Origin of the sequence: Corynebacterium sp. HMSC056E09, from assembly GCF_001813425.1 — a bacterium.
Taxonomy (GTDB): domain Bacteria; phylum Actinomycetota; class Actinomycetes; order Mycobacteriales; family Mycobacteriaceae; genus Corynebacterium; species Corynebacterium hesseae.
The window spans coordinates 1-57,671 of record NZ_KV812491.1 but is presented as its reverse complement, the minus strand read 5'-3'; the positions used below and the strand labels follow the sequence as shown (position 1 = coordinate 57,671).

The 57,671-nt window shown below is 61.9% G+C and carries 46 protein-coding genes and 2 pseudogenes (1 of these 48 running past the window's edge); 26 read left to right on the top strand and 22 right to left on the bottom strand.

Annotated elements, in window-relative coordinates:
* On the bottom strand, positions 1-1,610 hold the 5' portion of the coding sequence (locus HMPREF2912_RS05365; protein ID WP_070563561.1) for an acyl-CoA synthetase. 49 nt of this gene lie to the left of the window's left edge; only the first 1,610 of its 1,659 coding nucleotides appear in the window; the start codon lies at positions 1,608-1,610; the stop codon falls past the left edge of the window.
* Between the two features lie 169 nt (positions 1,611-1,779).
* Here HMPREF2912_RS05365 and HMPREF2912_RS05360 point away from each other — a divergent pair, with 169 nt between their 5' ends.
* From HMPREF2912_RS05360 to HMPREF2912_RS05350, 3 genes are all read left to right on the top strand, one after another.
* Positions 1,780-2,595: a GDSL-type esterase/lipase family protein gene (locus HMPREF2912_RS05360; protein WP_070563564.1), complete on the top strand. Its 816-nt coding sequence runs from the start codon at positions 1,780-1,782 to the stop codon at positions 2,593-2,595.
* Between the two features lie 63 nt (positions 2,596-2,658).
* Positions 2,659-3,810, top strand: a complete 1,152-nt coding sequence (locus HMPREF2912_RS05355; protein WP_070563566.1) for an S-(hydroxymethyl)mycothiol dehydrogenase — start codon at positions 2,659-2,661, stop codon at positions 3,808-3,810.
* Positions 3,811-4,446, top strand: coding sequence for an MBL fold metallo-hydrolase (locus HMPREF2912_RS05350; RefSeq protein ID WP_070563569.1), 636 nt, complete (start codon positions 3,811-3,813; stop codon positions 4,444-4,446). It begins immediately after the preceding gene.
* A gap of 28 nt (positions 4,447-4,474) precedes the next feature.
* Here HMPREF2912_RS05350 and HMPREF2912_RS05345 read toward each other — a convergent pair whose 3' ends face one another.
* The 9 genes and pseudogenes from HMPREF2912_RS05345 to HMPREF2912_RS05305 form a co-directional block, all read right to left on the bottom strand.
* On the bottom strand, positions 4,475-5,269 hold the full coding sequence (locus tag HMPREF2912_RS05345; RefSeq protein ID WP_070563573.1) for a cytochrome c biogenesis CcdA family protein: 795 nt from the start codon (positions 5,267-5,269) through the stop codon (positions 4,475-4,477).
* An 81-nt stretch (positions 5,270-5,350) separates the two neighbouring features.
* On the bottom strand, positions 5,351-6,220 hold the full coding sequence (locus HMPREF2912_RS05340; RefSeq protein ID WP_141752601.1) for a DsbA family protein: 870 nt from the start codon (positions 6,218-6,220) through the stop codon (positions 5,351-5,353).
* A gap of 176 nt (positions 6,221-6,396) precedes the next feature.
* Positions 6,397-7,263, bottom strand: a complete 867-nt coding sequence (gene rfbA / locus HMPREF2912_RS05335; RefSeq protein WP_070534049.1) for a glucose-1-phosphate thymidylyltransferase RfbA — start codon at positions 7,261-7,263, stop codon at positions 6,397-6,399.
* 124 nt (positions 7,264-7,387) lie between these two features.
* Positions 7,388-8,821, bottom strand: a pseudogene (locus tag HMPREF2912_RS05330) (ATP-binding protein).
* 78 nt (positions 8,822-8,899) lie between these two features.
* Entirely contained in the window at positions 8,900-10,264 is a 1,365-nt protein-coding gene (locus HMPREF2912_RS05325; RefSeq protein WP_070563579.1) for a sugar nucleotide-binding protein, read from the bottom strand.
* Positions 10,265-10,270: 6 nt separating this feature from the next.
* A complete protein-coding gene (gene rfbB / locus HMPREF2912_RS05320; protein WP_070563582.1) occupies positions 10,271-11,275 on the bottom strand; it encodes a dTDP-glucose 4,6-dehydratase in 1,005 nt (334 codons plus the stop codon).
* 32 nt (positions 11,276-11,307) lie between these two features.
* Positions 11,308-12,666, bottom strand: coding sequence for a M1 family metallopeptidase (locus tag HMPREF2912_RS05315; RefSeq protein ID WP_070563585.1), 1,359 nt, complete (start codon positions 12,664-12,666; stop codon positions 11,308-11,310).
* A gap of 80 nt (positions 12,667-12,746) precedes the next feature.
* Positions 12,747-13,826, bottom strand: coding sequence for an alpha/beta hydrolase (locus tag HMPREF2912_RS05310; protein WP_070561521.1), 1,080 nt, complete (start codon positions 13,824-13,826; stop codon positions 12,747-12,749).
* Positions 13,827-13,863: 37 nt separating this feature from the next.
* On the bottom strand, positions 13,864-15,300 hold the full coding sequence (locus HMPREF2912_RS05305) for an alpha/beta hydrolase (RefSeq protein ID WP_070563589.1): 1,437 nt from the start codon (positions 15,298-15,300) through the stop codon (positions 13,864-13,866).
* A 647-nt stretch (positions 15,301-15,947) separates the two neighbouring features.
* Between HMPREF2912_RS05305 and lpdA the strand changes: the two genes are divergently transcribed.
* Complete coding sequence (gene lpdA, locus HMPREF2912_RS05300; protein WP_070683498.1) at positions 15,948-17,360, top strand: dihydrolipoyl dehydrogenase; 1,413 nt, start codon at positions 15,948-15,950, stop codon at positions 17,358-17,360.
* A 375-nt stretch (positions 17,361-17,735) separates the two neighbouring features.
* Here lpdA and ramB read toward each other — a convergent pair whose 3' ends face one another.
* Positions 17,736-19,142, bottom strand: coding sequence for an acetate metabolism transcriptional regulator RamB (gene ramB / locus HMPREF2912_RS05295; protein ID WP_070563592.1), 1,407 nt, complete (start codon positions 19,140-19,142; stop codon positions 17,736-17,738).
* A gap of 401 nt (positions 19,143-19,543) precedes the next feature.
* Between ramB and HMPREF2912_RS05290 the strand changes: the two genes are divergently transcribed.
* The 4 genes from HMPREF2912_RS05290 to HMPREF2912_RS05275 are packed head-to-tail and all read left to right on the top strand — an operon-like array spanning position 19,544 to position 23,504.
* A complete protein-coding gene (locus HMPREF2912_RS05290) occupies positions 19,544-20,299 on the top strand; it encodes a succinate dehydrogenase cytochrome b subunit (protein WP_070521222.1) in 756 nt (251 codons plus the stop codon).
* Positions 20,300-20,314: 15 nt separating this feature from the next.
* Positions 20,315-22,336, top strand: coding sequence for a fumarate reductase/succinate dehydrogenase flavoprotein subunit (locus HMPREF2912_RS05285; protein ID WP_070521219.1), 2,022 nt, complete (start codon positions 20,315-20,317; stop codon positions 22,334-22,336).
* Positions 22,336-23,085 (top strand): succinate dehydrogenase/fumarate reductase iron-sulfur subunit, encoded by a 750-nt coding sequence (locus HMPREF2912_RS05280; RefSeq protein ID WP_070521216.1) that lies wholly within the window; start codon positions 22,336-22,338, stop codon positions 23,083-23,085. Before HMPREF2912_RS05285 ends, HMPREF2912_RS05280 begins: the two co-directional genes overlap by 1 nt.
* A gap of 47 nt (positions 23,086-23,132) precedes the next feature.
* On the top strand, positions 23,133-23,504 hold the full coding sequence (locus HMPREF2912_RS05275) for a hypothetical protein (protein WP_070563595.1): 372 nt from the start codon (positions 23,133-23,135) through the stop codon (positions 23,502-23,504).
* 1,277 nt (positions 23,505-24,781) lie between these two features.
* On the opposite strand, the pseudogene HMPREF2912_RS13180 reads toward HMPREF2912_RS05275, so the two are convergent.
* Together HMPREF2912_RS13180 and HMPREF2912_RS05260 are read right to left on the bottom strand one after the other, a co-directional pair.
* Positions 24,782-25,000, bottom strand: a pseudogene (locus tag HMPREF2912_RS13180) (transposase); the annotation flags it as partial.
* Between the two features lie 162 nt (positions 25,001-25,162).
* The gene (locus HMPREF2912_RS05260) at positions 25,163-26,080 is read right to left on the bottom strand and encodes an Abi family protein (protein ID WP_070683492.1); all 918 of its coding nucleotides are present in this window, start codon (positions 26,078-26,080) and stop codon (positions 25,163-25,165) included.
* 315 nt (positions 26,081-26,395) lie between these two features.
* On the opposite strand from HMPREF2912_RS05260, the gene HMPREF2912_RS12590 reads away from it, so the two are divergent.
* The 5 genes from HMPREF2912_RS12590 to HMPREF2912_RS05240 all read left to right on the top strand — a co-directional run bounded on the left by HMPREF2912_RS12590 (position 26,396) and on the right by HMPREF2912_RS05240 (position 29,271).
* Positions 26,396-26,554, top strand: coding sequence for a BRO family protein (locus HMPREF2912_RS12590; RefSeq protein ID WP_246816462.1), 159 nt, complete (start codon positions 26,396-26,398; stop codon positions 26,552-26,554).
* 159 nt (positions 26,555-26,713) lie between these two features.
* Positions 26,714-28,048, top strand: coding sequence for a DUF445 domain-containing protein (locus HMPREF2912_RS05255; protein WP_070683489.1), 1,335 nt, complete (start codon positions 26,714-26,716; stop codon positions 28,046-28,048).
* A gap of 15 nt (positions 28,049-28,063) precedes the next feature.
* Positions 28,064-28,516 carry a CGLAU_01105 family protein gene (locus HMPREF2912_RS05250; RefSeq protein ID WP_070521169.1) on the top strand — a complete coding sequence of 151 codons (453 nt, stop codon included), beginning with the start codon at positions 28,064-28,066 and terminating at the stop codon, positions 28,514-28,516.
* A gap of 3 nt (positions 28,517-28,519) precedes the next feature.
* Entirely contained in the window at positions 28,520-28,810 is a 291-nt protein-coding gene (locus tag HMPREF2912_RS05245) for a DUF2516 family protein (RefSeq protein ID WP_070563604.1), read from the top strand.
* On the top strand, positions 28,810-29,271 hold the full coding sequence (locus HMPREF2912_RS05240) for a deoxyribose-phosphate aldolase (RefSeq protein ID WP_070563608.1): 462 nt from the start codon (positions 28,810-28,812) through the stop codon (positions 29,269-29,271). Before HMPREF2912_RS05245 ends, HMPREF2912_RS05240 begins: the two co-directional genes overlap by 1 nt.
* 3 nt (positions 29,272-29,274) lie before the next feature.
* Here HMPREF2912_RS05240 and HMPREF2912_RS05235 read toward each other — a convergent pair whose 3' ends face one another.
* The 3 genes from HMPREF2912_RS05235 to HMPREF2912_RS05225 are packed head-to-tail and all read right to left on the bottom strand — an operon-like array spanning position 29,275 to position 31,427.
* The gene (locus HMPREF2912_RS05235; RefSeq protein ID WP_070563611.1) at positions 29,275-30,075 is read right to left on the bottom strand and encodes an LmeA family phospholipid-binding protein; all 801 of its coding nucleotides are present in this window, start codon (positions 30,073-30,075) and stop codon (positions 29,275-29,277) included.
* Between the two features lie 23 nt (positions 30,076-30,098).
* The gene (locus tag HMPREF2912_RS05230) at positions 30,099-30,908 is read right to left on the bottom strand and encodes a class I SAM-dependent methyltransferase (protein WP_070563614.1); all 810 of its coding nucleotides are present in this window, start codon (positions 30,906-30,908) and stop codon (positions 30,099-30,101) included.
* A gap of 27 nt (positions 30,909-30,935) precedes the next feature.
* Positions 30,936-31,427: a DUF2505 domain-containing protein gene (locus HMPREF2912_RS05225; RefSeq protein WP_070521152.1), complete on the bottom strand. Its 492-nt coding sequence runs from the start codon at positions 31,425-31,427 to the stop codon at positions 30,936-30,938.
* Positions 31,428-31,451: 24 nt separating this feature from the next.
* On the opposite strand from HMPREF2912_RS05225, the gene HMPREF2912_RS05220 reads away from it, so the two are divergent.
* Both HMPREF2912_RS05220 and HMPREF2912_RS05215 read left to right on the top strand, forming a co-directional pair.
* The gene (locus HMPREF2912_RS05220) at positions 31,452-32,570 is read left to right on the top strand and encodes a UDP-N-acetylmuramate dehydrogenase (RefSeq protein WP_070563618.1); all 1,119 of its coding nucleotides are present in this window, start codon (positions 31,452-31,454) and stop codon (positions 32,568-32,570) included.
* Positions 32,571-32,645: 75 nt separating this feature from the next.
* Positions 32,646-32,843: a hypothetical protein gene (locus tag HMPREF2912_RS05215; protein WP_070533977.1), complete on the top strand. Its 198-nt coding sequence runs from the start codon at positions 32,646-32,648 to the stop codon at positions 32,841-32,843.
* A gap of 35 nt (positions 32,844-32,878) precedes the next feature.
* Here HMPREF2912_RS05215 and HMPREF2912_RS05210 read toward each other — a convergent pair whose 3' ends face one another.
* Complete coding sequence (locus HMPREF2912_RS05210; RefSeq protein ID WP_070563621.1) at positions 32,879-33,355, bottom strand: S-ribosylhomocysteine lyase; 477 nt, start codon at positions 33,353-33,355, stop codon at positions 32,879-32,881.
* An 84-nt stretch (positions 33,356-33,439) separates the two neighbouring features.
* Between HMPREF2912_RS05210 and HMPREF2912_RS05205 the strand changes: the two genes are divergently transcribed.
* Positions 33,440-34,624, top strand: a complete 1,185-nt coding sequence (locus HMPREF2912_RS05205) for a YihY/virulence factor BrkB family protein (protein WP_227486026.1) — start codon at positions 33,440-33,442, stop codon at positions 34,622-34,624.
* A gap of 75 nt (positions 34,625-34,699) precedes the next feature.
* Here the strand turns inward: HMPREF2912_RS05205 and HMPREF2912_RS05200 are convergent, their stop codons facing one another.
* Complete coding sequence (locus HMPREF2912_RS05200) at positions 34,700-34,903, bottom strand: hypothetical protein (protein WP_070533974.1); 204 nt, start codon at positions 34,901-34,903, stop codon at positions 34,700-34,702.
* 164 nt (positions 34,904-35,067) lie between these two features.
* On the bottom strand, positions 35,068-43,995 hold the full coding sequence (locus tag HMPREF2912_RS05195) for a type I polyketide synthase (RefSeq protein WP_070683488.1): 8,928 nt from the start codon (positions 43,993-43,995) through the stop codon (positions 35,068-35,070).
* 369 nt (positions 43,996-44,364) lie between these two features.
* On the opposite strand from HMPREF2912_RS05195, the gene HMPREF2912_RS05190 reads away from it, so the two are divergent.
* Positions 44,365-45,291, top strand: coding sequence for a hypothetical protein (locus HMPREF2912_RS05190; RefSeq protein ID WP_070596621.1), 927 nt, complete (start codon positions 44,365-44,367; stop codon positions 45,289-45,291).
* On the opposite strand, the gene HMPREF2912_RS05185 is transcribed toward HMPREF2912_RS05190, so the two are convergent.
* Both HMPREF2912_RS05185 and HMPREF2912_RS05180 read right to left on the bottom strand, forming a co-directional pair.
* Complete coding sequence (locus HMPREF2912_RS05185; protein ID WP_070596622.1) at positions 45,288-47,027, bottom strand: long-chain-fatty-acid--CoA ligase; 1,740 nt, start codon at positions 47,025-47,027, stop codon at positions 45,288-45,290. The two genes, HMPREF2912_RS05190 and HMPREF2912_RS05185, sit on opposite strands and share 4 nt — an antisense overlap.
* A gap of 179 nt (positions 47,028-47,206) precedes the next feature.
* On the bottom strand, positions 47,207-48,919 hold the full coding sequence (locus tag HMPREF2912_RS05180; protein WP_070596623.1) for a long-chain-fatty-acid--CoA ligase: 1,713 nt from the start codon (positions 48,917-48,919) through the stop codon (positions 47,207-47,209).
* Positions 48,920-48,995: 76 nt separating this feature from the next.
* On the opposite strand from HMPREF2912_RS05180, the gene mshA reads away from it, so the two are divergent.
* From mshA to HMPREF2912_RS05160, 4 genes are all read left to right on the top strand, one after another.
* Entirely contained in the window at positions 48,996-50,261 is a 1,266-nt protein-coding gene (mshA, locus tag HMPREF2912_RS05175; RefSeq protein ID WP_070563636.1) for a D-inositol-3-phosphate glycosyltransferase, read from the top strand.
* Between the two features lie 89 nt (positions 50,262-50,350).
* Positions 50,351-51,100 (top strand): phosphoglyceromutase, encoded by a 750-nt coding sequence (locus HMPREF2912_RS05170; RefSeq protein WP_070563655.1) that lies wholly within the window; start codon positions 50,351-50,353, stop codon positions 51,098-51,100.
* A 73-nt stretch (positions 51,101-51,173) separates the two neighbouring features.
* Positions 51,174-52,439, top strand: a complete 1,266-nt coding sequence (locus HMPREF2912_RS05165; protein WP_070563639.1) for a sensor histidine kinase — start codon at positions 51,174-51,176, stop codon at positions 52,437-52,439.
* Positions 52,436-53,134, top strand: coding sequence for a response regulator transcription factor (locus HMPREF2912_RS05160; RefSeq protein ID WP_070521121.1), 699 nt, complete (start codon positions 52,436-52,438; stop codon positions 53,132-53,134). The genes HMPREF2912_RS05165 and HMPREF2912_RS05160 overlap by 4 nt, the downstream gene beginning before the upstream one ends.
* On the opposite strand, the gene HMPREF2912_RS05155 is transcribed toward HMPREF2912_RS05160, so the two are convergent.
* Positions 53,131-54,012: a DUF3109 family protein gene (locus HMPREF2912_RS05155; protein WP_070596624.1), complete on the bottom strand. Its 882-nt coding sequence runs from the start codon at positions 54,010-54,012 to the stop codon at positions 53,131-53,133. The two genes, HMPREF2912_RS05160 and HMPREF2912_RS05155, sit on opposite strands and share 4 nt — an antisense overlap.
* A gap of 33 nt (positions 54,013-54,045) precedes the next feature.
* Between HMPREF2912_RS05155 and HMPREF2912_RS05150 the strand changes: the two genes are divergently transcribed.
* The 5 genes from HMPREF2912_RS05150 (at position 54,046) to HMPREF2912_RS12585 (ending at position 57,562) form a co-directional block, all read left to right on the top strand.
* Positions 54,046-54,975 carry a Ppx/GppA family phosphatase gene (locus HMPREF2912_RS05150; protein ID WP_083299172.1) on the top strand — a complete coding sequence of 310 codons (930 nt, stop codon included), beginning with the start codon at positions 54,046-54,048 and terminating at the stop codon, positions 54,973-54,975.
* Between the two features lie 9 nt (positions 54,976-54,984).
* Positions 54,985-55,833: a hypothetical protein gene (locus tag HMPREF2912_RS05145; protein WP_070563644.1), complete on the top strand. Its 849-nt coding sequence runs from the start codon at positions 54,985-54,987 to the stop codon at positions 55,831-55,833.
* Between the two features lie 202 nt (positions 55,834-56,035).
* Positions 56,036-56,827 carry a pyrroline-5-carboxylate reductase gene (gene proC, locus HMPREF2912_RS05140; protein WP_070596625.1) on the top strand — a complete coding sequence of 264 codons (792 nt, stop codon included), beginning with the start codon at positions 56,036-56,038 and terminating at the stop codon, positions 56,825-56,827.
* A gap of 200 nt (positions 56,828-57,027) precedes the next feature.
* On the top strand, positions 57,028-57,216 hold the full coding sequence (locus HMPREF2912_RS05135) for a helix-turn-helix domain-containing protein (protein WP_010189818.1): 189 nt from the start codon (positions 57,028-57,030) through the stop codon (positions 57,214-57,216).
* Between the two features lie 244 nt (positions 57,217-57,460).
* Positions 57,461-57,562 (top strand): 30S ribosomal protein bS22, encoded by a 102-nt coding sequence (locus tag HMPREF2912_RS12585; protein ID WP_003855542.1) that lies wholly within the window; start codon positions 57,461-57,463, stop codon positions 57,560-57,562.
* The last annotated feature ends 109 nt before the right edge of the window (positions 57,563-57,671 follow it).

Sequence of the window (57,671 nt, the reverse complement as noted above, 5' to 3'; positions counted from 1 at the left end):
CGCGGCAGCTTGTCCAGGAAGTGGACATCGCGCGGCACGGAGTGGTCGGCGAGGTTCTCGCGGACCCAGGCGCGGATGGCGTCGGCAGTCACGGCGTTGCCTAGGGCGTCCCGCGTAGTCACCGCCCACACGGCGATGCGCTGGAAAGTGGTTTCATCCTCCACACCGCCGGCATGCACCTCCGCGATGCCCGGCATGGCCTCGAGCACCTCGGTCACCGACTGCGGGTGCACGTTCTCGCCGCCGACGATGATCATGTCATCCGCGCGGCCCACCACATGTAGGTAGCCCTCGGGGTCGATGTAGCCTAAGTCCCCGATGGAAATGAGGCCATCGACCTTGTTGAGCGGGATCTTGGGGTTGGTATAGCCAATGAGCGCGGTGGAATTGGTCAGGTAAATCTCACCGACCTCGCCGCGGGGAACCTCGTTGCCTTCCTCATCGAGGATGCGCAACTTGGTGCCGGAGGCAATCTTGCCGCCGATGGTGGGATCCTTGGCCACCTCTTCCATGCTGGCCGTCGATGCCAGCGCTAGCTCCGTGGAGCCATAGACATTGCAGAGAATCGGGCCGAAGCGCTCGTGGGTTTCCTTGACGATCTCCGGGGTGAGCGCATGCCCGGCGGAGGCAATGAACTTCAAGCTCGAGGTATCAAAGGCCGAGTCCGGGTCAACCTCAACCATCTGGCGGAAGAAGACGGGGGAGGAAAGCAGACCATCGAGCTGGTAGCGCTGGATATCATAGAGTGCGGCCGCCGGGTCAAAGACGCGGCGGGTGACGATGGTATTGCGCAGGCCCAACGCGATGTTGAGGCAGGCCCAGCCCCACGTGTGGAAGATGGAGGCGGTCATCTGCACCTTCTGGTCCCCGCGCCACGGCACCGCATCCACGATGGAGGCAACCACCACCGGCAGCGTCGGCTCTGGACGCATAATTCCCTTGGGGATGCCCGTGGTGCCGGAGGACATCAGCACGATATGCCCGTGCTTGGGCCAAGTGGGAAGCTTGTGCTTCTCGACGTCCCGCGGATTCTCCACGATCTTGCGCAGCGTTGCCGCTTGCGCCAGCTCGGTAGGGATCTCTTTACCGGACTCGTGGCCAATCACCACGTGCAGGCCAGCAATGGTGCTAGAGCTGTCGAGGCGGTCGATGAATTCATCATCGATAACGAGCACGTTGATGCGGTTTTCCTCGATGCACCCGGCGAGCTGCTCGGGGGAGGAACCGACGTTGAGCAAAAAGATGTGTGCCCCCGCATAACCCTTGGCGGCCAGCGGGGTGATGATGCCGCGGCCATTGCGGGCCATCACGCCGAGGCGAATCTCCTCCAGCCCCAATGACAGCAGCCAGCGCGCGAAGGTCTGGGATTCTTCGCGCAGCTGGCGGTAGGTGAGGGCCCCGTCGTCGTCGATAAGCGCCAAGCGTTCCGGGCAGGTCATGTATGCCTGCTCTACTTCGCGGGCGGTGGTGAAGCGGTAACGCGCGAGGACCGGCGCGGTCAGGGCCACCGCCCGTGGCCCGCCGGCGGGGCTAATGAGGCCGGCGCGGAAGAGCGAAGGGATAAAGCGCGCGAGGGCAGCGGCGTGGAAGGTTACATCAGAAAGCTTCATAAGGTTCTCATCGAGGGGAGGGGAGAAGAGGTTACGGAGACGGCGGACTCGCCACAATTAAAACTACAAACTGTTAAAGGTGTTGCTATTGTTACATAAGCTTAGACCGTCAACGTAGTCTATTATGGTTTCGGTCTAGAACATACTCTTTCGGAAGGACATTAGTCACGTGAAGTCTACTCAGCGCATCGCTGCTCTCTGCGCCTCCCTCCTCGTGGCGGTAGGCCTGTCCCAAGCTCCGCAGGCAGTTGCCGGCGAGCGAAACCTCGTCGCCTTTGGTGATTCCGTGCTGGCGGATCCGCAACTTGATACCTACCTGGCCTCTCGGGTGGGCTCTTCTCAGCGCAACCCGAGCCTGAACTGCCCGTCTGGCAATAACTACGCCAAGCGCACCGCCGCCAAGCTGGGTATGCCGGTGGCGGACTTCTCCTGCTCTGGTGCTGTGTCCATGTCCCAGGGCCCGCAGGTGAACGCGCAGATCGACGATGCCATTCGCCGCGGCGCGCTCAGCGGGGATACGCAGCGCGTGCTCTTCTCCAGCGGTTTCAACGACACGTACAACAACGCCGGGCTTTCCGACGGTGACCTGCGCGCCCGCTGGGTCGGCGCCAACGCGCCGCTGATTCACAAGATCCGCGCGGCGGCCCCCAACGCCCGCATTCAGATTGTGGGCTACCCGACCATCGGCTCGGGCGACCGCTACTGCCTCCTCCACTTTGGCCCGAAGCCGGCCGACGCCACGGCCCTGCCGATGGTGCAGCGTTATGAAAACGTCGCGCAGTGGATGCAGGTGGATTTAGCGCGTGCCACCGGAGTTGAGTTTGTGGACATGAAGCCGATGACCTGGGATCGCGGTATGTGTGCCGATGCCGACAAGCGCCTGTGGGCGGGTCTGGTGGACTTCTCCGCGGGGCCGGGCAACCTGCCGCTGCACATTAATGCTCGCGGTCACGAGTTTGTGGCCAACCACCTCGCTAGCTTCTAGAGGGATTTGAATCTTGTTGGGCCCGGGCGACGCCGCCCGGGCCTTTCGCGTACCCTCGCGGACATGGCTGTTAATGAAAACGTAAATGAAAATAACTCCCAGCAAGGTCCGGAGGTTGTCCGCGGCGTGATTGCGCGCGCGAAGGGCGAGCCCGTCGAGACCGTCAACATCGTCGTGCCCGCCCCGGGCGAGCACGATGTCGTGGTCAAGATCCAGGCCTGCGGTGTCTGCCACACCGACCTGGCTTACCGCGATGGCGATATCGAGGATGCCTTCCCCTTCCTGCTCGGGCACGAGGCGGCGGGCATCGTTGAGCGCGTGGGCGATGCCGTTACCCACGTTGAGGTCGGGGATTTCGTGGTCCTGAACTGGCGCGCGGTGTGCGGCGAGTGCCGCGCCTGCAAGAAGGGTGAGCCGAAGTACTGCTTCAACACCCACAACGCCTCCGCGAAGATGACGCTCGCGGACGGGGATAAGGATGCCGGCACTGAGCTCACTCCGGCGCTCGGCATCGGCTCCTTCGCCGAGAAGACCCTGGTCCACGAAGGCCAGTGCACCAAGGTCAACCCGGAGGCGGATCCGGCCGCCGCGGGCCTGCTGGGCTGTGGCGTGATGGCCGGTTTGGGCGCTGCGGTGAATACTGCGGACGTCAAGCGCGGCGAGTCCGTCGCGGTCTTCGGCTGCGGTGGCGTGGGCATGGCGGCCATCGCCGGCGCGGCGTTGGCTGGTGCCTCCAAGGTTATCGCCGTGGACCTGGACCCGGACAAGCTGGAGCTGGCTAAGAAGTTCGGCGCTACCCACACGGTTGCGGCGAAGGACAAGTCCGAAGAAGAGGTCATCGAGGCCGTCCGCGAGCTCACCGAGGGCTTCGGCACCGACGTGGCCATTGACGCCGTGGGTATTCCCGTTACCACCCGCCAGGCCTTCTACTCCCGCGACCTGGCCGGCCGCATGGTCATGGTGGGCGTGCCGAACCTCACCAGCCGCTTCGACGTCCCGGCCATCGACTTCTTCGGCCGCGGCGGTTCACTCAAGTCCTCCTGGTATGGCGACTGCCTGCCGGAGCGTGACTTCCCCATGTACGTCGACCTCTCCTTGCAGGGCCGCTTCCCGCTCAAGGATTTCGTGACCGAGCGCATTGGTCTCGACGACGTGGAAGAGGCTTTCGCTACCATGAAGGCCGGCAAGGTACTTCGATCCGTAGTGGAGCTGTAAATGATCATTGAACAGTTTGTAACTTCAGGAAAGTTCCGCCTCGACGGCGGCGAGTGGGACGTGGACAATAACGTCTACATCCTGGCCGCAGGTAACGCTACTAGCGACGCCGAGTGCTACATCATCGATCCTTCCCACGACGCGGAGCGCGTCATCGAAGAGGTGGGCCAGCGCACGGTCAAGGGAGTGATCCTCACCCACGCACACAACGACCACTGCGAGCTCGCTCCCCAGGTGGCTGAGCACTTCGATGTGTCCATCTACCTGCACCCGGATGACCGCCCCCTGTGGGAGGAAACACACGAGGACGCGACCTTCGTTCCGCTGGAGGATAACCAGCTCTTTACCGTGGGCGATAGCGACTTCGTGGTCTTCCACACGCCGGGCCACTCGCCGGGATGCGTGGTGCTCTACATCGCGGATGAGGCCACGCTTCTGTCGGGCGATACTCTCTTCAACGGCGGGCCCGGCGCCACCGGCCGAAAGTACTCCGACTTCGACGTCATCATCGAGTCCCTGCGCAATCGCGTGTTGAACCTCCCGCCGGAGACCCGCGTCCTGCCGGGCCACGGCGATGAGACCACTATTGGTGCTGAGGCAGCGCGCATCGATGAGTACGTCGCGCGCGGCTACTAACTCTTAAACCTTGGCCTAGAGCTTAGCTCTAGGCCGGCGTGCGGGCGGCCTTTACTCCTGCCACCACCGTGGCGGCGAGTGAAAGTCCGAACCAGACCCACGCATCCGCCACGCCCGCGCTGAAAGCGCGGGCTTTTTCTTGCACTGCGAACTGCGTATCCGTGCTTAAGACCGCGGGCAGGGTTGCGCTGCCGTAGCTCACAATGAACAGCACGCCGATGAGCACGAAGAATGCGCCCGATACGAGGGAGAGGGTATTCGTGCGCACGGGGCCCAGAGTGACTTCGCGTCCGCGAAGCCACGACCACGAACCCACATCGAGGCGCTCCCACAGCGCGGCCAGCACAAAGAGCGGTGCGGCCATGCCCGCGGCATAGGCCACCATGATGAGCCCGCCGTAGAGCGCGCTTCCCGACGCAGCGGCCGTGGTGAGGACAGCGCCCAGGAGCGGGCCCGCGCAAAAGCCGGCGAAGCCATAAACCGCGCCGAGCAGAAATACCTTGCCCCGTGCTTTGCCGGACAGGGCATCCATGCCGGGGATGCGGAAACCACCGCCTAGGGCGGTAAAGATTCCCAGCGCAATGATGATCCAGCCTGCCACCGTGATGACTTGGCTACGATACTGCGCCAGCACCGCGGCCAAGCCCATGCCGATGGGCACCAGCGTGGTGCACAGGCCCAAAAAGAAGACCATGGTCTTGAACAGCAGCTGGCGCTGCGAATCGAAGGCATAGGCAAAGAAGGCCGGTACCAACAGCGCTGAACAGGGGCTGATCAAGGTCAGCACGCCGGCGATGACGGCGCCAAAGATTCCGATGCTCACAGGCTCACCCCCACTGCATAACCGCCCAATAAGGCGGTCAAGATAACCAGCGCGATGAAGACCCACACGATCAACGGTGGTTTAGGCATTGGCCGCCTTTCCCAGCTGCTCTTGGATGATCTGTTCAAAAGCCTCGGGCGGCTGCGCGCCACCAACGAACTGATCTCCCACCACGAAGGCCGGGGTGCCCGTGATACCGATCTGGGAGGCATAGCGGGTGGCCGTTTCAACGACCTCAGTGTAGGTATCATCCGTGGCTTGCTTCCGGAACTTATCCAGGTCCGCAACGCCCGCTTTCTTGGCAAACTTCATGAAGTCCTCGATGCCGAATTCCGGGTGGCCGTCGATATCCTTGCTGGCGGCATAGAGCTCGTGCTTGAACTCCTGGAACTTACCCTGCGCCGCGGCCGCGCGCCCAGCCTTGGCGGCCTCAATGGCGGCGGGGCCGTTCACGGGGTAGTCATTCCACTCGATGCGCACCAGGCCCTTTTCCACGTACTTCTTAAGGATATCCGGCTCGGTGACATTGGCGTGGCGGGAGCAGAACGGGCACTCGAAATCGGAGAACTCCGAAATCACTACGGGCGCATCCACCGCACCCACGGCGAAAGGATCGTTCTCCTTTTTGCGGTGCACCACCGTGATATCGCCGCTCTTGGTATCACCGCCGGGCCCGAACATCATCGGGTCACCCTTCCCATCGGAGAACTTCGTGCCGGGCGTGGCCTTGGCGGCATCTTTCGCCAGGTCTTCGGCTGTCGCCGTGCTCGTTGCGGTCTCCTGCGCTGCGGGAGTGCTTTCATCGCCGGAAGAAGTGCGCTCTGCAAGCAGGAAGCCAATGATGACGGCCAAAATAACAACGATCACCAACAATCCCCACGCCACGGGGCTGATGGTGGATAGCGCTGATTTCTTCGAATCACTGGTGGGGCGAGAGGATGAACTAGGCATGCGATTACCTTAACGCGTTTAGGCCCGTTTGGGTGAGGCGGCTCCTGATACAGGGCGGGGATGCTTAAGGACGTCCTGAAACTAGGCGGGGAGGCTTAAGCACGTACGGATCGATCAAATAAGGCCTCAGATTCCGTTGGTTTTCGGCCCTTATTTGATCGATATGTACCTCGGTCTCAGCCCTCTTGGGCAGCGGCGAGAAGATAACGGCCATAGCCGGACTTCAGGAGGGGCTCTGCCAGCTCCGTGAGTGCCGCGGCATCGATGAAGCCTTCCGCAAAGGCTGCGACCTCTGGCGAACCAATGACGGTGCCGGTACGCTTCTGCATCACCTCGACGTAGGCCGAAGCCTCACTCATGGAGTCCACCGTGCCGGTATCCAGCCAGACATCACCGCGCTGCATGCGCTTGACGCGCAGCCGCCCGCGGCGCAGGTACTCCTCATTGACGGCGGTGATCTCTAGTTCCCCGCGCGCGCTGGGCGTGATGGACTTGGCAATCTCCACCACGGAATTGTCATAGAAGTACAAGCCTACCACAGCGTGGTTGGACTTGGGCGCGGCGGGCTTTTCCTCGATGGATAGAGCCTGGCCTGCGGAGTCAAAGTCCACAACGCCATAGCGCTGCGGATCGGAGACCTCGTAGGCAAAGATGATGCCGCCGTCTGGGCGGTGGCATTCGTTCAGCGCGGTGGAGAAGCCGTGGCCGTCAAAGATGTTGTCACCCAGGACAAGGGCCACGTCATCCTCGGCGATGAAGTCTTCGGCGATGAGGAAGGCCTGGGCCAAGCCTTCGGGGCGCGGCTGCACCGCATAGTGCAGCATGAGGCCGAGCTGGGAGCCATCGCCAAGCAGGCGTTGGAAGGCGGCCTGGTCTTCTGGGGTGGTGATGATGAGGATCTCGCGTATGCCGGCCTGGATCAGGGTGGTCAGGGGATAGTAGACCATCGGCTTGTCATAGATGGGCATGAGCTGCTTCGAGATGCCCTTGGTGATGGGGTAGAGGCGGGTCCCAGAACCGCCTGCGAGAATGATGCCCTTCATGGGCTTTAAGCTTAACGGAGGGGTCTCGCGCCGGGGTGCGGCGGCGCGGGCTGGCGAACATAACACTTAACTTCCCACTTAACATAACACGTGGGAAGTTAAGTGTTATGTTGAGTGTTATGCTCTATTTGCGCAGCCTGTAGCGCTGCTTAGGGCTGCGTCCGGGTTCAGTCTTTTCGGCGATGTTATCGCGGATGAGCTCATTCAGTGCTTTCTGGACCGCTGTCCGGCTGAGCTTTGTAGCCTCAACTAATTCGGTTGTCGATACGGACGGGCTGCCGTGGAGCAGGTGTTCCACATGGTCACGTGCGGTGCCATAGCGTTCCTGGGTGGCTACCCTGCGGCGGTGGAAGATGATGGTGAAGCTGTCGAGCCGGTTGATAATTTCCGGTTTGGGCATGAGTGCGTCAGCTAAGGCCTGATGGATGGTGGCGATGCCCGTGCCGCGGTTCTCTGCGGCGACGCCGCCTTCCGGTAGGGGAATGTCCTCTAGGAACGTGGCAAGGCGTTGATTGCGGGTAGAGCTGACACCAGCTTCTCCAAGATTTCGGAGCGTAACCCCGCCATATAGGCCTCCCGGATTGGTGATTTCCAAGCGATCGACGAACATGTTGATTTGCACCTGACTGCCGCGAGCAGTCGGGGAGTAGTCACGGTGCATGAGCGCATTGACTAGTGCTTCACGAACAGCGACCAGTGGATAATCCGGAAGTGCGGTCCGGGACTTGTCGCCGATAAAGCCAGCGGTGCGCATGTTCTTCTTTACGATGTCGATGCCTTCGCTCACCAGCTCCGGAATCGTACCGTGAAGCGTGGCGCTGTCGAGAAGGCGGACACCCGTGGTGACATCACCTTTCGATGTTCCGGGAAAGAGCGCGAAGGTAACCGTTAATCGGGGGAAGAACTCCTGCGGGTAGTCTCCCATGACAAGAAGTGAGGCCAGCGTGGGGTGGCCGTCCTTGAGAATTCGCAGGCGTTTGAGGGCTGTGTCCTGTCCATTCGCAAAAGTCTTGGGGCGGCGCTCTTTCTGCACTTGGAGGAAGCCGTCAAGAGCGGCACCCTCGATGTCCTCCAGCGTGGCATCTGGGATGGCATCTTCATCCCAGGTCGGTTGCGTGTGCTCTTCAACGAGTCGATTTACTTCGTACTGGGACAGGCGCGTATCACCATCGCCGGTGCGAATATAGCTCCCTTAGTACAGCCCCCTTTCGGCCACATAGCAGGGCTTATCGCGCGCGGGAAGCTCGTCGATCTCTGCGACGAGTATGTTGCTGCTTTCAAATTCGATGATGTCGATTTGCGGGCGGACCGGCGGGATGAGCTGTTGGCAGCGAGTCTCCAATTGGTCTTGGGCAGTAGAGGCAGAGAACTTCTTAACTGGGGTGAAGCCGTCCTGCTCTGAAAGGCCGATGATGAGCGTCCCGCCGTCCCCGTTTGCGAAGGCACTGAGCGTGGAAAGTACTTCCTTGCTGACGGAAGATTTTACCTCTACGGATTGCTTATCGCTGCCGATGACTCGCAGCTGTGCAATTAACTCATTAAGCTCAGAAGGGGTCATGAGCAGGCCTTTCTCTCTACATACCGCTCAACATAACACATAACATAACACGTGGGAAGTTAAGTGTTATGTTGAGTGTTATGCTGGGTAAAGCCCCAGGTAGAGTGCCAAAGCGGCCCGCCAATTCATAGGTTTAAAGCCGGTGGCTTCAATCTTGGACAGATCGAAGGTGGACTCCTTCGGGCGGGGAGCCTCGGGCCCGGCGATCTCGCGGTACTGCTCGGTGCTCACCGGCGTGACATCCGCAGGGTCTTGGCCCACGCCGGTGAAGACGGCCATGGCGATTTCATCGCGTCCCACCGCATCACCGGAGTTGGAGATGTTGTACACGCCGTACTCGGCTTCGGTCTTGAGCAAGTGGATGATGCCCTTGGCCAGGTCCTCGGCGAAGGTGGGGCGCCCGCGCTGATCATGGATGACGGAGGGCTTGACCCCCTTATCCGCCAAAGAGCGCATCGTGGCCATGAAGTTCGCGCCATCGCCGAAGACCCACGAGGTACGGATGACATAGTGGCGCGGGGCGGTTTGTGCAGCCGTATCGCCCGCGGCTTTCGACGCCCCGTAGGCCGAGAGCGGGGAGGGCATCTCCTCCTCGGAGTGGACCTCTTTAGAGCCATCAAAGATGTAGTCGCTAGACACGTGCACCAAGGTCAGGTTATTCTCCGCCGCAATGCGCGCGAGCTTCGCCGGTGCGGAAGCGTTGACCGCCCAGGCCGCGGCGCGATCGTCCTCCGCGCCGTTGACATCGTTGTACGCCGCGCAGTTGATGATGGCGGAGTACTGCTTCCACGGGCGGGCAGGCGGGTTGGTGATATCGAAATCCTCGTGCCCGCAGAACTCCACAGCACCCAAGCCAGCAGAAGGCAGGAACTTCTTTAATGCGCGGCCCAGCTGCCCGTTGGCGCCGGTGACCAGGATGCGGCGAGGGGGCATGGGGGAGACGTCGGCAAGCGCGGGGTGCCCCTTGTCCTTGTCGGAGATCTCCGTCGGCTCCAGCGGCCAGTCCACCATGTCCAGGTTGACGCAGGTGTATTCCGCATCCGGGGACCAGTGGTCATTGACCAGGTAGGAGTAGGCGCAGGCCTCCAGTGCCTGGAAACCGTTGGCCACGCCGCGCGGCACGAAGACCGCCACGTCCTCGCGCAGCTCGTGGGTCACCAGCTGCCCGAAGGTGGCAGAGCCCTCGCGCAGATCGCACCACGCGCCGAAGGCCCGGCCGGAGGCCACGGAGACCAGCTTGTCCCAGGGCTCCGCGTGCAGCCCGCGTGTGACACCCTTCTCCGCATTGAAGGAAACGTTGTTTTGCACCGGTTGGAAGTCTGGCAAGCCGGCCGCCACCATTTTCTCGCGCTGCCAGTTCTCCTTGAACCAGCCGCGGTTATCCCCGTGGACGTCGAGCTGAACAATGAGCAGGCCCTCGATGGCCGTTGACTGCACCTTCATGGCTATTTATTGTCCTTGCTTCGCGTAGTTGGCTTCGACTTCTTCCTTGCCCGCGCGCCACCACTCCTCGTGGGCGCGGTACCACTCAATGGTGGCGGCCAGGCCCTCCCGCAGATCCGTGTAGCGCGGGGCCCAGCCCAGCTCGCGGCGCAGCTTGCTGGCATCCATGGCGTAGCGCTGGTCATGGCCCGGGCGGTCCGCCACGTGCTCAAAGCGCGCCCGGCCATTATCCGTCGCCCCCATGAGCTCACAAATCATCTCGATGACCTGGCGGTTATTCGTATCCTCCTGGTCGGCGCCGATGTTATAGGTCTCCCCAAGGCGCCCGCGGTCCAGGATGGCGAGCACCGCCTCGTTGTGGTCATCCACGTGAATCCAATCCCGCACCTGCTCGCCGGTGCCATAAAGCTTGGCGGGCTGGCCTAGAAGCAGGTTGGTGATCTGCCGCGGAATGAACTTCTCAATGTGCTGGTAGGGGCCGTAATTATTGGAGCAATTCGAAATGGTTGCCCGCAGCCCAAAACTGCGCACCCACGCGCGCACCAGGTGATCCGAACCGGCCTTCGAGGCCGAATAGGGCGAAGACGGGTTATAGGGAGTTTCCTCCGTGAAGTAGGTATCGGCGCCGATCTCTAGGTCCCCGAAGACCTCATCGGTGGAGACATGATGGAGGCGCACATCGTGGCGGCGGCAGGCCTCCAGCAGCACGTAGGTGCCCATGATGTTGGTGTGGAGGAAGGGCGAAGGATCCCGCAGGGAGTTGTCATTGTGGGATTCCGCCGCGAAGTGCACCACGGTATCGGCCTGGGCCACGAGCTTGTCGACGACCCCCTCATCCGCCACGTCCCCCACCACGAGCTCGGCGTCCACGCCGTCGAGGTTGGCGCGGTTGCCCGCGTAGGTGAGCTTATCCAGGACGGTGATCTCCACCTCAGGGCGCTGCTGGGCCACGAGCCGCACGAAGTTTGCACCAATAAAGCCGGCGCCGCCGGTAACAAGCAGTCTGCGCATGGTCTCCCAGTTTAGAGCATGGCAGCGCAGTATTAAGCCGGGAACTGAGGCAGCGCCTCGTGGTTGAGCCATTCATCCAGAAGTGCGTCCACGGCAGAGGGATCAACAGCCACCGCACGCAGACGGCTGATCAGGTCGTCCGGGGTCACAGTGGAATGCTGCGCGGCGGAGAGGTACTCACGGACTGTGAGGAAGAAGAGCTCATCGCCCAACAGACGGCGCAGCGCGTGGACGGTCAGAGCGCCGCGCTTGTAGACGCGGTCATCAAACATATCGCGCGTACCAGGATCACTGAGCACGATGTCCTGCTTCTTGCGGGCCAGCACCTGATAGTGCGAGCGTGCCGATTCATGTGCTGGGCGGCCGTGCGCGTGCTCAAACCACAGCCACTCGCAGTAGCAGGCGAAACCTTCGTTGAGCCAGATATCCTTCCACTCCGAAAGGCCCACGGAGTTGCCGAACCACTGGTGGGAGAGCTCGTGCGCGATGAGCCGTTCGAAGACGTGATCGCCCTTGACGTGGTTGGAGCCGAAGATGGACAAGCCCTGGGCTTCGAGGGGGATTTCCAGCTCATCATCGGTGATGACTACTTGGTAGTCGGCGAAGGGGTAGTGGCCAAAGAGCGCAGAGTAGAAATCCACCATCTCCTGCTGCTGGGCAAATTCTTCGAGTACTACCTGCTTGAGGCGGGCCGGTGCCCACGCACGGACGTTGGGGCCGAGGGGAATGTCGATGTATTCGCCGACCTGGACCGTGGCCAGATAGGTGGCCATAGGGTGCTTGACGCGGTAGTGCCAGCGCGTCATGGATCCGCCCGCGCGGCGGCGGGAGACCAGCTTGCCGTTGGAGATGACAACGAAAGGATCGTCGGCGGTGATACGAATATCGTAGGTGGCCTTCGCGGACGGGGTGTCATCACAGGGGAACCAGCTGGGCGCGCCGTTGGGCTGGCTGGCCACTAGCGAGCCTGACTCTGTTTCTTCCCACCCGATGTCACCCCACGGCGTGCGCAGCGGGCGGGGTGCTCCGCCATACCGAATGCAAAGCTCAAACTCTTGGCCTTCGGCGATCATGTCGGCGAAGTTTAGGCGCAGCTTTCCGCCGGACAGGCGGAATTTGGCCACGCGCGGCGCGTGCTTCGCCGTGATGCGGCGAGCCACCATAGCGCCGCCGAGGTCGAGGGTGAGCTTGTCTAAGTCCTCCAGCGCACGAATATGGAGCACGGCTTCACCCTGGAGCAGGTTGGGCTCCACGCGGTAGGTCAGATCCAAGTCATAGTGGGTGACCTCGAAGCCGAGGTTGAAATCCACCCCCGTGTAGCTATCTCGAGTGAGTGCGGCGCGGTCGCGAGCGGCTGAGATATGCGAAAGGGCGGTGGAAAGCAGCTTCATAATGCCGCTATCCTACCGCCCTTGTCCGGCTTGTCCGAAGCCAGGGGAGCGCGCACGGTGTGACGTGCGCGGCTTGCTGTTTAGGAGTTGAAGGCTTCCTCAAAGGTAGGCCAGGACTTCACCAAGTCCTCGCGCCAGCCCGGCCAGGAGTGCGTACCCACATTGCGGAAGTTGTAGTTTGCGGGGATGTTCTGCTGATCCAGCTTTGCCTTGAGCATGTGGGTGCAGTGGTTCACGGCCGCCTCGATGACGCCGCCTTCTACCTGCAGCTGCGCTGAGCCCAGATAAGCAGCCGCCGGGTTGTATCCCTTGTTGATGTAATAAGACGGCGTATCCTGCTCACCCGCGAAGCCCGATGCCGAGGAGATGTACAGCTTGGTGCCACGCAGCTTCTCGGAGTTCATCAGGGCGTCGTTGTAGCGGTTGTAGGCAGAGCCCATCGGGCCCCACATCTGCTCCGGCTGGCCGCCACCGCGGTTGACGGTGAGGCGCAGGAACTCATACTCGGTGGGGTAGGCGGTTGCGGCACAGCCGGCGAAGGAACCGACCGCGTCATAGAAGCCCTGATTGTGCTGGGCAAGCAGCAGCGAGGACGTCGCAGACATGGACATGCCGGCGATGGCGCGCTTATTGCTTGCGTTCAGACGCTCCTCCAGTGGGCCAGGAAGCTCCTTGGTCAGGAAGGTCTCCCACTTCTGCGGGCCCTTGAGGTACTTGCCGTTGGGCTCTTCCAGCCAGTCGGTGTAGTAGGAGAAGGCGCCTGCCTGCGGAACCACAACGTTGACGTCTTTGTCCGCGTAGAAATCCACGACATCGGACATGTACAGCCAGTCGGAATCTTGCTCGGCGGAACCAGCGCCGTTGAGCAGGTAGACCGTCGGGCGGTCCGGGTTCTTGGCCGGGATGACAGCCAGCGGAATGGCGCGGCCGTTCATCGCCGGCGACGTAGCTTCCAGCTTGAGAACGCGGGCATCATCCTTGTAGTGGTCATACCACTTCTGGCTCTCCACCTCCGGGGTGACCTGCAGGTCCGAGATGGTGGATAGGGCAGTGTCACCCGCAACCTGCTGCGGGGTGATGGTGGCAGCACCTGCAACGGGGCTGACCAGCGCGGCTGCGCTGAGCGCGCCGGCGGCGAGGAGAGAGCTAAGACGCTTCATTACGTTCCTTATTCAACAATTGGTACGGCGATTGAGCTTACTGCTCGGTCACCGCAGGATCTTCTGGCAGGGAATCAGCGAGGCCTTCGGTGTCTGCTTCCGCCTCCGCCTTTTTCGCATCCTGACTATCGGCATCGGCGGCCTTTTCGTTAGCGTCCGAATCCGCATCTGCTGAATACGCAGTCGCTACAGGCTCAGCTGGATCGACGGGAAGGCCAAAGGCGCGTGCGTAGGTAGGCCAGGAGGAGTTGACGTCATCCAACCAGCCCGGCCAGGAGTGGGTACCGGTGTTGCGCAGGTTAAAGACCGCGTCGACGCCCTCGCGCTCCATCTTTGCCTTCAGGTCATGTGTGCAGGCGTTCATGGCTGCTTCGATGACGCCGCCCTCAACCACGAGGGTGGAGGAGGACTTGAAGGCCTGGGACGAGCCCAAGGCATCAATCTTGGACGAGCCCAAGTCAGTTGCCCCAGCCAAACCGGAGTTGGCGGAAACGTAGACCTTGGAGTTGCCCATGTTGTTCTTCGTGGCGTTGATGAGGCCATCGTTGTAGCGGTTGTAGTCACCGCCCATCGGTCCCCACATCTGCTCGGTGCTTCCGCCACCGCGGTTCACCGTGAGTTGCGAGTAGAAGTTCGGCAGCGGCGTCGAAGTAGCAGCGCAACCGGAGTAGGAGCCGATGGCATCGTAGAAGTTCGGGTTGTGCTGGGCCAGCACCAGCGAGGAGGTAGCGGACATGGACATGCCGGCAATGCCGCGCTTGCCGTTGCCGTTAATGTGCTTCTCCAGCGGGCCAGGAAGCTCCTTGGTTAGGAAGGTCTCCCACTTCTGCGGGCCCTTGAGGTAGCTGCGGTCCGGTGTAGTCAGCCAGTCGGTGTAGTAGGAGAAAGCGCCCGCCTGCGGGATGACAACGTTGACGTTGCGGTTGGCGTAGTAGTGAACGAGGTCTTGAGTCTTCTCCGTCTTCGGATCAAGGTCCTTGGCCACGGTGGAGACAATCCAGTCCATGCCCTGCTCGGCGCCGCCGGCACCGTTGAGCAAGTAGAGGGTCGGGCGGGAAGCATCAAAGGTACCGTCCGGGGTGATCACTGCGAGGGGGACGTCGCGGTTATCCATTGCAGGAGCGGTGGCCTTGATGGTCTTGACCTTGTGGCGGTAATCCCAGTACTTGAAGACGTAGCCCATCCATTTTTTGTTGTCCGGGATTTTCTTGATGTCGACGTTCTTAAAGGTGACCTGCTTGTCGAAGGAAGCCTCATACTGTTCGCGGGACGGCGATGGGTTGCCGGCCTCATCCTTGGGCAGGTACTCCTCGAGTTCGGTGTAAAGGTCGAGCTCGGAAATATCGGACGGTGTAGCCTCACCGCTGATTTGTTCCGGTTTAACGTCGGATGCGCTGGCGATAGGGGAAACGACGGCGCCGAGGGCTAAGGCGGAGGCCGCCGCAAGCGTCGTGAGAGAGCGCGCAATCTTCATGGAATCTCGCTTTCTAAGTGATGAGCGGAAGTGTAGGGGCAAGTTTAAAAGATGCTCCGGACAAACCACCCTTGACATGGGCAAAAGCGCTGATAGATGGGTAATCCAGCACCCCCGAAGATAAGGGCAGTCAGACTAAACATACCAAGTTATAAAAGTGAATGGTGGTATTGAAGTGAAAACCGTGTCATAATCTTTCCGTGCCTATTCGTGGGCTATGTAACGCAACGGCCGTCTCCTTCGTTAGTGGGGCTAGGTACCGTGACCGCTTTTGGCGGCGACCGTCCTGCATCGCCGTGGCCTCGCTGGAGGGCGCCGCATGAAGCCGTACGCGCCGCTAGAACAACAACAGAAAGAAGAAGAATGAACTTTTTTGACACCATCCTCGTTTCCATCAACCAGGTGCTGGGCCAGATCGCTCACTCTGGCTCCTCCACCTCCTCGAAGGCTGCCTTGGACTGGGGCCTGTTCTAAATAGTTTGTTGAGGGCTGTGCCCTCGTTTTCTTTCCCTTAATCCCCTTCTTGGGGGTTAAGGGTTGATTTTTGCCCGAAGGTGTTTAAAGCATCCTGACTGCTATGGGCTGTCCGGCGGGTGCAGGGCGGGGGTGGTGGGACAGCGAGCATAAAGTTACGTATCCTGTAGAACGTGACTAATGAACATTTTGACGTTGTAGTACTCGGCGCGGGCCCCGGCGGCTACGTGTCCGCCATCCGCGCTGCCCAGCTGGGCAAGAAGGTTGCCGTTATTGAGAAGCAGTACTGGGGCGGTGTCTGCCTCAACGTGGGCTGCATCCCCTCCAAGGCTCTTCTTAAGAATGCTGAGGTTGCACATACCTTCAACCATGAGGCTAAGGCCTTCGGTATTTCCGGCGATGTTTCCTTCGACTTCGGAGTTGCACACAAGCGCTCCCGCAAGGTGTCGGAGGGCATTGTCAAGGGTGTGCACTACCTGATGAAGAAGAACAAGATTACGGAGATCAATGGCTTGGGCTCCTTCAAGGACGCCAAGACCATCGAGATTACTGAGGGTGATGACAAGGGTAAGACCATTACCTTTGATAACTGCATTATCGCCACCGGCTCCGTCGTTCGTTCCCTTCCGGGCGTGGAAATCGGCGGCAACATCGTGTCCTTCGAGGAGCAGATCCTCAACGATGAGGCTCCGGATTCCATGGTGATCGTTGGCGCAGGCGCCATCGGCATGGAGTTTGCTTATGTTCTGGCCAACTACGGCGTGGACGTGACCATCGTGGAGTTCATGGACCGCGTCCTGCCGAACGAGGATAAGGATGTCTCCAAGGCCATCGCCAAGGAATACAAGAAGCTCGGCGTGAAGCTCCTGACCGGCTACAAGACCACCGCCATCAAGGACAATGGCGACAATGTCACCGTTGAGGTTGAGTCCAAGGACGGCTCCAAGACCGATACGCTGACTGTGGACCGCTGCATGGTCTCCATTGGCTTCGCCCCGCGTACCGAGGGCTTCGGCCTGGAGAACACCGGCGTTGAGCTCACCGAGCGCGGCGCCATCGCCATCGATGACTACATGCGCACCAACGTTGAGGGCATCTACGCCATTGGCGACGTCACCGCGAAGCTGCAGCTCGCACACGTGGCTGAGGCACAGGGTGTCGTGGCCGCTGAGGTCATCGCCGGCGCTGAGACCCAGCTGCTGGGTGACTACATGAATATGCCACGCGCCACCTTCTGCAACCCGCAGGTTGCCTCCTTCGGCTACACCGAGGAGCAGGCTCGTGAGAAGTTCGCTGACCGCGACATTAAGGTCGCTACCTTCCCATTCTCCGCTAACGGCAAGGCGGCCGGCCTGAATGAGACCGCGGGCTTCGTCAAGTTTATTGCTGACGGCGAATTCGGTGAGCTCATCGGCGGCCACATGGTGGGCTCCAACGTTTCCGAGCTGCTGCCGGAGCTGACCCTGGCGCAGCGCTTCGACCTCACCGCTGAGGAAATCGGACGCAACATTCATACTCACCCGACGCTGTCTGAGGCTATGAAGGAAGCTGCCGAGGGTATCGGCGGCCACATGATTAACCTCTAAGGCCAAGGCGAGAAGCCAAAACAAGAACGCTCCCCCTCAATCCCGGCAAAGGGATTGAGGGGGAGCGTTGGTTTAGTGCCGTGGCGCTACTTCCTTTAGCTGAAGAGCTTGGAGGACAGAACGAACGGTGCGTTGACGATGGATACAAGAAGGCCCTGAATCTGGCCCAGGAAGTTTCCAGCGAAGCTGCTCATAATGGTAATCCTTTCGATAGGGGATATCGTTCACGTCCCACCATAAGCAAGCAAACCCTGGAAAATCCATGAATTTTTCTAGCCAAAACCATTACAATGCTTTTTATTGGCAATATATAAAGGGTGGTATAGGGGTAAACGTAGGGGCCAGAGCGGAAAACTGCCTGGTTATTGCTCCCGATTAATACGGTGCGACGGCGGAACGGTGGGCGTCGACCACCAGCTCTTCATTAATGGCCGGGAAGGCGCGTTGAGCGCAATTCTGGCGAGGGCAAGTGCGGCAGCCGGCGCCGATGGGGGTTGCGGCAGACAGGGCGTCGAGGTTGAGGCCTTGGGCATAGACTGTGCGGCTGGCGTGGCGCGCCTCGCAGCCTAGGCCGATGGAGAAGAGTTTATTGGTATCGCCGAAACGGCCCTGGGGGTAGCTCACCGTCCGTGAAATCCAGAGGTAGTTGCGGCCATCCGGCATCTGCGCCAGCTGACGCGAGATGGTGTTGGGGCGGGCGAAGGACTCATACACGTTCCATAGCGGGCACGTTCCGCCGGAATTGGAAAAGTGTACGCCCGTGGCCGATTGGCGCTTGGACATATTGCCGGCGCGATCAACCCTCACGAAAGTAAAGGGGATTCCGCGCTTGTTGGGGCGCTGCAGCGTGGAGAGGCGCGAGGCAATTGTCTCGTAGCCCACGCCAAAGACGTTGCAGAGGTACTCCACGTCATACCCGGATTGCTCGGCCTCACTGTGGATGAGGTTGTAGGGGAGCAGCGTGGCGGCGGCGTAGTAGTTGGCAATTCCACGCTTGGCCAGGTTGATAGAGGCGTCCGAGGTGAAGGGTTCTTCGTCCACGAGGGCGTCGATTAGCGCGCCCGCCTCGAGGAAACCCAACTCTGCCGCCATGCGGAAGGCGCGCTGGCCCACGCTCAGGCGGCTGGCAAGGCGAAGGGTGCCGCTCTCCTTGTCGAAGCGATGCAGGGTGCCGTCCATGCGATCGGTGGTGAGAATCTCTACGCCGTGTTTGGAAGTGAGCCGCTCATTAAGGGCCTGTTCAATGTCGCGAATGTGAAAGGGAATAACGTTGAGTTTCGCGGCAGTTTCCTCTGCGTGGATATCCAACTCGTCGAGGTAGTTCTGCCGGGCATAAAAGAAGTCTCGCACCTCGTCGTGAGGCATGGACAGCGCTTGGTTCCCGTCCGAGCGGCGGGTATCGGTGGCGAGCGAGAGCTTGTCACGAATATTGCGGTAGCGGCGGTGGATATCCACGAGCGTGCGGGCGACGGTGGGATGGTTGTAGACCAATTCGGACAATTCCTGAAGCTCCACGGGGGAGGGGCAGATTTCCTGGTCTTGGACGACATCCTGGATTTCCGCAAGCAGACGTGAATCATCATCACGGGAGAAGAACGTGGCATCCACACCAAAGGCTTCAGTAATTTTCAGCAAGACCGGGACGGTAAGGGGGCGCACGTCATGCTCAATCTGATTGACGTAGCTAGCTGAAAGTCCCAGCGTAGCGGCGAGAGTAGCTTGGCTGAGATCACGTTCGCGGCGCAGCTGGCGCAGGCGCGAACCCACGTATGTCTTGCTCATGTGAGCTAGGTTACCTAGTGCCTTTCGGTCATAACAATTGTTTTGCAAGGAATGTGTGAAGTATTTTAACTCCGCTGCGAAGTGGGGGTGCTGGCGGGGTGCCGAGCGGGCGATAGGGGTGCATACCAAGCGAAAGTTTGACACCTAAAGGGGTAGGGTCGTCACTCAGGCCACACCCTGTGACAAAAGTCTCATCCGTAAAATGTTTTCGCAAGGTCAATATTGCGTAAAAGGAAGTGATCAAGGTAGAGCGCTCAAAGAGGTGTGGCGCCTAAGGTGATCCTTGCCTTAACTCGTTTAAATACGGGGACCATAGGAGGGGGAGGGGGTATGCAAAGCAAAGATATAACTAGTGGTCAGCGCAAAGGTCTGCGTAAGGTAAGGGCGACAATGGAGGTGTCATGTCTGTAAAAAATCCTGACCGTGAAGCCCTCGCTCACGGCCGTATTACTAATGAAACGATTCGTCCTAAGCCAGGAATTCCGTCCTGGGCTTTGAAACTGACGATGGCAATTACCGGTCTGTTCTTCGCGCTCTTCGTTGTGGGGCACATGGCCGGCAACCTGAAGCTTTACTTGCCGGCTCACGACGGCCAGGAAGCACTCGATGCCTACGGCGCTTACCTGCGTAATCTTGGTGAGCCACTGATCCCGAGCGGTCACGCACTGTGGATCATTCGCATCGTCCTGCTGGCCTGCGTAATCGCTCACATTTACGGCGCTTTTGCTTTGACCGCTCGCTCGAAGGCATCTCGCGGCAAGTTCAAGCGCACGAACCTGATGGGCGGCATGGATTCCTTTGCCACCAAGAGCATGTTGGTTACCGGCGTCGTGCTTCTCCTGTTCATCATCTTCCACCTTCTGGACCTGACGATTGGTGTCCAGCCGGTTGCAGCAGAAGCTTTTGCTCACGGTGCCGTTAAGGCCAACATGATCGCAACCTTCTCGCGCTGGCCGGTGACCATCGTCTACATCGTCGCCATGCTGTGCCTCTTCCTGCACCTGACCCACGGTATCCGCCTTGCGGCTTCTGACCTGGGCATCACCGGTGCAAAGTGGCGCGAGGTTTTTGTTGTCCTGGCGTACATCGTCCCGGCCGTCGTGTGCCTGGCAAACATTGTTATGCCGTTGTCCGTCGCCCTGGGCTGGGTCAGCTAAAGGAGTTTTGAACCCATGACTAACGCGAACACTGAACTCAAGCGCGAGCACCCTGACTTCTCGCACCCGCAGTCCATCGTCCCGGGCGTTAAGCCGGGCCGCATCCTGGAGTCCCACGAGCCGCACGGCGTCCCGATGAAGGACATGTGGAGCTACCAGAAGGACCACATGGAGCTCGTCTCCCCGCTGAACCGCCGCAAGTTCGAGATCATCGTCGTCGGTACCGGCCTGTCCGCTGGTTCCGCCGCCGCTGCTCTCGGCGAGTTGGGCTACAAGGTCAAGGTCTTCACCTACCACGATTCACCGCGCCGTGCGCACTCCATTGCTGCGCAGGGTGGTGTGAACTCCTCCCGCCACAAGAAGGTGGATAACGACTCCGCTTACCGCCACACCAAGGACACCGTTAAGGGTGGTGACTACCGCTGCCGCGAGTCCGACTGCTGGCGCTTGGCCTATGAGTCCATCCGCGTCATCGACCACATGAACGCCATCGGCGCTCCGTTTGCTCGCGAGTACGGCGGCACCTTGGCTACCCGTTCCTTCGGTGGTGTGCAGGTCTCCCGTACCTACTACACCCGTGGCCAAACAGGCCAGCAGCTGCAGCTGTCCACCACGTCTGCGCTCTACCGCCAGATTGGCCTGGGCAACGTGGAGCTCTTCGCTCACCACGACCTGCAGGACATCATCACCTACACCGACGGTGGTAAGAAGCGCGCCGGCGGCATCGTGACCCGCAACCTCATCACCGGCGAGCTCAAGGCCTTCACCGGCCACGCAGTCATCCTCGGTACCGGCGGTTACGGCAACGTCTACCACATGTCCACGCTGGCCAAGAACTCGAACGCCGGCGCCATGATGCGTGCGTACGAGAACGGTGCTTACCTGGCTTCCCCGGCATTCATCCAGTTCCACCCGACTGGCCTGCCGGTCAACTCCGAGTGGCAGTCCAAGACCATCCTCATGTCCGAGTCGCTGCGTAACGATGGCCGCATCTGGTCTCCGATCAAGGAGAAGGATGACCGTCCTGCCAATGAGATTCCGGAAGAGGAGCGCGACTACTTCCTGGAGCGCCGCTACCCGGCCTTCGGTAACCTCGTCCCGCGTGACGTGGCTTCCCGCGCCATCTCCCAGCAGATCAACAAGGGTCTGGGCGTTGGTCCGCTGCACAACTCCGTGTACCTGGACTTCCGCGACGCCATCGAGCGCCTGGGCAAGGACAAGATCCGCGAGCGCTACTCCAACCTCATCGAAATGTACGAAGAGGCTATTGGTGAGTCCGCTTATGAGACCCCGATGCGTATCGCTCCGACCTGCCACTTCACCATGGGCGGCCTGTGGACGGACTTCAACGAGATGACCACCATCGACGGCCTCTTCGCCGCCGGTGAGTGCTCCTGGACCTACCACGGTGCGAACCGCCTGGGTGCTAACTCCCTGCTGTCCGCTTCCGTTGATGGCTGGTTCACCCTGCCGTTCACCATCCCGAACTACCTGGCCCACCACCTGGGTGAGGCCAAGCTGGCTGAGGACTCGGCAGAGGCCAACGAGACTGTTGCTCGCGCACAGGCTCGCATCGACCGCCTCATGTCCATCCAGGGTCAGGATCCGCACGGCCCGGCGTACTACCACCGCCAGCTGGGTGACATCCTCTACTGGGGTTGTGGCGTGTCCCGTAACGTCGAGGACCTCAAGGTTGCCATCGAGAAGGTTCGCGCACTGCGCAAGGAATTCTGGGCTAACGTCCGCATTACTGGCGACGCCAACGACATGAACCAGGTTCTCGAGTACGGTCTGCGCGTTGCTGACTACATCGACCTGGGCGAGCTCATGTGCATCGACGCTCTCGACCGCGACGAGTCCTGTGGTGCTCACTTCCGTGATGACCACCTCTCCGAGGACGGCGAGGCCGAGCGTGATGACGAGAACTGGTGCTTCGTCTCCGCATGGGAGCCGGGCGCTGCTGAGGGCGAGTTCATCCGCCACGCCGAGCCGCTGTACTTTGATTCGATCCCGCTGATGACAAGGAACTACAAGTAATGAAACTGACACTTGAGATCTGGCGTCAAGCCGGACCGACGCAAGAAGGCAAGTTCGAAACCGTGCAGGTTGACGACGCCGCCGAGCAGATGTCCATCTTGGAGTTGCTCGACCACGTCAACGACGGCCTCATCGAGGCCGGCAAGGAGCCGTACGCATTCGCTTCCGACTGCCGTGAGGGCATCTGTGGTACCTGTGGCCTTCTGGTCAACGGCCGCCCGCACGGCCCGGGCCAGAACACCCCGGCCTGCCAGCAGCGCCTGTTCCAGTTCAAGGACGGCGACACCATCAAGCTGGAGCCTTTCCGCTCCGCTGCCTACCCGGTAATCAAGGACATGATCGTGGACCGCTCCAAGCTGGACCACGTCATGGAGCAGGGCGGCTACGTATCCATGGATGCGGGTACCGCTCCGGATGCTGACACCCTGCACATCAACCACGAGACCTCCGAGTACGCCCTGGATCACGCTGCCTGCATCGGCTGCGGTGCCTGCGTAGCATCCTGCCCGAACGGCGCTGCTCACCTGTTCACCGGCGCCAAGCTGGTTCACCTCTCCCTCATGCCGCTGGGCAAGGAAGAGCGTGGCCGCCGCGCACGCAACATGGTGGACGATCTGGAGCAGAACTTCGGCCACTGCTCGCTCTACGGCGAGTGCGCTGATGTGTGCCCGGCTGGTGTGCCGCTGACCGCGGTTTCCGCGGTTACCCGCGAACGTGCACGTGCTGCTTTCCGCGGCAAGGACGACTAAGCTATAGTCATTCACAGGATTAACAGGAACGAGAGAAAGTTTCAGCCATGAGCGACCTCAACCCGGCAGTAGCTGATCACCACAGCGAGACCTACCCGGAGTTCTCCGGCAAGATCCAGGACTCCTACATCGAGGGCTACGAGCCCGTATCCTACGGTGCACCGCACTCTTCGTTGCTGCGCACCTCCACCTGGGTGGGCATGGGCCTGATTCTCTCGCTCCTGCCGGCAGCCGGCATCCTCATTTGGGGCCTCGGTACGTGGCTCTACCCGCAGGGCACCGCTGGTGCTGACTACCAAATCAACATCATCGTCGGCGCTATCGCGCTCGTCGTTGTTGCCATCCTGGCAGTCAGCTCCGTCCACTTCGGTCGCCGCTACTACCGCCAGTACCGCAAGGAAACCGGCCGCATCAACTAGGCACCTCCTAGGACGTTGAACGCCTAAGTTTCTGTACTGACACCACCACAACCCCCACCTCCAAACACACATGGGAGACCATGTGAGGAGGTGGGGGTTGTGGTGGTGTTTAGGGTTGTGTGGGGATTGGGAAACGCTAGGAAGAAGGTAGGAAACTAGGGCAAGGGGAGGGGGCTGAGCGCTTGGCGACGTTAATAACGGCAATAAGCTTTGATCGATCACACTTTGCTTTTGCCCGTACGCACTAAAGAGAATCTTCGTGCTGCTTCCTCTTATTATTTTTGGATTCTGCTAATGCAATCACGAAAAGAATGGCAAACGCCACCACCATACTTCCCGCGACCCATAGAAAATTCGTTAGGTTGATGACCTCGAACGCGAGCAGCCCAGCTGCAACTACGATGATTCCGAGGGGAATCAGGGATCGAGACATTGGCACGTGCATCTTATTTGCTCCCGCAACGTGCCCAGCTATAAGAACCGGAACGAGTGTAGTAAAGTGTCATCCTTTGATTATTGGGGCAAACTCCTCGTTCGCTCACATAGAAACCCAGGCTGCCGGCAATTACTCCCCCCACGATGCACGCGGCTGGGCCTGCGAGGCAAACTACTGCTTCAATGCCGCCTAGCCCTCCAGCAGCAGCCATCTTTTGTTCGAATGGCGTTAGCTCCAACCAGATTTGCCCATTCTCGAACCCAGCGCTCACTCGGTTTTCAAATTCTGCAGCCGTGGGGAAGCTCAAGGCACTGCCATCCGTCAAGCTATACACGTAGTGGGTTCCACTTGGATTTAGATTTCGTTCGAGGGAACTAGCCTCTAGTTCTTTGGCCGCCCTGTAGAAAACCTCCTCGGTACTGATACCTTCTTGTTGTGCATACTCTTCTAGTCGGTCGGTGGCCACGGTTTGACGCTCAGCGCTGGCGGGGGTATTTTCCGCCTCCGCTGTTTGGGGTAGGGCTGAATCGCATGCAAAGAACATCAGGGCCCCCAATGCGGCCCCAGCAAACTTCTTGGCTGATCTTGAGCAGTTCATAGCTTTCTTCTTATGGGTGGTTTCACTTTGAAGCTACTTGTCCTTTCCGAGCGCGTCAAGAGATAAGGGCAGATTTGTAAAAATTGGCCTCGCTTATTTCTAGGTTGGTGGTAAAAGGGGAGCAGGCGCTTGGCGACGCCCCTATCGACGGCGCCGAACCCTCTGCTCTGAGGACAGCCCTAAAGCCATGCGCGTGGCTCTAAGCGAACATTCCCTTACCGATGAAGCCGGTTGTTTCCTGGCGTAGATTGGGCGTGCTTTTAGGTCTGATTTCGACATCCAAAACGATTTCTCAATGTTGAATAGCCTGCGGTAATGCCCGATACCTTCCTGGGCGGGAAGATCGATATAACGGTTGCGCTTGATTGCGATATCGCCGTCAACAGCGCGTTTGGCTTTTGCTACTTGTTCGCTGATTCCGCGCAGGCTGCGTCTAGCCCGATCATGGGAGAACTGGAAGTGGGTCCTACAGCGATGTCACAACCGGACGCAAGTGTGGGGGCGGCTGAAGAACTACGGCGAGAAACTCGTCGAGAACATCGTCCAAGCAGTCGCTCGTGACCTCCTCGTCCACGCCATGACACTCGACGCAGACGGGTACGAATGCGACTACTACCGCAAAGATTAGACGCGCCAGAGAGGCAACTCGCGCCAGTTGTCAGGTGCTCCTGTGCGAGAAAACGGCACGATGGGATTGTGCGGGTAGGTGTGGAACAGCTTCGGTAGCCGGTCGGCTGGAGACAAGTCCAGTTGGCGCTGCAAGTATTGGATAAGGGAGAGCTGCCCAAACACGCGATTCATTCTTTCAGCTACGGGAGCCAGCCTGACGTCATTGTTCAGTTTCGGTTTGATGTCGTAAACACGGTTGAACATCCTTGCATGATGAGCTGCGTAATTACGCAGAATATTCAAGGATTTCAGCCATGATTCAAGCTGAGGGCCAGTTAGGCCGCAGGGCTCGGCAATCCGTTTGCGCACGATATTGGGCGACATGCCGTACAGGTACGACAGCATCCCCCAATCCATGATTTCGACAGCCGCCCAGATGGGTAGAGTCCCGTCATATTTGGATTTGTGGTGGGCGACGAAGTCCTCCCTCGACGCTTTCAATGCCGACTGGTGCTTTCTCAGCCACACCTCGTGCACGCTACGCCCGTCTTTGTTTCGCTGCCGTGCCCGGGCGCTCAAACGCTGGGGATCCAAATAGATCAGCGGGTCAAGGCGACCCAGTTCGTGACCGAGCTTGGTTCGAATAGCCAACTCCACGCGATCAAGCTCGATGAACACGCTGTGGCGCAATTGTTCGTCAAACCCATAGAGAGCTACCACCAGATCAAACGATGCTCCCTCAACGAATTCATCTCGGGCAGTGCCGTCGCCTTGGGAGAAACGGCGCATCGGGTACCAGTATCCGGACAAGCGGTAGTAGTTCAATTGAGCCAGCAGCGTCTCAGCATGTTGGGGATCATCCACTCGCATCCCACGCTGACGAAGCAATTCGACCTGTTCACCGTAGGTCTTGAACTGCTTCACCTGCTCCACGCGCACCCCTGTTTGAAACAAAAACGAAGACCGGCCCTGGACTCCCATTGAGGCGGGCAGCGGAACCGGTCATGTTGACTACGAGGCTACCTGGTTGATGACGCCGAGGCAAGAGCACGAAACTTGGAGCCATCGGTACGTTCACACACCAGTGTGCCCTCTGACCCGTCCGGATTTGTCGGTGCTCGGGGGCGTATGGGCGAGAGCCTTCCTCACACCGTGTCCGGTTTCGGTGCCTGCCGTGCCTGACAGGTGAGAGCCTGGCGCATCCCGCGCCCGCGATTGTCTACCCGGTTCTCGGAAAAGACGTTGGTCATGGCTACCGCGCTACATGCGTTCACCAACCACGAGTTCGGTACGATCCGAACCATCACCTCGGGCGGGCAGGTCCTGTTCTACGGCAAGGACGTGGCAACCGTCCTCGGCTACGCCAACACGAAAGATGCCCTGGTGCGTCACTGCAAGGGGGCGTGAATCACGGAACCACAAACGGGCCCTCGGCAGGCCGGCGTTCATAAAGCTAGGAGTCGATCTTAGTGTTGGTGGCTATCGAATGTGTCCGGTACGCCCACTAATGTTGATTAATGGATTCACTATTCCCCATCATTACGCAGACCCAAGGAGAACCAACCCATGACGCACCGCGCGGACGCAGGGCTTGAGCCGGCTCGGGAAATGTCGGCGTCGCAGACGTCGTTTGTGCCGCAGCCAGGAAACCAGGAGGCGCGCCGGGCGGACCTGCGCCGCTGGAAGGCGATTGCGCTGTCCTTCCTGATTGGTGCGGCGGTGATCTTTTTGGGGTGCTCGTGGTGGCAGGCGTCGGCAAGCGGGGCTCCCGTCTGGGTGGGCTACGTGCGCGCGGCGGCGGAGGCAGGAATGGTCGGTGGATTGGCGGACTGGTTCGCCGTGACCGCGCTGTTCCGCCGGCCGATGGGGCTGCCCATCCCGCACACCGCGCTCATCCCCAACAACAAGGACCGCGTGGGTGATGCGCTCAAGGACTTCGTGGAGGAGAACTTCCTCACCGCGGATGCACTCAGCGCCAAGGTGCGTGAGGCGGAGTTACCGCTGTGGCTGGCGCGCCAGGGCGTAGAGCCTGGGCGGGCGGAGGAGGTCTCCGCGTGGATTGGTGAGCGCGCCGCCAGCGTGGTCGCAGACCTAGACCCGGCGGAGGCAGAGCAATTCATCCGCACCCAAGTCATGGACCGTCTGGCAGAACCCGAGTGGGGCCCGCCGCTGGGCCGCCTGTTGGAGGGCTATATCGCGGAAGGCAAGGCGCGGCCGCTGGAGGATGACCTCATTGACTGGGCGCACGGAAAGATCCTTGGCATGGAATCCACTGTGGTCACCGCCATCGATGAGCGCATGCCCGGCTGGGCGCCGCGCTTTGCCCGCGAGATGGTGGGGGAGAAGGTCTACGCCGAGCTCGTGGAGTTCGCCGATGAGGTTCGCCGCAACGGCAACCACGAGGCCCGCCTGGCCATTCGCCGTAACCTGTCCAAGCTGGCCTCGGACCTGCAGTGGGATGAAGATATGCGCGGGCGCATCGAGGGAATCAAGCAGGAAATGCTGGCTTCCGATCAGGCGCAGAAGGCCCCGGCGGCAATGTGGGCGACGGTCTCCTCCACGCTTATTGAGCAGCTCACTGACCCGGAGTCCTTCCTGCGCCAGAAGATGACCGCCAAGGTGAAAGAAATGGCGCACCGGCTGCTGGAGGATTCGGAGTTCCTGGCCCAGGCCAATGCGTTCGTGGACAAGGCCGCGCGCTACGCGGTGGAGAAGTTCGCACCGGAGATCATCGCGATTATCCCGGAGACCATTAAGCGCTGGGATGCCCAGGAGGCCTCCGAGAACATCGAGCTCATGGTGGGCAAGGACCTGCAGTTCATTCGCCTCAACGGCACGGTCGTGGGTGCACTGGCTGGGTTGGTTATCTACACTGTTAATCATCTGCTTTTTGGCGTCTAACAAGGAGTGACGACCATGTCCGTATTTGACTCAATCAAGAATGCCGGTTCCTCTGCCTTTGATGTGGCCAAGGATTTTGGTGGCCGTTTCAAGGAAGAGCGCCAGAATCAGGCCCAGAACGCGCAGGCGGAACGCATTGCCCGCGCCGCTGATGCGGCGGGCATGGGTGATGGCACCGCGAAGGAAGAGTCCTTCTTTGACCGCGTGACCTCCACGGCCAAGAACATTGGGGAGTCTGTGTCCTCCGCTGCACGCGAGACCCGCAACTCGGAGTCCTTCGTGAAGGCTCGTGAGGATTTCAACACCGCCTTCAATGAGACCCGTGAGGGGGTTCAGGGCGCTATCAACAACGCCAAGGAGCAGCGCGCGGCGGGCCAGCAGCCGCAGGAGCCGCAGAGCCCGCGCAACCCCTATGCAGCAAAGCCGAACGACGATGTCATCGACGGCGAAGTCGTTGACGAGAATTAATTAATGCACACTTTTCTAAATATTATTTCGTCGATACCGCAGTACATTTTTATGGCGGTATCCCTTTTTGCCCTCATCGGTGCCGTCCTAGCGGCGATGACGCGGGAGGATGCCTTCCGCGCCGGTGACCGCCAGAACAAATGGGTATGGGTCGGGTTGCTCGTCGGTTCCGCCCTGGTGATGAACCTGCCGCTGCCTTTCGTTAGCTGGATTGGCGCCATCATCACCGGCGTGTACTGGTTTGATGTGCGCCCGCAGCTCAAGGCCATCATCAACGGCGATTATTCCTACTAATGCTGAATCTGCTTGAGGCCTCCCTGGAGGAGGTGCGGACCCAATCCGCGGGGCAGCAGCGAGTGCTTGTCTCCCCGCACCATGTGCTTGCCGCCGAGGGCGCCGAGCACGTCATTGCCGTCGCCGGCTATCCCACTGGGCGCCACCACTCTTTGGTGAAGGCGGCGGAGGCGCGGCTGGCCGTGCAATCAGGCGCCGCAGAGGTGTGGGTTGCGGTGGATGCACTGCTTGGCGACGCCACCTCGCTCCTCTCCGAGCTCGTCACCCTCCGCGAGGCCTGCCCGCTGCCCGTGCGTTTAGGGCTCATTCTTCCCGAAGACTCGCGATTGCCGCTTAAAGAAATAGCCCGCCTGGCGGAGCAGGCGGGCTATCAATCCCTTGTTGATCCGGGGTCCGTCGTTTCAGACGACGAAGACCTAGACACGCAGCTCACCGTAGAGTGCCTGCGCTCTAATTCTTAAGCCTTAGTTGGCCGGTGCCGATTCCGGTGCTGGTGCCGTGGCGGAATCGAGCTCGCTCATCGGGACGTCGTGGCCAATGAGGGTCAGCGTGAGCTCGCCAGCGCCGACGTCCACGGACTCAAAGGTGAGCTTTTGTCCCGCGAGCTGTTCCTCCATGCCTTCGGCCAAGGCATTCGAAATCGCGGAGGTTGCCTGCTCCGGCAGGTCGAAGCCGAAGAGCGATGCTTCCTTCGCATCGATGGCGAGCTTGCCGTCGCGAGCTTCCGGCTTGAGCGAGAGCGTGGCCAGGCCACCGGCGAATTCCACCTCGAGGTCATCCTCGGCATCGTTGGCGGCAATCGCGGTGACCACGAGGTTGCCCAAGGCATCATAGCCGGACTGCTCAGCAATGGCCTTCTGGAAGCTGGCAAGCAGGAACTGATCCGGGACCGTCGTCGAGGCCCGCAGAGTGCCCGCGACTGGCTCCTGGGACAGCGTCATGTCTTCGACGTGGACATCCGCAGCCGGTTGGCCAGCGATGTTGGTGCCATCAATCTTCAGCGTGGACGGGGTCTTCATATCCATCTGCGGAATCTTGCCGTTGAGCATGCCAAAGATCATGGGGCTAGCACCGAAGCTCACCTCCGGTTCCTCAGATGTCTCCACGCCCTGTTCCTTGGCGGACTCGGTGAATTGGCTCTTCATCTGTGAACCTAAGAACCAGCGCAGGCCGAGCTCAGCTACCAGGATGATGAGCAGGAGTACCACGAGTACGCCAATGAAGATTTTCCAGGCCGTCGAGGCGGAAGATTTAGAAGAAGCCATGACTACTAGTGTGGCGCACCGGCTTAAAGATGGCCAACTACCAGGTTCCAATCCACTGTGAGCACGTTATCCCGCAGGCGGCGGTGTACCGGATGGATGGGAACTGTGTGCCGGAGTTCTTCGCGCGCCATGCGCCAGCGCACTCGCGGGCCATAAGGAGACCAGCCGGCGGCGCGGTCCCAGGCGGCGTCGGCTGCCTGCAAGAGCTCGTGGATCGGCTCACCCGGCACGTTGCGGTGGATGAGGATTTTGGGCAGGCGCTCCGCGATATCGCTGGGGCGCGCAACGTCGAAGGGATCCCAGGCGAGGGTTAGGGTGCGTGGGCCGGAGGCGTCGAGAAGCACCCAGGCCGCCCTGCGCCCCAGCTCGTCGCAGGTTCCCTCCACGAAGAACCCACCGGGGGCCAAGCGCGAGTTCACGGTGTTCCAGGCTTTCTCCACCTGGTCCACGTCATACTGGCGCAGCACGTTGAAGGCCCGCACCAGCTGCGGGTGGTAGCCGGCCAGCTCGAAGCCGCCGAGCTCAAAGGTCACGCCATCGCGCGGCGGCAGGACGCGCTCGGGGGAAATCTCCAGACCCGTCACCCGGGTATGAGGATTAACGCTGCGCAGCCAGCCGGCCCACTCCACCGTGGTGGTGTGGGAGGCGCCGTAGCCGACGTCGAGCGCCAGCGGCTTACTCGTGGAGCGCAGCAGCGAGGAGATTTCCGGGTGCGCCACCATCCAGCGATCGCAGCGGCGCAGGCGGTTGGGATTAGTGGTGCCGCGGGTAATAACGCCAAAAGGCCGACCAGCGCTTTCCTGAGCCTTCAGGTTATGCGCGTGATCGGCCATGGCAACAACTGCGTTGTAGAGAGCTGTTTAGAGGTTGTTGGAGATCCACTCTTCGGTGAGCTTGCCCTCGTTGGTGTAGAGCTCCTGCAGAGCCTCAGCGACCTTCGGTTCGATGGCAGCGCCCATCATCGGGATGTTGACGGAAACCTCAGAGACGTAATCCAGAGCGGTGGACTCGCCCTGGCCCTTGTAGGTGATGTCGCCCTTGAAGTCGACCGGGGTGCCCTTGACGTCAGCGGTGAAGGAGACGGACATCTGATCATCGACAACCTCGCCGATGGTCACGGTGCGCTTTTCCTTGAGGTCCTGGGAGACCATAGCGCGGACGGCCTCCGGGAGGAGGGAGGTCGGAAGAATCTCGTAGAGCACGGCGGTGTTGCCGGTGAACTCGTGCACGGTGCCCGGTTCCGGGGAGAGCTTGGCCACGATGAAGTCCCAGTACTCCTGGGTGGACAGTGCCTTGTGCACCTTATCGATGGGCTGGTTGATGATCACGGTGTTTTCGCTACGGGTTGACATGAGTTACAGACTACCTTGGTAGACGTGCTAGATAAATTCCTGACCCTCGCTGATATTGACGGAGTCACGCTTGATTCCGAGACCACCTTCGCCGATCTCACGACGCTGCGCATCGGCGGTGCCCCGCTGGTGACGGTGCGCTGCGCCAGCGCTGAGGCCGCCATCGCTGCGCTGGCAGCGCTTGACGACGCCTCCCAGGACTACCTCGTCGTCGGCGGCGGCTCCAACCTCGTGGTGGCGGAAGGTCAGCTGGATGTCGTGGTGGTCATCCTCGACTTCGAGGACATCGACGTCTCCGTGGCCAGCGGCCTCGTGCGCGCTGATGCGGGCGCGGTGTGGGATGACGTCGTGGCTTTGTCCGTGGACTGCGGCCTGGGCGGCATCGAGTGCCTTTCCGGGATTCCGGGCAATGCGGGTGCCGTGCCGGTGCAGAATGTCGGCGCCTATGGCGCGGAGACCTCCGACGTCCTCACGCAGGTTTATCTCTACGAGCGCGCTACCCAGACCGCGACGTGGGTGCCGGCCGCGGACCTGGAGTTGGCCTATCGCTACTCCAACCTGAAGTTCACCGGGCGCGGCGTGGTGCTGGCTATTGAGCTGCAGCTGACTACCGACGGCCTGTCGAGGCCCCTGCGCTTTGGCCAGCTCACCCAGAACCCTGGTGAGCGCCGCCCCGTGGCCGACGTCCGCGAGGACGTATTGAAGCTGCGCCGCGGCAAGGGCATGGTGCTTGACCCAGAAGACCACGACACATGGTCGGCCGGTTCCTTCTTCACCAACCCCATCGTCGAGCCCGAGCTTGCCGATTCCATCCAGGAAGCAGTCCGCGCCACCCGCGGCGACGAGGATGCTTACCGCATGCCGCGACACGTGGTGCCGGCAAGCGGCACCACGTCGGGGAAGATGGAAAAACTCTCCGCCGCGTGGCTCATCGAGCGCGCCGGCTTTGCCAAGGGCTACCCAGGTGAAGAGTCAGGCGCGAAGGCAACCTTGTCCACCAAGCACACCCTGGCGCTGACCAACCGCGGTGAGGCCACCGCCGACGATATCGTTGCGCTGGCCCGCGACATCCGCGCCGGGGTACAGAAGGCCTTCGGCGTGACGTTGGAGCCGGAGCCCATCTGGCTAGGGGTAGAAATATAAGTGCGAAATATTTAAAATAGCGTTGAATTACTAGTTCGCCGCAGGCAGTCACTAGCTGCCTAGAAAGGACCTCGCATGTACATCCCCAAAGACGTACTCTTTGCCATCCTCCTCTTTGCTTCGAGCCTTCTCTGCGTGGCGGCGATCCTATTGATCCCTGGACTGTTCGCGGAGTTCAGCGCAGCACGTTGCACCTTGATGGCGAGTGTTTTGGGGCTTGGCGTCGCCGGGCTGTTCGTCGCCCGCACCCAGATCCGACGCCTCGAGTCCTAGGACGGGTGGGCCGCCGCCCCCGATGTCATGGCCATTTAGGCCATGACGTTGAGCCACTCTTCCTTGGCCGCGAGGAAGTTGCGTGCGGCCTCCTGCGCGCCTTCGAGTGAGTGGTGGGCGCCCCAGCCGCACTGCACCTCGTTGGCGGCGGGAACCTCAGTGGCATTGAGGATGTCATTGAGCGCGCCCTCGACAGCGCGGAGCAGCTCATCCTGCTCCATGCCGTTGGTGATGGCGTAGAAGCCGGTGCGGCAGCCCATCGGGGCAAAACCAATGAGCTTGTCGGTGTAGTTGCGCATGAAGTTGGCCATCATGTGCTCGACCGAGTGCAGTGCTTCGGTACCGAGGTGCTCTTTGTTGGGCTGGCAGAAGCGCAGGTCATACTTGATAATCTCGACCCCGCCGCCCAGGTCGGTGCGGTCGGCGACGCGGATATAGGGGGCGGCGACAAGCCGGTGATCGAGCTCGAAGGACTTTACGTTGATCTTGGTCTCGGTGTTCTTCTCAGTCATGCCTCCCCAGTGTAACCACGGCTCTGGCTGTGGCCCGAGTGTCCTTCCCCTGAATGCGCGCTGTGCCGCATACGCTGGTCAGATATGAGCGAAGAGGAGATTGACGGCAACGCTATGTCGGCCGAGGAGCCGGAGACAATCGTGCCGTTTAAAGGCCCGACCGTCCTGGAGGTCCAGGGCCACGATGAAGAACACAACCCCCTCGCCAAAGGCAACCGTCTGCGCAAGGCAAGCTGGGGGCTGGTCATCCGCCGTACGTGGAATGACTTCTTCCACGATGCCTTCATGGACCGCGCCGCCGGGATGACCTACTTCACGCTCATGGCTTTTGCACCAACGGTACTGGCCGCCTACTCCATTGTCACGCTCATCTTCTCCTCCCGCCAAGCGGAAGTGGAGCAACTGACCTCTGAGCTCGTCGAACAGTACGTCCCAGGTTCGCTTTCTGAGCAAGCACATACGGTCGTCGGGACGATTATTGGCTCCAGCGCGCAGGGTACGTTGGCCTTGATCATCTCCCTGGCCATTTCGCTGTTTTCTGCCTCGGCGTATGTGCGGGCCTTCTCACGCACAGCCAATACCGTGTACGGCCGGGTGGAAGGTCGCGGCATCATCCGGACCTGGTCGCTGATGTGGGGGCTGACAGCAGTCATCGTGGTGGGCGCGGTCATCGTGCTTTTTGCCAACTTACTGCGTGATGCAGTTCTTAATGAGGGGCTGATTCCGCTTGCTCGCAACGTAGGACTAGAAGATGCCGCCACGTACCTGGTGCGAATCTTTCTCCCGGTGTGGAACTGGCTGCGCTTCCCAGTCACCGTGGTTGTGGTTCTCACGCTTATCGCGGTGCTCTATCACTTCAGCCCCAACGTGCGGCCGGGGCGTTTTAGGTGGATTACCTACGGTTCCATCGTGGCGCTCGTGGGCACGGTTGTGTCCTGGGGTTTGGTGGGTCTCTACCTGAAGTACCTTGCTGCGGCCAGCGCCTATGGTGCGCTGAGTACCGTCATGGCGGTCTTCGTGGCAATGTGGCTGATGAACACTGTGCTCATCGTCGGCATCAAGATAGATGCCGAGGTGCTGCGCGCTAAGGAGCTGCAGCTGGGATTGCACTCCGAGCGTTTCATCCAAGCTCCGCCGCGCGCCGAGAATTCATCCCAAGCCCAGGCCCGCGCCCAGGAGAGCTTGGAGCAGAGGGCACGTGAGATTTCAGATAATGCGCGGCAGGTGCAGGACGAGCAGGCGGAGGAATCAGAGGAAGAACGCGCCTAGATGCCAAAACCTTGCCCCCGCGTTGCATGGATCGGCGATAAGTTTGGCAGATAGGGCAGTTGTGAAGCCGGGCGGTTACTGCACAGACTCTTCTGGAACCCGGCGTTGGCCCGCGGCCTTTTCTTGCCTGCGCTTGTCAATCAGTGCTGAGATAAGGAATCCAAACCCCATTACCGTTGTGGCCCTGGTTGACCACTCGTAGTCAGCGGAGAGCCACCCGATAAGGGAAATGACGCTGAGTGAGCCGACAGCTGTCATGAGGAATTTTTCAATATCCATGCTTCGTCCTCTGGTTCGTGGAAGTCTCGCAATCAAGTAAACGGTGCCTTATGCGAAAACTATCACGAGGCGAGGGGCACAGGTAGAAAAGAAGCCGAGGAGGCTCGCTTCTTAGCGGACGTCCTCGGCTTGTTCTTAGGGCTTGCTGTTAGGGGATCTGCGCCTTAGGCGGAGGGGTAGGTGCCGTCTTCGGTGAGGCGCGCGGAGTCGTCGAGAAGCATGGCAATCTCGGCGGCCTTGGCGTCGCGTGCCGGGAGGCGGCGGCCTTCGATGACCTCGAAGAGCGGGGCGCGGCCCAGCATGCCGGCCTCGAAGCGGGCGCGGCCGGCACGCAGGCGCTGCTCGGCGCGCTCACGCCACTGGGCGGCGGCATCCGCCCCGCACTGCTGGGACACGGCCTGCTCGAACACGCCTGGGTGGGCGTAGACGATGAGCGCGCTGACGTGGCCGAAGCCGAGCGAGGTCAGCGCCGCTGCTTTCACGCTGTGGCCCGCCGCAGCGAGGTCCAGCGGGGAGCGTAGCCACACCAGGTTCGGCGCCTTCGGGGCGATGAGCGGGTCGACGCAGTCCAGGGACACATTCGCCGGGATGCGGTGCGTGCGGAAGACGTCGATGATGCCGCCGGTCTGGAAGAGCGCGGCACCCGCCTTGGAGTGGCCGGTGAGCGTCTTCTGGGAGATGACGAACATCGGCTGGTCCTCATCGCGCCCAATCGCCGGCCACAGCAGGGAGTGCAGCTCCGACTCGTTGGGGTCGTTGGCGTTGGTGGAGGTGTCGTGCTTGGACAGGACGCTGACGTCGTTTGGCGTCAGGCCCAGACCGCGCAGCGAGCGCGCCAGGCGGGAGTTCTCCCGGCCGCGGCCAGCGCCCAGCGCACCCAGGCCCGGGGCCGGGATGGAGGTGTGGGCGCCGTCGCCATAGGAGGCAGCGTGCGCGACCACCGCGAGCACCGGCAGTCCTAAGTCGGCTGCTAGTGAGGCGCGAACTAGCAGGACCGTGCCGCCGCCTTCGCCTTCGAGGAAGCCGCCGCGGCGGCGGTCGTTGGCGCGGGAGATGAAGCGATCATCAATTCCCTTGGCAGTCATCTTCGCGGTCTCCGCGGTGGCGTTCATGTCACCGAAGCCCTGGAGGGATTCCACCTGGACATCGTCGATACCGCCGGCCACGACCACATCGGCCTTGCCCAGGGCAATCTTGTCCACGGCCTCCTCAATCGAGACCGCCGCGGTAGCGCAGGCGCCGATGGGGTGAATCATGGAACCGTAGCCGCCCACCAGGGATTGCATGGTGTGCGCCGCGATGACGTTCGGCAGGGCCTCCTGCAGGATGTCGGACGGGCGCTCCTCACCGAGGAAGCGGGTGACGAAGACCTTGTGCAGGGATTCCATGCCACCGATACCGGTGCCCTGCGTGGTAGCTACCTGACCCGGGTGAATGGAGCGCAGCAGCTCTGCCGGGGAGAAACCGGCTTGGGTGAAGGCATCCACTGCGCTGACCAGGTTCCACACCGCCATGCGGTCCAGGGAATCGAGCATGTGCTCCGGGATTCCCCACTTGGCGGCGTCGAAGTCATCCGGCATCTGCGCGGCGACGGTACGGGTCAGCGTGGCCTTGCGCGGCACCTTAACGGTGGCACCCTGGCGGCGGGTGACCTGCCATTCGCCGTCCGCCTCGACGATGCTGACGAACTCCGGGTCCGCGTCCTGAATATCGCGGGCGGTGGCCTCCGAATCCACGGTGAAGGTGACGTCACGGTCGAGGAAGACAGTGGTGAGATCGATGGAGCCGCGGTCGGTCAGGTGGTACTTATCCGTCAGCGTGCGCACACCGGAGCGTGCGACGACCTCATCGCGGAAGCGCTCGAAGACGTCCTCCTCGGCGATCTCTTCATCGCTCTCCACCACGAACCAGCCCGGGTGCGGATCCTCGCGCCATTCCACCAGTCCGGTCATCCACGCCAGCTCCAGCACACCGGCGGCGGTCAGTTCTGCGGAACCATCGCGCTGCAGGCCAAACTCGGCCTCGAAGCGCGTGCGGCCGGAGCCCCACGAGGAGACTTCGCCGATACCGGCGATGACCACCATGTCCTCCAGATCCGTGGTGACCTGGCCAACTTCTTCCTCCAGCCCAGGCTGTACTGCTTGTACCTGGTTGGGCAGCGCGGTGATGGTCGCGGGGGCGTCCTTATCCTCGTGCGGAACTGCGTTAGCGGTTTCCGCACCGGCAGCAAGCTCGGTGAGGGAGAAGCCTTCCAAGCCACCGGTGAGGTCCTTCTCCACCGGGGCATGCGCTGCTTGCGCGCGCGAGTCGGCGCTGGCCAGATCCATGAGCTCGGTGGAAATCTCCTCCGGGCTCCACACCTTGATACCGGCCTTCTCGGCGGCGGGCACCAGCCCATCGTTGCCGCCCATGAGGTGCGTGCCAGCCACCCAGCCGATCTTGGCCTGCGCCAGGGTGACACCCTGCGGCCAGCCGGCCTCGACCTTCCACTTGTTGAGGATGGCATCGAGCGCGGCCTTGACCTCGCCGTAGGCGCCGTCGCCGCCGAAGGTGCCGCGGTTGGGCGAGCCCGGAAGGACGACGTGGCAGCGCTTGTCGACGTCCCCCTGGCTCAACCTCGCCAGCCCCGCAATGGTGCGCTCGACGGACCACAGCAGCAGGCGGGCCTGCGTCTCGGTCGTTCCGGAGGCATCCGCCAGCGAACCGGCGACACTCGGCGCGGCAAAGGGGAAGGCCAGCGTCGGGGTCAGCGCAGGCTTGAGAATCTTGACCTCGTTGCCCACGGACTCGCGCTGCTCGGTGCCGATCCAGTCGATGAGCGCGTCGATATCGCGGAAGCTCGACAGGTTCGCCGGGACCAGCCACAGGGCGGAACCGGCAGCGCCGTGCTCGGCGTAGAGCGTGCGCGCGAATTCCTTGCGGGCCTGGCTGACACGGGAAGCGGTCATGATGACGGTCGCGCCGCCCTCCAGCAGGCGCTCCACCAGCGCGGTGGCGATGGAACCAGGGGCAGCACCCGTGACCAGGGCAACCTCACCGGCGAACGCGCCGGGGGTGGTGTCCACGGCGGCCTGCGCGATGTCCTCATGCTTCCACCAGCGGGCCTGACGCGCCAGGTCCTCGCCGGCACCGCGGAAGCTCTCCACCGGGTACTCGGCCTGACCCAGCGCCACGCGGGCGAGGCGCTCGCGGGCGATGGCCCAGGAATCGTCGAAAAGCACGGCCTTGTTCGCATCGAAGGAAGGCGTGACGGACTTGAGCCAGCCGGAGCCGAGCTCTGCCTCGACGGCATCGATGACGGTGGTGTCAGGGGCCTCGATGAGCTCCGGTTCGGAGTCCAAGCCCAGCTGGGAGAGAACCTGGCGGGCGACAGTCGCCAGCACGCCGCTCTCACCGGTGACGGTCTCGGCGAAGGCATCGAGCGCAGCGGAGTCAACCACGGCACCGCCACCGGCACCACCGGCGGCCGCGCCCTTGGACACGGATGCATCGTGGGTAGCGGCGACGGCTTGGACGGCGGCGTCGATCAGCTCGTGCGCCGCGGACTTCGAGGTAGCGCTCGCCGGCACGGTGCTCAGCGAGCCGCCGCGCACGGAGTCCTCCTCGCGGGAGCCGAGCAGGATCTCTGCCTCGACGTGGGCAACCCAAGACTCGGGCAGGCCCCAGGTGCCGGTGACGTAGTCCGCCACGGCGGTGGGCTTGAGGCCCGCAGCGCCGAAGAGCTGGCGCAGGCGCGCGCCGACGGCCTCACCCAGCACCGGGCCGAAAGCGGAGTAGCCCGGGGCGGCGGTGGCGACCTTCTCGCGGAGCGTGGCCACGTCGGCATCGGCGGCACCATCGATGGCCGGCACGCCGATTTCCGCGGACATGTCCATGAGCAGCTGGTTACGGCGCGAGGACACACCGTTGGTCAGCTCCTCCACGGTGTCGGAGTCCGCGATCTGATCCACGCGGATCTTGTTCTGGAAGGCGAAGAGCACCATGATGGCCTCCGCCGCGCCGAAGCGCAGCTCGGGGGCGTCGCCGGAGGCGGCGGCTGCGGTAGGCGCAGGAGCAGGTGCGGCAGCTGGCGCGGCCGCAGCCGGAGCCTCGGCAGCCTCGGCTGGTGCCTCGTTGGCTTGTGGTGCCTCCTCGGCGTCGGATTCCGGAGCGGGTTCGGCGGCGGGGGCTTCGGAGACGTCGGCAAGCATGACCTGCTCTTGGTCGCGCTCCACGTTGAGCACGCGGATGGTGCCCTCCGGGATGCCGGCGACGGCTAGCGAGCGGGTGGCCAGGTTGGTCAGGGTCGGGGAAGAAGCCAGGCCGACCTCGATGATCTGCTCGACCTTGCCAAAGAGGAGGTCCTGGGTCTCAATCCAGCGCACAGGTGAGGCGAACTGCCAGGACAGCAGCTCAATGAGCAGCAGGCGGGCGAGCTCGTGCTCGGAGAGGTCCTCCACCTTCAGCCCGTCCAGCTTGCCGGAGGGTGCCAGCGGGGCCACGGCGTCGACGAAGTCCTGGGTGAGCTCGAAGGGGCGGGCCACCAGGTTCGGGATATAGCGGCCTACCAGGGCATCGAGGTCCAGCTCCTGTGGCAGGAGCTCGTCGAGTTTTTCGGCGAAGGCCGGAACACCCTCGCGCAGCACGCGGGAGTGGAAAGGCACGTCGATGCCCGGGACCATGACCGCCGCGCGCGGGGCGATGGCATTGGCCTTGTCCACCAGGGCCTTGAGCCCCTTCTTGGTGCCGGCGACGGAGTACTGCTGACCGCGGATGTTGTAGTTAACAATCTCCAGGAACTCGCCGGTGGCCTCGGCGACCTCAGCCACCCAAGCGTCGACGCTGTCGGCATCAATACCAGCCATGTTCGGGCGCAGTGCCGCCATGGCGTATTCGGAGTTACCCTCCGCGTCGCGCGGGACCAGGCTGCCCATGGCGGAGCCGCGGGAGTAGACGATGTCGATGACACCCTCGAGGTCGAAGATATTCGCCAGCGAGGCCAGCGCTGTGTACTCGCCCAGGGAGTGGCCGGCGAAGTAGGAGGTCGGCGCCAGAGCGTCCTCGGCGCGCAGGCGCTCGGTCTGGGCATAGGCCACCACGGCCAGGGCCACCTGCGTGAACTGGGTCAGGTGCAGCACACCCTGCGGGTGGCGGAAGGTAGTTCCGCGAACGGTGAGCTCCGTCGGGTTCTCATCGATGATCTTCTGGATGCTAAAGCCCAGGTTCTCGCGGGTATGCGCATCGGCACGGCGCCACGCCTCGCGCGCTGCCGGGGAGGCCTGGCGGTCGCCCTTGCCCATGCCTTCGGCCTGGATGCCCTGGCCGGGGTAGACGTACGCCGTGGTCGGCGCGGCGAGCAGAGCCTGGCCGCGGGAGACCACCTCGCCGTCGATGCGGCAGGTGACCTCGAGGGCCTCATGGATACCCTTGCGGCCGACGCGCTCGACGGTGACCTCGATGTCATCGCCCAGCTGCACCATGCCGTACATGGAGTAGGTCCAGCCCACCACGCGGCCGTGGCGTCCGGCCACTTGCTGCGCGGCGGCCGAGAGCCACATGCCGTGCACCAGCGGTGCCTGCAGGTTCACCAGTTGGGCAGCGTTATAGGAAGTGTGGATCGGGTTATAGTCGCCGGAGACCAGCGCGAAGGGCGTCATGTCCTGCGGGGCGGTGACGGTGGCGCGGTCGACGAAGGAGCGCGGCGTCGGCACCACCTTGGTGGCGGACTTGCCGCCGCCCCACTCCGGTGCCTGGCTCGGCGCGGCGGTGCCGGTGGCGCGGCCGCGGATGGCAAAGCGGTGCATCTGCGTGGCCACGACATCACCGGAAGCGTGGTCCTTGAGCTCGAGCTCGACCGTGACGATGCGCCCAGAGACAGATTCCTCGATGGCGGTGCAGGAGGAGGTGACGTCGATCTGGCGGCCGTCGGCAAGCTGCTCCAGCGGCACGCGCAGGTCGATGACGTGGTCCAGGTGCACCGCGTTGAGCAGGCCCTCGATGACGGGGTAGCCATCCTCCAAGCGCCCGGAGCCGAGCGCGGCATAGATGGCCGGCCAGCAGGGACCGACCAGAACATCCGGGGTGCCGGCCTTCTCGGCTGCAGCATCGCCGCAGGTCACCGCGCTGTGTGCGGAGAGCAGCGAGGCGGGGAAGTGGAAGGAGTAGCCAGACTCGACGGTGGGCATCTCCGTGATCTCATCGCCCTGCTCCGCCGTGGAGCCGACACCAGCCAGGCCCTCCAGGAGGGTGAAGACGGAGTTGGGCAGGCGCTCCTCGGAGACCACCGGGGAGCCACCCGTGGCCACGTCCTCCGGCAAGTCTACTGGGACGGTGACCTCGCGAACGTAGAAGGGGCGCTGCTCCTCCGGCAGGTCATCCCAGTAGGAATCCGCGGTGATGACGATCTCCCAGTTGCCCTCGGCATCCTGGCGCAGGTCGAAGGCGTTCTCATCCATCTCATAAGCCGGGTTGGCCATGAGGTGGCCGTGCCACAGCAGGGTAGGAGAAGTACGCAGGAACGCGGCCTCATCGGCGGCGGAGTTCAGGCGGGAGAAAGCCTTCTGCGGGGTCGAGCCCTGCTCCAGCAGCGCATCCGTGGTGGCCTGTTCGAAGCGGGCAAGCAACTCTGCCACCGGCTCGTTCTTCTTGGTAATGCCTGCCACGGCTACCGGGCCCGGGATGATGCGCACCTGGTCGGCGGAATAGCGCTCATCCTGCGCCTGCCACAAGGTGTCCTTACCAAACCAGCTCTTGAGATCACCATCGATGGCGGGCACCCACGGCATGGGCTTGACGTGCTTATAGTGCAGCGAAATCCACCAGGCGGCATCGCGCGCGGAGACCTCGGTGGTACGTGCGGCGGGGTATTCGGCCAGCAGCTTAGCGACGGCCCGCGGGGCATCGTGGACGTCCTCAACGCTGGTGAAGAGGGTTTCAATCTGGCCGTGGTCCGCCGGGTTCAGGCGGGCCTCGACGCGGTGGAGGAGATCGAGGAAGCGGTCATCCCAGCTGGGATCCACGAACGGGTGGGCCAGCTCCACGAAGCGCTCGAGCCACTCCGCGTAGGTCATGGACTCCACATCGCCGAAGTAGGGTTTGCAGGTCTTGGCCAGGGCGTCGATGATCTCCTGGCGGTGCGCCGGGTAGTCCTCGATGTTCAGGGAAGTAATCAGGCGCGAGGCCGCCGCGAAGGAATTATCAAGGTCGTGGATGTCCGCCAGCAGGTGGGACTGCGAGGACGCCACGCCGTGCGCGCCGGTTCCGCGGCCGACCCAGCCATCGTTGTCCTCCGGGGAAATGCCGGTGGTGTTGACCAGCAGGTCCTTGACGGAATCCGTGGCCTTGGCTTCCTTGGTGGCCATGGCGACGGTGCCGATGAAGACGGCGTCGACAGGCATGGCGGGCAGGCCGTGTTTTATCGCCCACTCACCGGTGAGGTAGGAGGTGGCGCGGTCCGGAGAGGCGATGCCGCCGCCGACTGCCAGGTAGACGTTGGGGTGCTGGCGGATTTCGGCGTAGGTATCCAGCAGCATGTCATCCAGGTTGACCCAGGAGTGGTGGCCGCCGGCGTGGCCGTCCTCGACCTGCATGATGATGCGGTCCTCCGGGTAGGCCGTGGCGATGGCCAGCACATCCCGGATCTGCTTTGCGGTACCGGGCTTGAAGGAGATGAAAGGGAAACCGTCGGCGTGGAGGCGGTCCAGCAGCTCGCCGGCTTCCTCTACCTCCGGAATACCGGCGGAGATGCACACGCCGTTGAAAGCCGCACCGGCCGCGCGGGCCTTGGGCACGATGCGCGCCTGGCCGAAGTGCAGGTTCCACAGGAAGCGGTCGAAGAACATGGTGTTGAACTGTGCCGTGCGTCCGGGGCGCAGGTGCTTTTCCATGGTGGCCAGGTGCGAGCGGAAGACCTCATCGGAGTACATGCCGCCGCCGGCCATCTCCGTCCAGTGTCCGGCGTTGGCCGCCGCGGCCACGATCTCTCCATCAGCAGACGTCGGCGTCATGCCGCCCAGCATGATGGGAGACAGGCCCGTGAGGTCGGAGAAGCGGGTCTGGGTATAGGTGCGCCCGTTCGGGAGTTCGATGGTGCGCGGGGCGAAGTCGGCGTAGTTGAGGGCCTTGGGCAGTTCAGTGCCTGGTGTGGCCAGCGCATTGAGCTCCTGCGGGGTGGCGGCCGAGATCACCGTGACACCCGTGCCTTCCACCACGCGGCGGGTGAGGGTGGTCAGCGCGCGGTCCAGAACAATGAGGTGCTCGGAGTTGAGTTCGGCCAGCGTGGCCGGCCAGTCGTGTTCGTTGACCAGGATGGCCTCGGCCTGCGCGCGGGCCTCATCCACGTCGAGGCCGCACTCCTGAGCCAGCGCCACGGTGCGCTCGGCGGCCGGAGCGAGCACCGGGTTGTGGAAAGGAAGAGCCACGGGCAGTTCATCAAAACGCGGGCTGAGCTCATCACCGCCGACGGTGCGCTTCTCCAGCTCAGCGTTGAAGCTCTTCACGGCCTCGTCGATGGCGGTGCGGGTGGCAGCCAGGTCCTCCGGGCTGCCGGACAGCGCAAAGTGGCGGCGGCCGTTGACCACGGCGATAGCGGCGGTGCCGTGCAGGTGTTCAGTGACGAAGCTGCGCTCCAGGCCCCGGATGGACAGCATCTGGGAGCGCGGATCGGCGCCATTGACGGCGCTGGCGGCGGTGCCCATCAGGATCGCTAGGGCCAGGGCTTGCGCTGGCTTGTCGACGGCCAACGCGCCCAAGCTGCCCTGCGAATGCCCAGCGCGCTCGTCGATGTCGACGCCCAGGTCGCGCAGCTGCTCGATAGCGGCAATCTGGCCGAGGACGATGCCGGGGATGGAGACCGCCGGCAGGGCGTCGAGGGAAGTGGACTCGGTGGCACCAGCAATGAGCTGCTCGAGGCGCTCGAGGGCGCCGGGACAGGTGGAGGCGATGGTGCGTGCGGCGGGGCCGGTGAGGCTGCGTGCCTGGGCGAGGGTCTCGCGCAGGGTGTCAGCAGTGGCGGCAGACTGCGCGGCGGTGGTGATGAAACCCTGCCAATCGGAGCCTTGTCCGGCGAAAAGTACGGCCGGGCGGGGCATGGAATGCAGCATAGTAACAGGCATCTTTCCTCTTTTGAGCTGATGGGGAACGGTTTTATGACAAGCTGCGGGCAGAATTAGTTAGCCCTACAGAACAATCATGATGTGCCACCGTAGTCGAAGCTTTCACGCAAAGCTGTCTCCCGCGCGGAAAATGTGAGGTTTTTCTCACGTTTGGGTGCGGGTGCACTCTTAAGGGTCCTGCCGCGCGAAATTGCGCAACCTTTTGTATTCTTGGCCTCACTGCGGCGGCTCGGGGAGGAGTGGGGTGGCTCAGCAACGGTTCGCGCAGCATAGAGAAAAGAAAATCAAGGGGGGACAATGTCTCAATCAGCAACCAAGAAAACAATCAAGACACCGGCTCGGATTAGTAAGAGCCGAGTTATCAAAACCATGACCAAGCTGGCAGGCAAGCTTGAGGAAGATTCCTCAACCGGCATGCCGACCATCAAGATTGCGGGCGGATTCTTAAGTATCGACGTCAACGAGGAAATGGGTGGCCTCTGCGTGCTCGGGTATTGGGGTGGCGCGGTGTGCTTCGACCCAGACCGGCAGCCTTTGCGCATGGAGGTCAACGATCTCAACGGCGGTGGAATCTCCGGCAACCTCGTGGCCGAGCCCTGTGGAAGCTCCGACATGCGCACCCACTTGCGGATCTTCGCACCGCCTTATCTGCCGTCGACGGCCACGAATGCTCAGCTCAAGAGCATCATCGCGGGCTATGCAGTCGAAATGTCAGCGGTCTTCGCGCGCCTGGATGAGCAGTTTCCGGAGCATCCCTCGAAGCCGCGCAAAGGGGCCGGGATCAAGCCGGTCTCTCCCCATTATTTCAGCGAAGCTTATGGTGTTTCAGTAGTGGGGATGTGGCGGGTCCACGAGCGCGCGACGCGCCTGGCGATGGTCGGCACGCCCGTCCATGTGGTGGATCACCGGAATGGGGCCGTGAGCATTCTCATTAATGAACACGCGATCACTATTGAATCCGCGCGTGATGGCTCCGGAGATATTGAACTCAGCCTCGTCACACCCTCCGGCCGCTGTGCCTGTGACCTTGATGCGCTCGTGCGCTGGGCCGAGTTTATGAATGATGATCAATACGTTTACTCCGCGCGCATCGAGGTAGTGAACCTCGATGGCGGCGAAGAACAGGACCTGGTTCTGGTGACCACGGCCCGTATTCCCACGAAGTGGGGCTACACCGATGAGCAGCTGGATTGGCAGCTCAGCACGTTGGTGAGCCAGCTTGTCGGTGCTGGTGAAGCGTTCTACCGAACCTTCAACCCTATGCGCGTGATGCGCTATATCGACCGCGCTGCCTAGGCCGGTGCCTCTTCTCCAAGCAGCTTCAGGAGGTCCTTCTGTACTTCGCGGCGGCGGACCTTCCCCAGCTGGTCGGAGGCCAGGTGCTCGAAGTGGTAGAAGGTGCGCGGCACCTTGTAGCGGGTCAGGCGCTCGCGGCAGTAGTCCTTGAGACCCTCCGGGTCGAGCACCGCGCCGTCCTCCAGGATGATGCAGGCCACGACGTCCTCGGATCCATCCGCACGCGGACGGCCAACGACAGCCACGTTGGTGACGTCTGGGTGCTGGCGGATCACGTCTTCCACCTCGGCCGGGTAAATGTTGAAGCCGCCGGTAATGATCATTTCCTTGATGCGGGAGACGATCTTGATGAAGCCATCGGACTCCATAACCGCCATGTCGCCCGTGCAGTACCAGCCGTCGTGGAAAGCCTGCTCGGTGGCTTCCGGCATGTTGAAATAGCCCTTGAATACCTGCGGTCCGCGCACGAGGAGCTCGCCCGCGGTGCCATCCGGCTGGGTCTCGCTGAGGTTGTCTGGGTTGCCGATGCGCACCTCGGTATCCGGGAAGGGGATGCCGATGTAGCCGGGGCGGCGGTTCTTGTTGAGCGGGTTCGCGGCCACGATCGGCGAGGTTTCCGTGAGCCCGTAGCCTTCTACGAGCAGGCCGCCGGTGACCGTTTCCCATTCCTCAACGATCTCCGCCGGTAGCGCCGCTGCGCCCGAAAGGCTGTTCTCGATGCCGTGCAGATCGATGCCCCGTTCCTGGGCCGCTTCCATGACCTTGGCGTAGATCGTGGGCACGCCCGGCATCCAAGTAGGGCGGCGCTTCTTCATGATCTCGAGAAGAAGCGGCACCTTGGGAGCTGGGGTGAGGACGAGCTCACCGCCGATGTGCACGCCGAGGGCGGCGATAAGGGTGAGGCCGTAGACATGGAAGAGGGGGAGGGCGGCGAGCATGCGCTCGGCCTTGTTGCCCAATTCGGGGACCCATGCTTCCGCCATCTTCATGTTGCAATACAGGTTGGAGTGGGTCAGCTCCGCGCCTTTGGGCCTGCCGGTGGTTCCGGATGTGTAGAGAATGAGTGCGGTGTCATTGAGATCGACCTTCGCATCCTCCAGCTTGTAGCCCTGCCCGCCGATGGCGCGCCCCGTGAGCACGTTCCACGGCACGGTATTGGGAGCGGCAACTGAGAGCTCCGCGCGCTTGTCCTTGATGAAGGGAAGCGGCAAGCGCAACAGCAGCTGCTTGCGGCGCGGCATGGCCTCGATCATGTTGACCGTAACAATCGTTTCGAGCGGTGTGGAATCACGCAGCTTCTCAAAGGTGGGGCTCGCCTTATCCCAGACCACGGCCACGCGGGCGGCGTGATCCTGGAAGAGGGGCTCGAGCTCAGCCGTGGTGTAGAGCGGGTTGTGCTCCACGACGGTCGCCCCCAGTTTCAGGATGGCGTAGAACACCGCCACGTGTTGGGGGCAGTTGGGCAGTGCCACGGCGACGCGATCACCGGGACGGATGCCGAAGGCCTTGAGGCCCGCCGCGGCGGCGCGCACGTGGGTATCGAGTTCGCGGTAGGTCATCTGGTGACCGAAGAACCACGTCGCCGGCCTGTCGCCGAATTCCTCCACGGTCTCTCGGTAGGAGTCCAAAAGCGTTTCGGTGCCGTAGTCCAGATTAGGTTTAGTCCACTCAGGGTAGTACTGGAGCCAGGCTTTCGTCTCAAAGGCGGAAGAGGCCTGAGCGGGGGCTTCGGTCATGTTCGCGAACTCCTTAGGTGGTCAAACTTGTTATGTGTGAAACAGTATAACTAATTTGTGACGGGAGTCTCGCAAATCTTTGCAAAGTTGCTTGCAGTAACGAAATCTTTTCGGGATAAATCAATAGCCCCGGTGATGTGCGTTTATCGCGCAGGGATCGGTTCCGGGGCTATGGAGTGCTACTTCTCCGCTTTGAGGCGCTCGAGCAGATCCGCCTGAACCTCGCGGCGGCGAATCTTGCCCAGCTGGTCGGTGGCCAGCTTTTCGAAGTGGTAGAAGGTGCGCGGCACCTTGTAGCGGGTCAGGCGCTCGCGGCAGTAGTCCTTGAGGCCTTCGGGGTCGAGCGCGGCGCCGTCGTTAAGCACGATGCAGGCCACGACGTCCTCCGAACCGTCCGAACGCGGGCGGCCCACCACGGCGGCCTCCGCCACATCTGGGTGATCCAGCAGGGTTTCCTCAACCTCACCGGGGTAGACGTTGAATCCGCCGGTGATGATGATCTCCTTGATGCGGCTGACCAGGCGGATAAAGCCGTCTTCCTCCATCACACCCATATCGCCCGTGCGGAACCAACCATTGTGGAAGGCCTTCTCTGTGGCTTCCTCATCGCCGAAGTAGCCCTTAAAGATCTGCGGGCCGCGGGCCAGCACCTCACCTTCTTCGCCATCCGGCATGGTCTCATCAAGGTTGTCCGGGTTGGCAATGCGAATCTCGGTATCCGGGAAGGGGATACCCACGTAGCCGGGGCGGCGGGCATCACTCATCGGGTTACCCACGATGATGGGCGAACACTCCGTCAGGCCATAGCCCTCCACGAGCATGCCGCCGGTGTACTTCTCCCACTTCTCCACGGTATTGACAGGCAGGGTCGACGCTCCGGAGAAGGCCGCGCGCACGCCGTCCAGGGAGACGTCATCTTCTTCCGCCTTCGCCACGATGCGCTCGTACAGGGTTGGCACGCCCGGCACCCAGGTCGGGGTGTGCTTCTTCATCAGGTCCATGATGAGCGGCATCTGCGGGCTCGGCAGCAGAACCAGCTCGCTGGCGATGAGCGGTGCCAAGGTGGCGTTCATGGTCAGGCCGTAGGCGTGGAAGAAAGGCAAGGCTGCGAGCATGCGCTCCGGAGAATCGCCCAGGCCCGGGACCCAGTGCTTGCCCATGAGCAGGTTGGAGAAAAGGTTGCCGTGGGTCAGCTCCGCGCCCTTGGGGCTACCGGTGGTGCCGGAGGTATAGAGGATGAGCGCGGTGGTGTCCTTGGTGACTGCCTCCGGGGTGAGGACGTCAGAACCATCGCCGCCAATGGCGTTGCCCACGAGGGACTCCCACGGCACCGTGTTCGGTGCCGGGGCGGTGAGCTGATCGCGCTTGGACTTCAGCGGCGGGATAGGCAGGCGCAGGGCCAGGCGCTGAGGTGTCGGCATCGCGTTGATCATATTGATGGAGACGACGGTCTCCAGGGAGGTCGTCGGGCGCAGCTTCTCCAAGGTGGAGGCCGTCTTATCCCAGGAAATAGCGATGCGCGCGCCGTGGTTCTGGAACAAGCCCTCCAGCTCGTGGGCAGTGTAGAGAGGGTTGTGCAAAACCGCGATGGCGCCCAGCTTGAGCACGGCCCAGAAGGAGGCGATGAACTGCGGGCAGTTGGGGGCGACGATGGCCACGCGGTCCCCCGGGCGCACCCCGAAGGCGCGCAGGCCGGCGGCGGCGCGGCGGACCTGCTTATCCAGCTCGGCGTAGGTTTGCGTGCGGCCGAAGAAGTAGGTTGCCGGCTTGTCGGGGTGGAGCGCGAGGTTGTTGTCGTAAACGTCGAGAAGCGTGGTGTCCCCGTATTCCAGGCTGTGCGGTGTCCACTCTGGGTAGTACTGGAGCCACGCATTGGACTCGTATGCCGACATCGATTCACCTTTCGGTCGCGTAGGTTAAGGTACGGGCCAGTATAACGCGGGTCGTTTCGGGATACACTGGGAAATTATGCGCATCGCGATGATTTCCATGCATACCTCGCCCCTTGAGCAGCCCGGTTCCGGGGATGCGGGTGGCATGAACGTCTACGTTCTCAACACTGCTCGCCAGCTCGCACGTCGCGGCGTGGAGGTCGATATTTTCACCCGCGCCACGCGCCCCAGCCAGGGTGAGGTGGTGGGCGTCGAGGAGCGCCTGCGCGTCATCAACATTGTGGCGGGGCCCTATGAGGGCTTGAGCAAGGAAGAGCTGCCCACCCAGTTGGCTGCGTTTACGGGCGGGATTTATAACTTCGCGCGCTGCTTTGAGGTGGACTATGACGTCATCCACTCTCACTATTGGCTCTCCGGTCAGGTGGGCTGGTTATTGCGCGATCTGTGGGACATCCCCCTCGTCCACACCGCACACACGCTGGCCGCGGTGAAGAACGTGCACCGCACTCTCGATGACACCCCAGAAACTGAGGCGCGCCGCATCTGTGAACAGCAGCTGGTGGATAACGCTGACATCCTGGTGGTTAATACAGCCCAGGAGACTCGCGATCTGATCGAGCACTATGATGCATCGCCGGACAATATCGTTGTGGTCTCCCCGGGTGCGGACACGGAACTCTATACTCCGGGCACCGACCGCATGACGGAGCGTGCGCGCCGCCAGCTGGGCATCCCGCTGCACACCAAGGTGGTGGCGTTTGTGGGCCGCCTGCAAAAATTCAAGGGCCCTGACGTGCTCATTCGCGCAACGGCGGAGCTGATGGAGCGCGATCCGGATCGCCGCCTGCGCGTCGTCATCTGCGGTGGTGCTTCGGGGGCGAATTCCTCGCCGGATACCTACCACAACCTCGCCCGCGAGCTGGGGGTGGAGCGCGTCGTGCGCTTCCTCAGCCCGCGCCCGCCACAGGAGCTCGTAGCCATCTATCAGGCCGCGGATATTGTCGCGGTCCCCAGTTATAACGAGTCCTTTGGGCTGGTGGCCATGGAGGCTCAGGCTTCCGGAACGCCCGTCGTGGCGGCGGCTGTCGGCGGCTTGCCCATCGCGGTTGCGGACGGTGATACTGGCCTGCTTGTCCACACGCATTCGGCGCAAGATTGGGCGGATGCGCTGGAGCAGTTGCTTGACGACGACCCCCGCCGCATCGCCATGGGTGAAGCCGCCGTCGATCACGCCCAGCAGTTTAGTTGGGCGGCGGCTGCCGGCCAGTTGGAGAACATCTACGCCGACGCGATGAGTATTGAGATTCCGGACTGCCACGCGCGCCGGGCAATCGGATACTAATCCCACATAAGCGGGCATAAACCCACAGTTAGGGGTGATGTGCCCGGGTTCACAGGCAAGCGGCCGAAAAACGTGGCATGCTGGTGTTTATGAGTAACGGAAAGCTGATTCTACTTCGACACGGACAGTCCGAATGGAACGAGTCCAACCAGTTCACCGGTTGGGTTGATGTCAACCTCACCGCCAAGGGTGAGGGTGAGGCCAAGCGTGGCGGCGAGCTGCTCAAGGAACAGGGCATCTTGCCGAACGTTGTCTACACCTCCCTCCTGCGCCGCGCCATCCGCACGGCCAACATTGCGCTTAATGCCGCAGACCGCCACTGGATTCCGGTCGTGCGCGATTGGCGCCTGAACGAGCGCCACTACGGCGCACTGCAGGGCCTCAACAAGGCCGAGACCAAGGACAAGTACGGCGAGGAACAGTTCATGGCATGGCGCCGCTCCTACGGCACCCCGCCGCCGGAGCTGGAGGACGGCGCCGAGTACTCCCAGGCCGGTGACCCGCGCTACGCCAACCTGGATCAGGTTCCGCGTACGGAGTGCCTGAAGGATGTCGTCGAGCGCTTCGTTCCTTACTTCGAAGAGGAGATCCTCCCGCGCGCCAAGAAGGGTGAGACCGTTCTCATCGCCGCACATGGCAACTCCCTGCGCGCGCTGGTCAAGCACCTGGATCAGATCTCCGATGAGGAGATCGCCGGCCTCAATATCCCGACGGGCATCCCGCTGGTCTACGAGATCGCCGAAGACGGTTCCGTGGTGAACCCGGGTGGCACCTACCTGGATCCGGAGGCTGCCGCTGCTGGTGCAGCCGCCGTGGCCGCGCAGGGTGGCAAGAAGTAGCCGAAAACCGCTACGTGCTGCGCACGATCCCCAAGGAGCCTATACTCCTTGGGGATTCTTTGTAGGGGCGTGAATGATTGTGGAACTGGTACTAGCTTTCCTGGCCGGCGTGGTGGCCTGCGGCCTGGCCATACCGGTGATCGCCCGGGTCCGCGAGCGCCTAGTGCGCCGCCGCGTCCGTGATGCGGATGCGAACCAGGTCACCAGCGTTAGCCAGGTCTTGCACCTCGCCGTGTCCGGCTCTCCAGCCGGGATGGCCGTGCTCTCGCGGTCCAAAGAGATCATCTTTTCTAACCCTGCCTCCCATGAGATGTCGATGGTGCACGACCGGGCGGTGAACCCCGATCTGTGGAAAGTTGCGCAGGAGGTTTTCGAGGATAAAGAGACCCGAACGCTGGACCTATCTATCCCGAAGCGCCGCACCGGAAATCGCGTGATTCAGGTGCGTGCGGTGGTCCAGCCGCTGACGCTGAACGACGATCGCTTTGTCATCGTCTACGGCACCGATGAGTCCGAGTCGGTGCGCATGGAATCCGCTCGCCGTGACTTCGTGGCCAACGTCTCCCACGAGTTGAAAACCCCGGTGGGTGGCATCGCGCTGCTGGCTGAGGCCCTCCTTGAGGACACCGGGAATCCCGAGCACGTCGAGTATTTCGGCAGCAAGGTGCAGAAGGAGGCGGCGCGTATGGCCGACATGGTCAGCGAGCTCATCTCCTTGTCTAAACTGCAGGGCGCGGAGGCGCTCCCGGAAATGGAGCCGCTCGATCTCGATGAGATCATCGATGAGGCCATTACCCGCAACCAGCTTGCCGCCGATTCCCACCACAATCAGCTCACCCGCGGTGATTCGGAGGGGGTCCAGGTCATGGGGGACAAGTCCCTCTTGGTCACGGCGATCTCCAACCTCATCTCAAATGCCATCCACTATTCGCCGGATGAGATGCCGGTGTCGGTCACGCAGAAGGTCGTCGGCGGAAAGGTCGTCCACATCCGCGTCACCGACCGTGGCATCGGCATTGCCCCGGAAGACCAGAAGCGGGTCTTTGAGCGCTTCTTCCGCGTGGATAAGGCGCGGTCCCGGCAGACCGGTGGAACCGGCCTTGGTCTGGCCATTGTGAAGCACGTCGTGGCTAATCACGGCGGCAATATCAAACTGTGGTCACGCCCCGGAACTGGCTCGACGTTCACAATCGAGCTCCCTATCTACGCGGAAGAAAAGCCAGCAGATAATCTTATTCATCGGGATAATATAGAAGACGGGGCCGTCAGCTCCGCCGCCCCTGGTTTACAGCGCGCCGTGGCGCGCGTAGCCGCTCGTCGAAAGGATAAAGCGCAATGACCACCATCCTCATCGTTGAAGATGAAGAGTCGCTGGCCGATCCCCTCGCCTTCCTCCTCCGAAAGGAGGGATTCGACGTTCTCCTCGCCCCGGACGGGCCCAGTGCGCTAGAACAGTTCGCAGCGAACCACGTGGACATCGTCTTGCTGGACCTCATGCTGCCAGGCATGTCCGGAACGGACGTGTGCAAGCAACTGCGCGCGACATCCTCTGTGCCGGTGATCATGGTGACCGCGCGCGACTCTGAAATTGACAAGGTCGTGGGGCTCGAGCTGGGCGCAGATGATTACGTGACCAAGCCCTATTCCTCTCGCGAACTCATCGCCCGCATCCGCGCGGTGCTGCGCCGCGGCAACGATGCCTCTTCCGATCACGGTGAGGAGGAGCCCGACGAGCAGATTCTGGAAGGCGGCCGCGTGCGCATGGACGTGGAGCGCCACACCGTGCTTGTCGCCGGCGAGCCGGTGTCCATGCCGCTCAAGGAATTTGATCTCCTCGAGTACCTGCTGCGCAATTCTGGGCGCGTGCTGACCCGCGGTCAGCTCATCGACCGTATTTGGGGCGCGGACTACGTGGGTGACACAAAGACTCTCGACGTCCACGTCAAGCGCCTCCGCTCCAAGATCGAGGCTGAGCCTTCCCACCCGCAGCAGCTCGTGACGGTGCGCGGCCTGGGATACAAGTTTGAGGCTTAAGCGCCAGGGTCCGCTGGGTGCCGCGGGAACTCGACTCCGGAGCGCGCCCGGGCCTCGCAGTGCTTGGCCAGGATTTCGTAGCACTCCTCGCCGAGTAGCGCGATCAGCTCGGTCTTCTGCGACTTCCACAGCGGTTCTTCCGCGGTGTGGCAGGAGGGATCGGCCGAGCAATACCAATCGAAGTCCTCGCCGCCGTTGCCCCACCCGCGGCGGTCGTACTCACCGATGGTGGTGCGCAGTATTTCCTCCCCGTCGGGGCGCTCCTCATAGTCTTCGTGCCGGCGAATCGGCAGCTGCCAGCACACTTCGGGCTTGACCACGGTGAGCTCTTCCCCCGCGTCGAGCGCCCACTGATGGATAGCGCAGCCCGCGCCCGTGGGCCAGCCGGCGCGGTTGGCGAAGATACAGGCGCCGTCGACAAGCGGCGTCTTCAGCGCCGGTTCCGGCTCGCCATCATCGCCGTCGAGCTCATCCCACTCCAGCCACGGTTCCAGTTCTTCGGGTTCACCGTGCTTCAGGAACCCATCTACCCCCTCTGGGCGGTGCTGCCAGAAACGTGCGGGCATGCGGGCGACGGCGTCGCGAAGCTGCTCCCGATCCGTCTCATCGGCCATGTATGCGCCGTGCACGCAGCAGCCGACGTCGGGCTGTTGCTTATCGATGCCGTGGCACCTCTCCGTCCCAAACTGGCAGGCATAGTGCGATTCGAGCCAAGTCAGGTCGATGGAAAAGACGTGGAGTGGATCGTGCGGATCCGTAAATTCGAACCACTCTCTGGGGAAGTCGGGGGCCTTTTCGCGGCCGGCGATAATGGAAGCCGCCGCGGGGGAGGAGGCCGGAAAACCCAGGTAAACTTCTTTTGATTTCGGGCGATTCACACCTACCCACGGTAGACCTACTACTGTAGAGGCGTGCGATTAGGTGTATTAGACGTCGGAAGTAATACCGTCCACCTCGTTGCGGTCGATGCCGCAACCGGTGGGCGGCCTTCGCCGATGAGCGATTGGAAGACCCCGCTGCGTCTGGTGGAACAGCTAGACAAAGACGGCAACATCCATGAGAAGGGCATGAAGAAGCTCATCTCCGCCGTGGGGGAAGCCGCTGAGTTGGGCGACAAGCTGGGCTGTGACGAGTTCATTGCCTTTGCTACTTCTGCCGTGCGCTCGGCCACTAACTCGGCCAAGGTTCTCGATGAAGTTGAGAAACAAACCGGCGTCCGCCTCGAGATCTTGTCGGGCGAGGAGGAAGCTCGGTTGACCTTCCTGGCCGCCCGCCGTTGGTATGGCTGGTCCGCTGGCCGCATTACCAACCTCGACATCGGTGGTGGCTCGCTGGAGCTGTCCACCGGTACCGACGAGCATCCGGAAATGGCTTTCTCCCTCGATTTGGGAGCAGGCCGTCTGACTCACAACTGGTTCGATACCGACCCGCCGGAAAAATCCAAGGTGAACCTGCTGCGGGATTATATCGATGCGGAACTGGCCGGCGTCGCCGATAAAATGCGCGCGCTGGGCCCTGCCGGGTTGGCCGTGGGTACCTCGAAAACCTTCCGCACGCTGGCCCGATTGACAGGTGCTGCGCCGTCCTCGGCGGGCCCCTATGTGAAGCGCACGCTCACTGCGCCGGGCCTGCGTCAGCTGATTTCCTTCATTTCCCGTATGACTGCAGCTGACAGGGCGGACCTTGAGGGTGTAAGTTCTACCCGATCGCATCAGATCGTCGCCGGCGCTTTAGTGGCGGAGGCGAGCATGCGTGCCCTGGGAATCGAAAAGCTGGAGATCTGCCCCTGGGCTCTCCGAGAAGGTGTCATTTTGCGCCGTACCGATAAGGGACTGGAATAGGAAAGAAACGTGGCTGACAAGAAACAGTTGACAGTTGCGGAGCTGCTGGCCCGTAACGCGAAGGACCGATCCGGCGAGGAGAAGAGCTCGCGCCGCCATCGCCGGAGCCTTGACGAAGGCGGCATCTCGGTTGCGGAGCTGACCGGCAATCTCGAAAAGGTCAAGGCAACTCCGGCAGAGGCTAAGCACTCGAGTGTCTCCATCGATGAGCCGGCCCCGGTTATTCCTGCGCCGAAGAAGGAGAAGAAGGAGAAGCCTCAGCAAGAGACACCTCAGCAGGAGGCCCCGCAGAAGGACGCTGATAAGTCTCACTCCGCCGCCCCTGCGGAGAAGCCAACCGAATCTGAGTCCAAGCCTTCCCAGCCCTCTGACGAGGACACGCGCGTAATCCAGAAGGTCAAGGACGAGCCCAAGAAGGCTGAAGACAAGGCCCAGTCAAAGGTCGAGTCCAAGGCTGAGCTGAAGACCGAGGAAAAAGTTGAGCCAAAGGCCAACGACAAAGTCGAAGACAAGGCCGAGGATGACACCTTTACCACGGGTGAACTCGAGGCAGTCGACCATGATGTTGAAGAGTACGACGAGGACTATGACGAGGAGGACGAGGGCAAGCTCAACCCCTTCGCCGTCGTCCTGCTCGCCCTCGTGGGCATCGTGCTCGGTGCCATCGTGTTCAAGGGCTTTGAGATTCTCTGGGACCGCTTTGACCGCTTGGTCGTCGTGGTACTCGGCGTTGTTGTCACCGGCGTCATCGTCGGAATCGTCCACGCACTCCGCACGAGCCGCGATGGTTTGTCCATGTTCCTCGCAGCCGTGGCCGGTCTCGTGCTGACCTTTGGCCCGCTGCTCGTGGTGATGTAGGCACCGGCCCAAAGGGCATCTTCTCAAAGGCATCTGCCAGAAGGTACTTTTGCCCCTGAGAACGCCATCTATCCTTCTGTAAATGGCATATTCAGGGCAGAAAACGCCTTCTGGCAGATGCCTTTTGCATGTGTAAGGGTAGCGTGCGAGCAGCCCTGTTGATTGGTGGCCGCGTCCTGGCCTTTCTGGCACCCTGGAAAGCATGACAAAAATTGCAGTACTTGGTGGAGGACAAATCGGCGAAGCCCTCGTTTCTGGGCTGGTGCATGCGGGCTATGATGCCGCGGACGTCGTGGTGACCAACCGCCGCACTGAGCGCGGCGAGGAGCTGAAGAGCGCCTACGGCGTCAGCGTCACGAGCGATAACGCCGCGGCTGTCGACGGCGCCGACTACATCTTCGCCTGCGTGAAGCCTTATGCCATCGTGGAGCTTCTTGAGGGGCTCGACATCCCACAGACGGCCGTGGTTGTGTCCATGGCAGCCGGCTTAACTCTCGAGACCCTGGAGAAGGCCGCTGGGGAGGGCGTGCCGGTCGTCCGCGTCATGCCGAACACCCCCATGTTGGTGGGCAAGGGTATGTGCACCTGCGCGGGCGGCACCCACGTGACGGAGGAACAGCTCGACGGCGTGGTCAAGCTCCTGGAGGCTGTCGGCGAGGTTGCCGTCATTGAGGAAAAACACATTGATGCTGCTACCGCTCTGGCCGGCTCCGCACCCGCCTACTACTTCCTAGTCACGGAGGCGCTGATCGACGCCGGCGTGCAGCTCGGCCTCACCCGCGATGTTGCCGAGAAGCTAGCCACCCGCACCGCACAAGGCGCCGGAACGATGCTGGCTGAATCCGGCAAGGATCCGGTTGCTTTGCGCGCAGGGGTGACCTCCCCGGGGGGAACCACTGCCGCCGCTCTTCGCGAGCTCGAGGAGTCTGGCCTGCGGGGTGCGTTCTTCCGAGCCGCCGAAGCCTGCACCCAGCGTGCGCAGGAACTTGCCTAAAACTTCCCGTCGCCCTGGGAGCCCTGTGGCACGTGTTACCACACGGGCTTCAAGGGCAGCAGCGGTGCGAAAGAGGAAAAAATTAGCTCTTGGGTCGCATTAGTCACAGGTTTCACGCTAAGCTGGCAGGAGCGCGTGCGTGATAGTCCTGTGGGAGGGGAAGCCTACAGCGCGTCACGTGCTGAAGGGTTAAATAAACTATGACGAATGAAGATAAGGGAACTTTCCTGACCATCGCCGAAGTTGCGGAGATCATGCGTGTCTCCAAGATGACGGTCTACAGGTTGGTTCATGCAGGTGACATGCCGGCCGTGCGCGTGGGACGCTCGTTCCGCGTTCACGAATCCGCCGTCAAGGAATACCTTGAGGCTTCCGTATACGGAGCCTAGCGTTCACCTCTTTCTGGCAGCGCCCACCACTGCGGACCCCTCGCGGTCCACGGCGGTGGGCGCTGCCCTTAGTTTTGGTGCTGGGCAGGCCGCTAGGTAAGATAGTGAACATTCGTTTCGGCACTGGCATGCCTGCGTCTCCCTGTTTTGCGGGGACCGCCTCGAGTGCACCGTGGGTGGTTTTGTTCCAGGCGTTGCCGGCCGGGTTACGTACGTACTGATACCGAAAGTGAGGAAACCTGCTATGGGTTCTGTCATCAAGAAGCGCCGCAAGCGCATGTCCAAGAAGAAGCACCGCAAGATGCTGCGCCGCACCCGTGTTCAGCGTCGTAAGCTGGGCAAGTAAAGCTTCGCCTGCAACTCCCCGCATGGTCCTTTTGGGATCGTGGCGGGGAGTTTCTGCTATCTATTCTCCCTTCTAGGCTTAAGGGACATTTCGTGTGGATTTGCGGCGT

Coding starts and splice junctions, on each gene's coding strand:
- HMPREF2912_RS05355 (WP_070563566.1), top strand. CDS start 2,659: ATGGCTGTTAATGAAAACGTAAATGAAAATAACTCCCAGCAAGGTCCG.
- HMPREF2912_RS05165 (WP_070563639.1), top strand. CDS start 51,174: ATGATTGTGGAACTGGTACTAGCTTTCCTGGCCGGCGTGGTGGCCTGC.
- mshA (WP_070563636.1), top strand. CDS start 48,996: ATGCGCATCGCGATGATTTCCATGCATACCTCGCCCCTTGAGCAGCCC.
- HMPREF2912_RS05195 (WP_070683488.1), bottom strand. CDS start 43,995: ATGCCTGTTACTATGCTGCATTCCATGCCCCGCCCGGCCGTACTTTTC.
- HMPREF2912_RS05235 (WP_070563611.1), bottom strand. CDS start 30,075: ATGGCTTCTTCTAAATCTTCCGCCTCGACGGCCTGGAAAATCTTCATT.
- HMPREF2912_RS05290 (WP_070521222.1), top strand. CDS start 19,544: ATGTCTGTAAAAAATCCTGACCGTGAAGCCCTCGCTCACGGCCGTATT.
- HMPREF2912_RS05285 (WP_070521219.1), top strand. CDS start 20,315: ATGACTAACGCGAACACTGAACTCAAGCGCGAGCACCCTGACTTCTCG.
- HMPREF2912_RS05315 (WP_070563585.1), bottom strand. CDS start 12,666: ATGAAGCTGCTTTCCACCGCCCTTTCGCATATCTCAGCCGCTCGCGAC.
- HMPREF2912_RS05250 (WP_070521169.1), top strand. CDS start 28,064: ATGTCCGTATTTGACTCAATCAAGAATGCCGGTTCCTCTGCCTTTGAT.
- HMPREF2912_RS05340 (WP_141752601.1), bottom strand. CDS start 6,220: ATGCCTAGTTCATCCTCTCGCCCCACCAGTGATTCGAAGAAATCAGCG.
- HMPREF2912_RS05200 (WP_070533974.1), bottom strand. CDS start 34,903: ATGGATATTGAAAAATTCCTCATGACAGCTGTCGGCTCACTCAGCGTC.
- HMPREF2912_RS05210 (WP_070563621.1), bottom strand. CDS start 33,355: ATGACTGAGAAGAACACCGAGACCAAGATCAACGTAAAGTCCTTCGAG.
- HMPREF2912_RS05190 (WP_070596621.1), top strand. CDS start 44,365: ATGACCAAGCTGGCAGGCAAGCTTGAGGAAGATTCCTCAACCGGCATG.
- HMPREF2912_RS05255 (WP_070683489.1), top strand. CDS start 26,714: ATGACGCACCGCGCGGACGCAGGGCTTGAGCCGGCTCGGGAAATGTCG.
- proC (WP_070596625.1), top strand. CDS start 56,036: ATGACAAAAATTGCAGTACTTGGTGGAGGACAAATCGGCGAAGCCCTC.
- HMPREF2912_RS05310 (WP_070561521.1), bottom strand. CDS start 13,826: ATGAAGCGTCTTAGCTCTCTCCTCGCCGCCGGCGCGCTCAGCGCAGCC.
- HMPREF2912_RS05160 (WP_070521121.1), top strand. CDS start 52,436: ATGACCACCATCCTCATCGTTGAAGATGAAGAGTCGCTGGCCGATCCC.
- HMPREF2912_RS05170 (WP_070563655.1), top strand. CDS start 50,351: ATGAGTAACGGAAAGCTGATTCTACTTCGACACGGACAGTCCGAATGG.
- HMPREF2912_RS05275 (WP_070563595.1), top strand. CDS start 23,133: ATGAGCGACCTCAACCCGGCAGTAGCTGATCACCACAGCGAGACCTAC.
- rfbA (WP_070534049.1), bottom strand. CDS start 7,263: ATGAAGGGCATCATTCTCGCAGGCGGTTCTGGGACCCGCCTCTACCCC.
- HMPREF2912_RS12590 (WP_246816462.1), top strand. CDS start 26,396: ATGGCTACCGCGCTACATGCGTTCACCAACCACGAGTTCGGTACGATC.
- HMPREF2912_RS05350 (WP_070563569.1), top strand. CDS start 3,811: ATGATCATTGAACAGTTTGTAACTTCAGGAAAGTTCCGCCTCGACGGC.
- HMPREF2912_RS05245 (WP_070563604.1), top strand. CDS start 28,520: ATGCACACTTTTCTAAATATTATTTCGTCGATACCGCAGTACATTTTT.
- ramB (WP_070563592.1), bottom strand. CDS start 19,142: ATGAGCAAGACATACGTGGGTTCGCGCCTGCGCCAGCTGCGCCGCGAA.
- HMPREF2912_RS05240 (WP_070563608.1), top strand. CDS start 28,810: ATGCTGAATCTGCTTGAGGCCTCCCTGGAGGAGGTGCGGACCCAATCC.
- HMPREF2912_RS05225 (WP_070521152.1), bottom strand. CDS start 31,427: ATGTCAACCCGTAGCGAAAACACCGTGATCATCAACCAGCCCATCGAT.
- HMPREF2912_RS05305 (WP_070563589.1), bottom strand. CDS start 15,300: ATGAAGATTGCGCGCTCTCTCACGACGCTTGCGGCGGCCTCCGCCTTA.
- HMPREF2912_RS05205 (WP_227486026.1), top strand. CDS start 33,440: ATGAGCGAAGAGGAGATTGACGGCAACGCTATGTCGGCCGAGGAGCCG.
- HMPREF2912_RS05180 (WP_070596623.1), bottom strand. CDS start 48,919: ATGTCGGCATACGAGTCCAATGCGTGGCTCCAGTACTACCCAGAGTGG.
- HMPREF2912_RS12585 (WP_003855542.1), top strand. CDS start 57,461: ATGGGTTCTGTCATCAAGAAGCGCCGCAAGCGCATGTCCAAGAAGAAG.
- HMPREF2912_RS05135 (WP_010189818.1), top strand. CDS start 57,028: ATGACGAATGAAGATAAGGGAACTTTCCTGACCATCGCCGAAGTTGCG.
- HMPREF2912_RS05215 (WP_070533977.1), top strand. CDS start 32,646: ATGTACATCCCCAAAGACGTACTCTTTGCCATCCTCCTCTTTGCTTCG.
- rfbB (WP_070563582.1), bottom strand. CDS start 11,275: ATGCGCAGACTGCTTGTTACCGGCGGCGCCGGCTTTATTGGTGCAAAC.
- HMPREF2912_RS05325 (WP_070563579.1), bottom strand. CDS start 10,264: ATGAAGGTGCAGTCAACGGCCATCGAGGGCCTGCTCATTGTTCAGCTC.
- HMPREF2912_RS05185 (WP_070596622.1), bottom strand. CDS start 47,027: ATGACCGAAGCCCCCGCTCAGGCCTCTTCCGCCTTTGAGACGAAAGCC.
- HMPREF2912_RS05230 (WP_070563614.1), bottom strand. CDS start 30,908: ATGGCCGATCACGCGCATAACCTGAAGGCTCAGGAAAGCGCTGGTCGG.
- HMPREF2912_RS05280 (WP_070521216.1), top strand. CDS start 22,336: ATGAAACTGACACTTGAGATCTGGCGTCAAGCCGGACCGACGCAAGAA.